The sequence below is a fragment of the Rhizobium beringeri genome, assembly GCF_004306515.1.
Lineage (GTDB): Bacteria > Pseudomonadota > Alphaproteobacteria > Rhizobiales > Rhizobiaceae > Rhizobium > Rhizobium beringeri.
Genome location: NZ_SILG01000003.1, coordinates 1 through 56595 on the forward strand (window position 1 = coordinate 1; position 56595 = coordinate 56595).

Sequence of the window (56595 nt, forward strand, 5' to 3'; positions counted from 1 at the left end):
AATATGAAGACTGCAATCGACAAGGTCGGCCGTGGCAAGGAGCGCGACGTCAACGTCCGCTTCATGGCAATGGCCAGCCACTACGTGTTCGAGCCCGAGTTCTGCAATCCGGCCTCCGGCTGGGAGAAAGGACAGGTCGAGAAGAACGTTCAGGATGCGCGTCATCGCTTCTTCCAACCGGTCCCGCGCTTTCCATCACTGGAAGCCCTGAATGACTGGCTTGAGCAGCGTTGCAAGGAGTTCTGGGCACAGACCCCGCATGGTCAGATGCGTGGCACCATCGCCGACATCTGGGCAGAGGAAACACCAGCTTTGATGCCCGTTTCCAGGCCGTTCGACGGGTTTGTCGAATACACGAAGCGGGTCACGCCAACCTGCCTCGTGCATCTGGAGCGCAACCGCTACAGCGTTCCGGCATCCTTTGCCAATCGACCGGTGAGCCTTCGAGTCTACCCGGATCGTGTCGTCGTCGCGGCAGAAGGTCAGATCGTTTGCGAGCACCGTCGCGTCATCGATCGTTCCCATGATCGACCGGGGCAGACCATCTATGACTGGCGGCATTATCTGGCGGTGGTGCAGCGAAAGCCCGGCGCTCTTCGCAACGGCGCACCGTTCGCCGAGCTTCCAGACGCATTCCGGACCTTGCAACAATATCTGCTCAAGAAGCCAGGTGGCGACCGCGAGATGGTCGATATCCTGGCACTTGTTCTCCAGCACGACGAACAGGCAGTGCTCTCGGCCGTCGACATGGCGCTGAAGTCCGGCGTTCCGACCAAGACGCATGTGTTGAACCTGCTGCATCGCCTGGTCGACGGCAAATCCTTCACGCCGCCGACCCTCGACGCACCTCAGGCACTGACGCTCACCAATGAGCCCAAGGCCAATGTCGAACGATACGATACCTTGAGAAAGACGGAGGTTCGCCATGCGTCATAATCCGGCAAGCGGCGCGATCGTCATCATGCTACGGCAACTGAAGATGCACGGCATGGCCCACGCCGTCGGTGATCTGACCGAGCAGGGATCGCCGGCGTTTGAGGCTGCCATTCCGATCCTGTCCCAGCTTCTCAAGGCGGAGACTGCGGAACGAGAGGTCCGATCGACCGCATATCAGCTCAAAACCGCACGCTTCCCGGCTTACCGTGATCTGAACGGCTTCGACTTCGCCAGCAGCGAGATCAACGAGGCGCTCGTGCAACAGCTTCATCGCTGCGACTTCCTCGACGACGCCAACAACATCGTTCTGGTCGGCGGTCCCGGCACGGGCAAGACACACATTGCCACCGCGATCGGTGTCCAGGCCATCGAGCATCACCATAAACGGGTCCGGTTCTTCTCAACGGTCGAACTGGTCAACGCTCTCGAGCAAGAGAAGGCGCAGGGTCGGTCTGGGCAGATCGCTAATCGACTCGTCCATTCCGATCTCGTCATTCTCGACGAGCTGGGATACCTGCCGTTCAGCGCCTCAGGCGGTGCATTGCTCTTCCATCTGCTGAGCAAACTCTACGAGCGCACCAGCGTCATCATCACCACCAACCTGAGCTTCAGTGAATGGGCCAGCGTGTTCGGCGACGCCAAGATGACGACCGCGCTGCTCGACCGGCTTACCCACCACTGCCACATCCTGGAAACCGGAAACGACAGCTTCCGCTTCAAGAACAGCTCGGCGCATGAGCCCAAAACAACGAAGGAGAAACGAAGGAACTTGACCACCACGACCAACACAAACGATACCTAAAGGCGGGTCACTTCTCGGTGGAAACGCCGGGCAGCTCTCAGTGGAAATCAACAACCCGTGGCACGGATGGTACGCGGGCGGCCAACCTCCCAATTGATCATAGGGTATAGGTAATCTGTCGGAGCATCTTGCGTGCGATGGTGTTGCCAGTTCCATCCCCCTCCGCCACCGATCTCCAACAAAATCTATCCACCTGGAGCAGGTAGTATCCAAAATGCGCACTAAACTTTTCACTGCACAACTTGTCTGTTGTATGACGACACGACGACAAGCTAAGAATTGAGCGCAAAGATTGTAAAAAACCTATAATGCACAGCGAATTTTGGGCGGGAAAAGGGTGTCCGGATGCTACCGCATTGGTCGATAGTTGCCCTTGCTTTCTTCTACGCTTCGTATCCCGGATCTGCGGTTTCACAAAGCGCCTCGGTGAGCGAGGAGCTGGACTGCGTTAAGCCCAGTAACGAGCAGTATAATGAATTCCACCATGGGCTGAACCCGGAGCGGAAGTTCCGAATCGATGTGGGACCCTACCGCTTTGCTGTCCCGTGGAAATATCTTCAGCCGAGGCCTGCGAATTTTCAGGAAGGGTGCAAAATTCGCGCCGACTCGTTGGGCGTTCAGTTTTGGATACCCGACGGGAAGGCGCCAGAGCGCGATCTGTTCTTCAACGGCGAGTATAACCCTCCTGAGCCCCGGCGCCCTCACCCCACAGAAAATGAATGGGTGATCAAATTCGTCGACATTTCCCACTACTCGGTTGGGCCATCTGCTCGCGCAGATCCAGACTTGCAATTCAAGAATATCATGCGGCTGTTCGAGAAAGAGGCCTCCATCAAGCAAGACGGAGACCTGAAACTGATCGAATTCGACGATCCGTCGAAAACATCAAAGTACTGGTTTCAGGAAGACGACGAGAAAAGCTTGTTCTTTTGGTGCGGCCGTTCGGCTGTCTGCCAAGGCGTAATCGATTTAAAAGATAAGCATCTTGCGGGCCAGTTTTTGCTTACGCGACCATCCATAAGATTTCACGCAACGATCGTTTCTACCTTGCAAAATCTCTTACAGCAGTGGGAATTGGCAAATAAATAGCCATTAACAGTGGGGTGTTTCAAAATGACTACGCTTTCGCAAACCCAGATAGATACGTTGAATGCAATTACCGATGGGGGCACGGGTCACTACTGGGAAGGATATACATATCTAATTTCAATCCTCGAGTCGGACCCCGCCTCGAGCGACCTTCTTTACTGGCTCACGAAAGCCACAGAAATCAATTCGAATTCCTACGACAGCGAAGCAAACGCCTTCATACGAGGCGTCACGCGGAACGGCTTCCTTTTTAGCGGAGCTTCGAGTTTTGACATCCAAGGCAACTCCAACATTATAGGCGCTGCTGTCATCGGTGGAGTTCTCTCGGCTGGCGAGACGCCGACTGTCCAATCTCTGATCGAATTTGACGTTGCGACGGCGATTGGTGACGGCGGCCAGTCAATCGGTGGCTGGGGGGGAGCATTCTACTATTGGGATCTCGAACTTCAGTCCGGCCAGACAGTTGGGGAAACCATACTCGCTGACAAAGTTGAATATGACAAATTCATAGCGGCGAACGCGAAGGCCGCGGCCGATGTCATGACCAAGTTTGGCCTGACTTGGGAGCAGTTCGCGTCTGCACTGAATGCACAAGTGCCGTCGGACGTCCAGCTTGCGATTGTGACTCGCATTGCAGACGTCGCCGTTGGCGATGCGCCCAGTTTCGCTGGAGATCCCGAAAACATCGATGGCTACCATCCTGTCTATGGAGAGAATGACGTAGTCGTCGGCTGGACATATAACACCGCTGAGCAAATAGATATTCCAGTTACGGACTCCGACCTGATCGCGGAGCTCAACCTGCGCTACGGATACCGCGCGCGGTTGTCGGATGATCCGGCGTTCGCCTCAGCAAATCCAGATGCTGGATTGCATGTCACCGGCGGCCTGCAGGCAATGCGCAGCGACACGCATGTTTTGAACTCGGCAGCCGCCAACTCCCCAAGTTCATTCGTCGGCTCAAGTGTCGGCCAAGCAGCATTGGCCAACTTGTCGACTTGGTATGCCGAACGATTGGCGTTTACCGAGCTGTCGGGAACTGTAGTGGATGGCAGTTCCGTTGGTGTTCTCAAACTGCAGGAAGGGGCGTTCAACCCTCTGGAAGTCTCTTTTTCGGGCGACCTCGAAACAGCTATTGACCACGAGGGCAACAATTCGGCCGGGAAACCGACCACTCTGACGGACGCTCAGAAGCTGGAGCCAAGGTTGTTTGCGCTCGATGCGGTCTATGGAGCGCTCGCACCGACCACGAATCCTTCAGCCGACATGAAGGCAACGCTCGATGGTGCAATCGCAAAGGTGTGGGCGAGCGAGAGTGATCGAAGCCAGACAGCGGCTGAGAAGTTGCAGTACTACGCATTCGAAGCAAGCAATGGCGCTGCCGTAATCCTCAATGCCCACAGTTCTGACAGCTCTGCCCTCATCGGCGGAAATGGTGCCGACACCCTGAATGGCGGAATTGCTGACGACATTCTGATCGCACGTAACGGCAATGACGGTGTCAGTGGCGGGGAAGGTAGTGACATAATTTTCGCCGGCGACGGCGATGATATTCTCAGTGGCGGAAGCGGAAAGGACTATCTAGCGGGAGGAGAAGGCGCCGACATCATCGGCGGCTCCGAACTGGATGTTATCGACCTGAGCTACTACCACAGCACCTGGAACGATTACGATCGCGATGTTATTTCAGGCGGCGCCGGCGACGACATCATCTTCAGCGCCTCCGATACATGGGTTTTGCCTGAAGAATTTTTCGGCGACAGAGTCAAGGCAGCCATCGAAAGTGTGGACCTCGTGGATGGTTCGGATGACGGCTTCACCGCTCATTTTCAGATCGATAATAAGATGGGCGAAGGAGAGCTTGGGGGAACATTCACCCTGACGGCTAGTGCTTTGGCAAGCGCGTCGCTTGTTGACGGCCAGTATGATTTAGGCACGGTGACGCTAGATGTATGGGAAGGGGAAGATCCGGCCGACTATGCAGTCTGGGGGCAGGTCATTGACGACCCTACGATGGGCAAGACGCTCCTGATCATGACGTCCGATGGTTACAGGCACTGGGCCGTCCTCGGAGGCGTCTATAATGTGGAAAGCGTCTTGGCTGGGCTGGACGCTGCGTCCGTCACACATATCGGAACCGACGGAAACGACGAGCAATCCGGGGGCACCGGCTATGATGCGCACAATGGCGGTGCCGGCGATGATCTCTTCTTCGCAAGTGCTGGCGGCGATTTTTACGACGGCGGGGATGGCGTTGACACAGTTGATTTCTCCGCCACCAGTGCGTCACTGCAGATTTCGCTGACCGATGACGCAGATCTAGGCGGCGGCGTTTTCATTTCAGGCGGAACGGCGACAAGCGACGATGTGGGAGAGGCTTGGGTCTCCTCCGTCGAGAACATCATTGGCGGAGCCGGCGCTGACATTGTTGTCGGCGATCTAAACGACAACTCGATCGAAGGCCGCGGAGGAATTGATCGCCTCTATGGCAGAAGCGGCAACGACGTGCTTACAGGGGGTCTCGGTGATGACTACCTCGAGGGAGGAATCGGCAACGACACCTACAAGTTCAATTTCGGAGATGGCCACGATACCATCTACGACAAAGGAACGGCCTCAACCGATATCGATGTCTTAGCGCTCGGATCCGGCATTGCCGCCAGCGACATTACTGTTACGAAGGCGGCCAACGGCAGTGATCTGCTGCTGACGGTCGGCGGTGGTGGCGACACCATTGTCCTGAAAGGCCAGCTCACCAATAATGCAGGTGGTGTTGACCAGATTGCATTTGTTGACGGCACTACATGGGACAGAACCACCATTAAGAACCACATCGCGGCGTGAGATGATTTCGCAGAGTAGATACCTGGCGCTTGCGTGTCTGCATGAATGAACTCTTGCCCGCATCGGCGTCCGCACAGCCGCCAGTCCCGAACGTCGACTCGGGACTGGCATACCTTTGTGCCATTGCCAGCCACTTTCGGATTCTTGCCAACATCAATGGCCTGTATCCCATCGCCCCTTCGACGACCGCAGAAACTGGCAGCGAGACGTCCCCGCTGCCGGGCAGATGCCGATCGATCGCAACCACGCCAAACGGCAGCATGGCGGTTTGTTCCGATTGCCGGAGACGCTGTGTCAAACACATCGGCAGCGATGGAGTTAGTTCGACGGTCGAACCGATTGTGCAGCCCCGCTCCGACGCAGCTTTAGACTCCATCCTACTTTCCATCATCTCCTAGGCGAATTTGCATGACGAAATGGATTCAGGTTCTCGGTGCTGGCGTGGTTCTGCTTGCTGCTGTGCTGGCAGCGATCGTCATGAACAACTACCGGGAAGCTGAGAAGGTGACGCGGCAGTATGTTCCGCCAAAGGGCATTCAGATCGCTAAAGGTAGCGGTCCGCTCGGCTGCGATTTCTCCGGCATAGACAGCCCGATCATAACGGGTGTCATGCCGCGTGTAGGGGAACCAAGCGTAAAGCTTCAAGTGCCGAAGGCGTATTTGCCGGGTCCTTTCTATCCAAAGGATGGCACGCTGGCGGGCGATGGCACTTTGCTGTTGATGATGAAGGCGGACGGTTTTGATCCATATCCGGTTCGAGAACAGCGCCTGACGGAAGAAAAGGCCCGCCAACAATGGCTGATGGCGCTGATATGGCAATTCGGCCCGTTGGAAGGGATCGCACAATCGCGTGCGGAGTTTGATGCTGGCGCAAAGCCGGGCACGAAATTCGAAGAGGTTCCCCAAGCCAATGGCTTGATCAAATATGAATTCCTCCCGCGTCAGAACAAGCAGGTCTATATCGCCCGCGACTCCGCAAAAATCACCGATGTTGTTGAATGTGACGTCAATACCGGCAGTGGCTTAGACGTCTCCAGCCCCGGTTGTAAACACATGACGTCGGCTTCCGGCCTGGACGTCAGCATCAGCTATTACAGAACCCGGCTTGATGATTGGGGAACGATCAAAGAGCGGATGAGCAAGTTCCTTGCATGCATGATCATCGACTAATTTTTCTTTTGATTGAAGGGATTAATTATGGGCAAGCCTTTAACAGATCAAGATCTCGCACTTTTGGGCACCTATGCGGACGCTGGCGATCGCATCGCCTATTACACGCAACTGGTGGCATGGGGCTATAACTATGGTGCTCTGGCCATGGGGGTTGCAGACAATGACACATTGAGCGGCGCGACAGCCAACATTTTCTTTCTTAACTCAGCCTCGGATCTCGGCGTTACAATCAGCGACGATCAACTCGCTACAATCAGTATTCGGTTGATGCAAGCGGACTTCGCCGCCCGCACAACGGCTGCTCACGACCATCCTGGTCAGGATCTCACCTATGACGTCGTGCAGGGATATCATGCCGATGTATTCGCCGGCTTTAATGTCCCTGCTGACGCCTGGACACCCAATATCGCACTTACGTATCTGCAGACACCGGAACAAAAGCAGGCCCTGTGGGACGAGTTGCTAACCGCGTCGCCGGTCGGGTCCTTCGCGGCCGTCCTGCAATCGCTGTTTGGCGAAGGCGACCCGTTGGAGCAGTTCGCCAGCGATCCCGTCATCCAGAGCTATATCGCGAACCTGGAAATTGCGGGCGCCAGCGCGACCGTCTCCCCGTCAAACGAGTTCGGCGGGTACACGGTGCAGCTCGACAATGGTTGGACTGTGAAAGGCGGCGATCAAAATGGGAACGCCTTGAATGGAAGCACCGGCAATGATGTTCTCAATGGATTTGACGGTTCGGACACCCTGTTAGGTGGGACAGGTACAGATCGAATTTACGGCGGCGCGGGCGCTGATATTCTCAGCGGCGGTAATGATACCGGCAGCCCGGACGTCAATTACATGGATCTCACCTACTTTCATGGAAGTTGGAATGACGGCGCACGGGACATGCTGTCGGGTGGGCTCGATGACGACACCATTCTCAGCGCCTCCGAACTTTGGGTCTTGCCGGAAGAATTTTACGGCGATGCTCTGAAGGCCGCCATCAATGCCGTCGACTTTGTTGATGCTTCGGATAATACCTTCACGGCCTTCTTTCAGATCGACAACAAGCAAGGCGCGGGCCTGTTGGGTGGCACGTTCACCTTGACGGCGCGTGACCTATTAGGCGCCACACTTGTCGATGGCCAGTATGATTTGGGCACGGTGACGTTGGATGTCTGGGCGGGCGAAGCTCCATCCGACTATGCGGTCTGGGGACAGGTTATTGACGATCCGACGATGGGCAAGGCGCTCCTGATCATGACGTCCGATCGTTACAGGCACCAGGCCGTGCTCGGCGGCCTCTACAATATCGAGGGCATCCTCGCCGGGCTCGATACAGCGTCAGTCTGGCATATTGGGACCGATGGGGATGAGGTGCAATCCGGAGGATCAGGTTACGATCAATATGACGGCGGCGCCGGTGATGATCTCTTCTTCGCGAGTGCGGGCGGCGACTACTACGACGGTGGCAACGACAGCGATACAGTTGACTTCTCCGCCACCAGCGCGTCGCTGCAGATTTCCCTGACAGATGATACCGATCTTGGCGGCGGCGTTTTCATTTCAGGCGGAACGGCCACGAGCGACGATGTAGGACAAGCTTGGGTCGACTCTATCGAGAACGTCATCGGCGGATCTGGCAATGATATCATCGTCGGCGATTCGAATGCCAACATTATAGAAGGCAGTGGCGGCAATGACATCGTCTATGGCGGCCTCGGCAATGACACACTCGGCGGGGGACAGGGAGATAGCGATCAGGTCAATTACAACGGCGTTGCCTCCGACTACTCGCTTACCCGCAATGCTGATGGCTCGGTAACAGTTGTCAATGCGACGTATGGAACCGACACACTCCTCGACATCGAGCTTGTGAAGTTCTCGGGCGACAACACCGCACACTTGCTCACCGACCTCGCACCTCTACTTCCGCCGTCCGGACCAATTGCTATAGGCGGTACTGCTGGCGACGACACTTTGATCGGCACAGACGGCGACGACGCGATCTACGGCGGCGATGGCAACGACTCGATGTATGGTGGATTGGGCAACGACCTGATCGACGGACAAGGCGGCTACTACAACCAAGCCAACTATGATGGCTCCGCATCCGACTACACCTTCACTCGAAATGCCGACGGCTCCGTTACAGTCGCAAGTGCGATCTATGGAACAGACACACTTACCCATATCGATGGCGTCTACTTCATCGGTGAGAACGCGACCTACAGCCTCACCGATCTTGCGCCCGAGCTTCCGGGGACTGGCGGTACAAACGCCGTCAACGGCACCGCTGACGACGACTTCCTTGTGGGCACCGATGGCGACGACGCGATCTACGGCGGCGATGGCAACGATGCGATTTATGGCGGCTTGGGCAACGATCTGATCGACGGACAAGGCGGCTACTACAACCAGGTAAACTACGATGGTTCCGCGTCCGACTACAGCTTCATTCGTAGCGCAGACGGCACGGTTACCGTCGTAAGCGTCGCCTATGGCACGGATACACTCACGCATATCGATGGCGCCTACTTCATCGGTGAGAACGCGACCTATGGGCTGACTGATCTGGTCCCGGAGCTGAACAACATAGCTGGCACGACAGGCGGCGATACGATCGTCGGCACCAGCGGTGCCGATGCGATCTTTAGCAATGATGGCGATGACGTTCTAACCGGTGGACTTGGAAACGACTACCTCGAAGGCGGCGTCGGTAGGGACACCTACAAGTTCAATTTCGGAGATGGCAAGGACATCATTTTCGACAACGGAGCAGCAACTTCAGAGGCGGACGTTCTTGTATTCGGCGCCGGCATCAGCGCGAGCGACATCACGATCACGACGGCTGCCAATGGCAGCGATTTGTTGCTCACGGTCGGCGGCGGCAGCGACACTGTCCTGCTGAAGAACCAACTCACCAATGGTGCCGGCGGCGTCGACCAGATCGCGTTTGCCGATAACACGAACTGGGACCGCAGCGCGATTCATAATCACATTGCCGCGTAACCTGTTCCTTGAAATGGAAAGCCCAGTACTCGCGTATTTCCCTGAATGAAGTCGGGCGCGCACCAGCGCCGGCGTCCACACAGCCAGTCCCGAACGTCGATTCGGGGCTGGCATGCCTTTGCGCCATTGAAGCGGCAACTCGCCTTCGGTGATGTGCGCGCGGCAAAGCTTGCCGACTTGTGGGGGGCCGCGGACGGCACCCTAACGCCCCATAGCGCCGCTACCACGTCATTGGTGAGCCTCCGGACAAGGCGGTAAAAAATATTTTCGTAGAGGTAGTATACTCGGCTTGAGTTCTAAAAAAACAACCTTTAGGTTCACGAACACAAGTAGAAAACAATCGGTCTGCAACCATCAAAACTCGACTGAACCAAGTCAGCGTGAGAAGCAGAGGAAATGCACCGCATTTTGATAATCGAATGATTTCGATCCCGAATATGAAATCCGGGACGGGTATCTTTTCCGATCGTCGCCAGCCACTTTCGCCTTCCTGTCGAAGCCGTGCGCCGGTGGTAATCTCAGGACATCGAAAAAATACCTAATACTTGCTGAACGGCGAGCGGGTCACGCCCGCCAGGTGACGATTGGAAGCAAGGAAGGTTTCACCGTGAGCAGACTTCGCTTCGTTGCGCTCGCTTTGATCGCAGCTTTTATTTCCTTGAACGTAATTGGATTTTGTTACGGAAAATTTTCTTTTTTTACCAACAGACGACTTATCCAAATAGGAATTGACCGAGTTTTATCTGACGAGAGAGATACAATTCCCTCTAACATTACTACGGCGCAACAGTTCTTGGATACCTATAAGGATTGTTGCTCTACAAGTGCCGGCCTAAGCCCCATCGGATCGTTCTTACCTCTGATACTCGGAACCAGAGCTACTAGAGTCGACGTCAGCTATACATTTAGCAGAGACGGGACAACATACGTATCCGATACGGTACTCCACATGAATTGTTGCGGAACCGTCGGCGAGAGATGGCACGACACACAGAAAATGTAAATTGCTGAGATCCGGAGATCGATAATGACAAGTATAAAAGCAAGCGAACTCACTCTGACGGACATTATTAGCTACTATCTGTACGGCAAAGCTTCGCCTCCCGCGTCCTACGCCGATAGGCTTCGTCCGGACGCAACAGCCTCTCAGTATTATGGTGCGTCGCTGGAAATTGACGCAGTAGACTTTATGACTGTCGGCCCTGGTCGTTATGCCAACCTATCGCAGGTACCGTTGATACAGTTGCTGTTTAGTGGATCGGCCGGCTTGGTTGACTTTCGTAATGCGTTCTTCCCTCCTGGGACGACCAAAATGACTATTGGAGAGCTTCGAGCGGCAGGATTGGAAAAGTCCCAGATTGAGACTTCGCTCTCCCAGTATCAAATGGACAAAGACTCTCCGGATTATATTTACAGGGCTTACGCCTGGAGTTCCGAGGGTTTCATTTTAAATAATGACGCCGAAATTGATTTGACGGACATTAGTAATCCTAAGATCAATAATGTATATCTTCGCCCATATGACGACGACTTTGACTATATCAGCAGCGATCCAACGGTTCAGCTTAGCAACAGCGGATCAATGAAGATTGTTGATCCATTCGCTATCGGAAGAACAGTAGAATTCACGTTTACAGACGCTGAGAAAAACGCCATTCCACCAGTCAATTACGACATTGGTTCATATACCACTGACGTGGGCAGATGGAATACTCAAGCAAATGGTTCAGTTGTTGACGGCTATAACGTAGTATTCGACCAAGGGAATGAAATCATCAAGAACAGCGGCGTACTTGATTACGATCTTCCAGATGGTGGAAAAGTTATTTACGGAAATGACGGCGACAACGCGATACACACCAAGGCCGGATACTACTATGCGCTCGATCTTAAAGAATTGGGGCCCGGCAGGGACACCTGGTATCTTTACGAGGAGAACTATTCGTCCGGATTAAAGCTCTCCTCCATACCGGGCAGCCATGACGTGGTCGTCGTATCCGGCGGGGGCAACGACGATATCAAAACCGACGAGGGAAATGATCAAATTTATGCGGGAACCGGCAATGATAAAATCACGGCTGGGAACGGCAATGATTTCATTGACGGTGGTGATGGTGAAGACATCATCTATGCCGGCACCGATGCCACGACTGACGCTGGAAACGACACCATTTCAGCGGGATTGGGAAACGACATTGTCTTTACTGGGGGCGGTACCGACAAAATTTCGCTCGGCGCTGGCGATGACAGTGCGACCATCGCGGTGTCCAAAGACGGCAATGGCTTTTCGGTTGTTTACGGAGGGGCTGGCGTTGATACCATCGAGCTTTCAACCAGTTCCGGTGCCAACGGCTTAGTGTACCTTTTGGAAATCGAAGGTGTAAACGATCGCACATTCAATGATCTTGATGTGAACAAGATCAAATCCTTTGTTATGGCGCATTTGCCAGGAGGCGGCGAGCATGGGACCGACTATGACGGAATAGTCGTCGTCATAAACCCCTCCACTGAAGATAAAATGAAGTACAATGGCAAGCTGATCGGCGATCCGGAGTCGTTTGCCACATTGACGACGGTGAGGGACGGCGGCTCATCAGACCTCAATCCAAACACGCCCGGCGGTTCACTCGGTAACGACGAGAGGCGTGTGGATCCATCCAACCATTTGAAGATGGTGGGGGACGGTCAATCCTCAGATGGCATTGCAGCATTTTTCACCGATGCATGGAGTGTATCCCACATCGTTGAGAACCAATATGGGCTGCAATTGAACGACATTCGCTATGTACTGGATACGCAGTACGCCAATGAAGGTGACGACTATTATCTTCAGAACCTGCTTTATTTGCAGGGCATCCAATTTCAATCAATCACCCAGCAATGGACACAGAACAATTATGACGGTTCGACGGACGTCAGCCAGACGCAGACTTTCACGGGCGATTCCGGCGCGCTTTCCCTGGCTGGCTTCAACCTGAACGATTTCGGCGTAAGCTTCAGCCATCATGGTGACGTCAGCAGTGATTTAAAGGTCTCGAGCACTCTCTACAATGTTACCGAGTGGGAAAAGGCGACCGAAACATCGTCCCAAGGGATACCGGATATCACGGGTCAGAAGCCGAAGGAGCTTGGCGACGTCATCGAGACCAATGACTATCCGATGAGCGAAAACTACGGTCTCGTTTCAGACAGCATGCTGGGGGAAGATAGAAACCGCAGGAGCCATTCTTTTGCGGAGTTCGCCAGCGGTGTTCTTTTCGACGGCTTGCTGGGTGGGAGTCAATTTGCTGGAACTGGCCTCGACGATACTGTCACCTATAGCACTGCTACCTCCGGCGTTAGCTTGAACTTGGCAGCGGGTCTCGGAACAGGCGGGGACGCGTCGGGCGACATCCTTATCTCCATCGAGAACGTTGTGGGCTCGGGCTTTGCAGATAGTTTAACGGGTGGCGCAGGTTCGAATGTAATCGAGGGCGGAACGGGTGACGATGTTCTGTCAGGCCTATCCGGGGATGACACCTATGTTTACGCCACAGGTGATGGATCGGACGTCATCGACGAGACCGCCAGCGATAGCGGCACAAGTGACCAGCTTTATTTTTCCGACTTGACCGCTTCCGATATCGCCTTGCGACGACAGGGACAGGATCTGATCATCAATGTCCCAGCAGCCGGCGGAGGGACGGCGGAGATTGCCGTTACCGGCCAGTTTGACAGCATCCTCGGTCATGGGATTGAGGAGCTCGCGTTTGGCGACGGCGTGATATGGGACGCCGAGGATATCACACAACACACGGACCTCGGACCAACCGGACCAATTGTGATCGGCGGTACTGCTGGCGACGACACTTTGATCGGCACAGACGGCGACGACGCGATCTACGGCGGCGATGGCAACGATTCGATGTACGGTGGGTTGGGTAACGACCTGATCGACGGACAAGGCGGCTACTACAACCAGGCAAACTATGATGGCTCGGCGTCCGAATATACATTCACGCGGAATGCCGACGGCTCCGTTACAGTCGCAAGTGCGATCTATGGAACAGACACACTTACCCATATCGATGGCATCTATTTCATCGGTGAGAACGCAACCTACAGCCTGACCGATCTTGCGCCCGAGCTTCCGGGAACTGGCGGTGCAAATATAATCAACGGTACCCCTGACGACGACTTCCTTATGGGTACCGATGGCGACGACGCAATCTACGGCGGCGACGGCATGGATGCCATCTATGGTGGCCTTGGAAACGATCTGATCGACGGACAAGGCGGCTACTACAACCAGGTAAACTACGATGGCTCCGCGCCCGACTACACCTTCGCTCGTAACGCAGACGGCACGGTTACCGTCGAAAGCGTCGCCTATGGCACGGATACACTCACGCATATCGATGGCGTCTACTTCATCGGTGAGAATGCGACCTACAGCCTCACCGATCTTGCCCCCGAGCTGAATAATATAATTGGCACCACAAGTGGCGACACGATTGCCGGCACCGGCGCCGCCGATGCGATCTTTGGCAACGATGGCGATGACGTTGTGACCGGCGGCCTTGGAAACGACTACCTCGAAGGCGGTGTCGGAAACGACACCTACAAGTTCAATTTCGGGGACGGCAAGGACATCATTTTCGACAACGGAGCAGAAACGTCAGAGGCAGACATTCTTGTGTTTGGTACGGGGATTAGCGCGAGCGACATCACCGTCACTGCGGCTAGCAATGGCAGCGACCTGCTACTGACGGTCGGTGGCGGCGGCGACACAGTGCTGTTGAAGAACCAGCTCACCAACAGTGCCGGCGGTGTCGATCAGATCGCCTTTGCCGACAACACGAACTGGGACCGAAGCGCGATCAATAATCACATCGCCGCGTGACGTGGTCTTTAAAGATGGAAGATCCAGTGCTCGTGCATTTCCATGAATGAACTCGTGCCCGCACCGGCGTCCGCACACCCAGCCCCGAACGTCGATCCGGGGCTGGCCTGCCTTTGTGCGATCGCCAGCCATTTTCGAATTCTTGCCAATCCAGCATATCTGAAACGCGAACTGGCTCTCGGAGAACGGCCCGCTGCGTCAGAAGATCTCGTGCGGGCGGCGAAGCTTGCGGACATGAAGGCAAGGATCATTACCGACTTCGATGAGCGCCGGCTGCGCACGCTTCCCGTCCCGGCGGTCGTCCATCTCAAGAGCGGCGCCTTTGCGGTCCTTGCCGGACGTGACCCAGACGGCACCTTCCGCCTTGTCGACGTCGTTACCCGCGTTAGCCGCTCTCTCTCGTTCGTAGACTTTGTTAACGAGACGGAACGCGAGTTGATCCTCGTTCAGCGCCGGATGGGCGGAAAAGGGGTAGATCCGACGACCTTTGGCTTTCGCTGGTTCCTCCCATCGATCTGGCGCTACCGAAGACCCCTCGCCCATGTGCTTCTGGCATCGTTGTTCGTCCAGGTTTTCGCACTGGTGACACCTCTTTTCTACCAGGTCGTCATCGACAAGGTGCTCGTTCACAAAGGATATGAGACCCTGTTTGTGTTAACGGCCGGCCTTGCTATCATCGGCATATTCGACGTCCTGCTGCAGTTTTTGCGAACGTACGCGCTGAACCATACGACGAACCGGATCGATGTCGAATTAGGGCGGCGCCTTTTTCAGCATCTGTTCAATCTGCCGATGAGCTACTTCGAGACGAGGCCTGCAGGTCAAACAGTCGCAAGGGTCCGAGAATTGGAGACCATTCGCTCCTTTCTGACAGGCCAAGCCCTGTTCTCGGCTATCGATCTCGCCTTCACTCTCATCTTCATCGCCGTGCTCTTCCTTTATTCCTGGTTTCTGGCCCTCATCGTCATCGGCAGCATTCCTGTTTACGTCCTCATCAGTACTGTGGTGCGACCTCCCCTGCGTGAGAAGGTAAAGGAGAAGTTCAACCGTGGCGCTGAAAGCCAACAGTTTCTCGTCGAGGCGATTGTGGGCGCCCAGACGGTCAAGGCGTCTGCGGTCGAACCGATGCTTCGTTCACAATGGGAAGAGAAGCTGGCAGCCTATGTGCGTACCGCCTTCGAGTCGACCCTCCTTGCCTCCGCTGGACAGAACGCCATCCAGTATGTGAACAAGGCGACAACAGCGCTACTCCTGCTGTTCGGTGCCTCTGCCGTTATCAACGGAACACTGAGCGTCGGCCAGTTGATCGCCTTCAACATGATCTCCGGCCAGGTGGTGCAGCCGATTCTCCGGTTGTCGCAGCTCTGGCAGGACTTCCAGCAGGTCCAGGTGTCCGTCGAGCGGCTTGGCGACATCCTGAATGTTCCGCCCGAGCACGTGCCCACGACCAATCCCGGCCTTCCCCCTCCAAAGGGAGCGATCGAACTACGCTCCATCAGCTTCACTTATAAGCCCGGCGCGCCCACGGTTCTCAAGAACGTCTCCCTTGCCATCCGACCGGGCGAGGTCATCGGCATCGTTGGGGCTTCCGGCTCCGGCAAATCAACTGTGACAAAGCTTATTCAGCGGCTCTATACACCAAGCGAGGGTCAGGTCCTGGTCGACGGCATCGACATTGCTCAGGTGGATCCAGCGTGGCTCAGGTCCAATATCGGCGTCGTGTTACAGGAGAACCTGCTGTTCAACCGAACCATTCACGACAATATCGCCTTTGCCGACCCGTCGATGCCACGCGCAGCGGTCATGCGCGTTGCCAAGCTCTCCGGTGCCGACGAATTCATCAACCGGCTTCCACTCGGATACGATACGCAGATCGAGGAGCGGGGCGCCAATCTGTCAGGCGGCCAGCGCCAGCGGATTGCAATAGCGAGAGCGCTCGCAACCAATCCACCAATTCTGATCTTTGATGAGGCCACCAGCGCGCTCGACTATGAGAGCGAACGGGTGGTGCAGAACAACATGCGCCAAATCGTCAAGGGCCGGACCGTGATTCTGATCGCACATCGTCTGGCGACCGTACGTGGCTGCAATCGCATTGTTGGCATGGCCAACGGCCGTATCGTCGAGACTGGCACTCATGACGAGCTCCTTCGTAAGCCCGGCGGTCTTTATGCCCGACTGTGGGCTCTCCAGACCGATCAAGCGCAGGCTTAGCGATGGACAACATTACGACTCGTCTTCAACCTCGCGGCCCGCGAAAGCCTCTGCGCGCTCGCCGTAAGGATCAAGAATTCCTGCCGGCAGCACTGGAAATCTTAGAGATCCCACCGTCCCCGGTCGGCATCTATCTCTCGGCCCTCATCTGCGCTTTGGTCACCATTGCGCTCGCCTGGGCGTTCGTGGGCAGGATCGACATCATAGCCTCCGCTCAGGGCAAGATCCATCCAACAGGGCGGGTAAAGGTTGTGCAGTCACTGCAGACCGGCAAGGTGAAGTCCATGCCGGTCATCAACGGAATGAAGGTCTCGAAAGGCGAGGTCCTGCTCGCCCTCGACGACGGTGAGGTTCAGGCACAAGTCGCCGGTACCCAAGCCACGCTTGCCTCGTACCGAGCCGAGATGGAAAGGCGGCAGATTGCTGTTAATGCCGTCCGCGGCATAGATCCGGCCAACATTACATCAATCGAGGCTCCCGCTATCGCATGGGATGCGTTAATTCCGAGATCCATCCAGTTACGCGAAGACAGCGTATTAAGGGGCGATTTCAATCAGTTGCGCTCGGAGCTTTCCAGCATCGAGGCTCAGATATCCCAAAAGCTGGCAGCAGCAGAAAACCTCGTCGCGACGATGGCGGCGCAATCCGAGCTAATTGCCACCCTCCAGGATCGCTCCGATATTAGGCAGACTCTGGTCGCCACACAGGCCGGCTCGAAGAGTGACTGGCTTGATACGCTCGAAAAGGTGAAGACAGAGCAAGTGACGCTCACATCAGAACGCGGAGAACTTGCCGATACCAGAGCACAGCTCGAGGTTCTCCGCCGCGATTTCGTGAAAACTCGGGAAGCCTTTGTCGCCGACAATCTCCAAAAGTTTGCCGACGCCGCGAGACAGGCAGATGACCTGGAGCAGAAACTCAAGCAGGCCCAGACCGAACTCGACCAGACCGTGTTGAAAAGTCCGATCGAAGGGGTGATCCAGGACTCCTCCGTCACCACCATTGGTCAGGTCGTGACGTCAGGTGCGCAACTGATGCGGATCGTGCCCGCCGATCCCGCCCTCAGCATCGAGGCGTATCTTCCCAACGGTGATATCGGCTTCGTGCGCACCGGCCAGGCGGTGAGCGTCAAACTGGAAGCATTCCCGTTCACACGCTACGGCACTGTTCCTGGCGTCATCACCCATATCGCAAAGGATGCAATTCCTGAACCCGATGCACAGCAGATCGAGGCGGACCCCGCACGCACCACCGACGCCGGCATCAGCATCACCGGACAGGCAGACCGAACCCAGAACCTTGTCTTCCCAATCACCGTCGAGTTGGAGCGCAACACCATTGTCGCCGACGGGCAGACGATCAATTTGTCGCCTGGCATGGCTGTCACGGCCGAGATCAAAACAGGTAGGCGGCGCATTCTGGAATATGTGTTCTCGCCGATAGTCGAGGTCGCAGAGAGTGCAATGCATGAACGTTAGCGCCGAGGACATAGGATCGCGGCGGAAATGTCAGCGTTCTTCTCTGCATTGATTGCACCGAGAGAAAGTCGGAGTCGCCACTTGAACCGCCGCATGGGATCGCTGGCAAATGTCGTGCGGCGCGCCTCGTAGTTCGACCCGCGAGGCGTCATTCTGTCGGGACATCTTGGCCGGTCTTGATGTCGATTTCGACACCGCTCTCAACAACGATGTAAAGCGTCCGGATCATGTCGGCGGCACTGAGAATTGCGGCGGCCAACTCTGCACGGGTGACTTCCAGACTTGTTTGTGATTTCTCGCAAGGCGACAACTGCATCCTTCGGAGTTCCGCTGCTCGGAACCCCCGCCAGCTCACGCAGGTCAATTATGGCAACTATCGACCGACTTCGTTCGCTGCGCGAACTAATTCGGAAACGAAGTCTGTCGTGGCGCTCATGGCGGGAGTCCGTTTAGAGCAAGCTCGGCTGTGAGACCGGATCCCCGGACTTCGTCACGATGGCCGAGCCATATGGCTCCCTCGACGTCACCATGAGCTTGTCATTCGGAAGCGGACGGGCGAGTTCCTTGGCCTCCTCCCAGGGTGCACGCATCCAAACGTCGGTCTCTTTTTTGGTCAACAGCAGGACCGGCATCGCCTTGTCATGGATTGGCTTGACGAAGTCGTTCGCATCGGTCGTAAGGAATCCATACAGATCGTCTGTGGTGAGTCCGTCCTTGACCTTTCGCACGCTGGTCCACTGGGAAACCCAAATTCCAGCAAAGAACATCACCGACTTGCTTTCATCTCTCGCGAACCATGCGTTAGGCGTATTGCCCCCCTCTTTCTTGCTCGCCGGATCCGGCTCGGCAAAGCTGGTGACCGGGACAATGCAACGGTGTTCGACGCCGAACCAACGCTTCCAATGTGGGAGGTTGAGATTGCGGACGTTCGTCGTGCCTCTGTCCGGCTCCATTCGAAGCAGTGCGTCCATGTCTACCGGCAGGCCTTTGGCCCTCAGTTTCCCAGCGCGAATTTCAGCAGCTTTCTTGAGAGCGAATATTGGCGACGGAAGTCCCCACTTCACATGGGTCAACTGTTTCCGACCGTCCATCGTGTTCCGGACGATTGGTCCCATCTCGTTTGGATTAATTTGGTAGGCAGGCATCAGGTTGATCAGGCTCTCGGCGTCCAACGCCCATTTGCGAACCCAGTCCTTGTCTTCCATGCGATACAGATTGCAGATGTGGACGGCTCCTCCCTCGTCAGGGTTTGAGTATACGGACAACGCGATTGCTTGCAATCAGATGTCCGGCCTGTCGGTGCAGATAAATCTGCTGGCCAAGATGGTGTTCGCTACGCGCGTTCCAAACACATGGGCGACAATTTGCGTGCCAGTGCAATCTTCGGACTATCGCGGGTACCGACCAATCGGTCGCTCCATCTACTCGTTCCTGCAAGTTCGGTTACTGGGCCGTTCGCTCTGATGAGCTGGCCAGATTGTTCTGGCTACGCTGCCGCGGAGAGTTCAGGACCGCCCGGTCTATTATAGACTCCCCCGGAGATCATGAGCCGCCAAGCGATGCGGGCAAACTTATTCGCCAGCGCAACAGCCACCAATTTTGGCGGCTTACGCTCTAGCATTGCAGCCAGCCAACGTGAGGGCTTCGTTCGCCCTTTTCTGACATGTCTTAGTAATGCGGTCGCGCCGACAATCAGCGTTGATCGGATCGACGGATCGCCTGCCTTTGTTATGCCACCTAATCTCACCCGACCGCCGGTCGAGTGGTCCTTGGGCGTCAAGCCAAGCCAGGCAGCAAAATGGCGGCCAGAGGCGAAGTTCCCGGCCGGGGGCGCTTTGACGCTCAGCATCGTTGATCCGATAGGCCCTATGCCTGGGATGGTCGCAGGGATGACCTCTCTCCTGCATCGAAGCTAACCGATACTTGCCCGCCGTCAAGACGTTTGGCTTCGGCAAGCAGGGACGCTCCATGCCGGTAGGGCGACCCGAACTTCAGAAGTGCGGAACTAGGAAGCAACTGCCACCAGACTTCCAAGCCCTGCCGTTAACCGTCAGCCCCGTTCAGGCCACCTATCTGGCTGTAAACCTGCACAATCGCGAACAGGCGCCGGTCTTCGAAATGGGGATCGCGCTTATGTGAGACCAACTGCCAACACCGGCACCTGACTTGGCTGGCGAGTTGACAAGCGCGACAAACACCCAATATGGGTGTATTCACACCAATAATGGGTGCAACATGTCAGCGATCGACTTTATGCTTTCGGAACGGCAACAGAAAATGCTGGGTGCATTACTTCTTCATCCAGACCGGCAATACGGTTCCAACGAGCTTATTGCGATCGGCGGCCCCGGCTACGGTGGCGGCAAGAGGATCCTCGAAGAATTCGAGCGGTCGGCGATCGTCGTGAAGACGGCCCGTGGCAATCAGCGCCTCTATTCTGCGAACAGCCACCATCCAATCTATCCGGAGCTGCGCTCCATTTGCTTCAAGACATTCGGGATCGCGGAACTGATCGCCGAGCAACTTGCACCGTTTAAGGATCGCATCAGTTTGGCATTCGTGTTCGGCTCGATTGTCCAGGGAACCGAGCGGGCAGACAGCGATGTCGATCTTATGGTCGTTGCGAGCGTCGACGTCTTCGATCTTGGGGAGGCTATCGGGCGTATCCAGAAAGGTCTTGGAAGAGAGGTCGATCTTAACCTGCATACGGACGAGGAGTGGGAAGCCCTCCAGGGCGACCAGGTCATCGCGGCAATCTTGAAAAAGGAAAAGATCATGGTGATCGAGCGATGAACTGGAAGGACAATATCGACGGCCTTATTCCGGATCGGCGACCTTAAACTGCGGGATATATCGAGGAAGACGTCAGGCGACATATCGGAGATGCGGCTTCCTGCGAGACGCCAAGCTGACGACTTTTCCTCGTTCCTGTTGGAAAACGAAGGATTCCACACCCTCGGTATGGCGATCTTGAACAAGGTGGAGGTCCGCGCTGACAGTCGATTCCGCCATCAAGACGCGGGCGCAGGCGGTCCTCGAAAAAGACGTCCCGCACCTGATATCGCTCGTCGATAGCGAAGCCCCGAAGGCGCTGCCGGCGCTCGCCTGGCAGATCAGGACGCTAAGGATCCTGAACCGGGAGCCAGCATCACACCATCGGACGTTTTGCCTAAAGATTTCGATAGCGGTGTCGGGACCGATGGCCCATCCACGTCCTAGAAGGAAATCGAAACGAAAACCGGAGGATGGAGAGCATGGCGCTTAAGCGAATGGACAACATCGGGATTGTCGTCGAAGACCTCGCAGTGGCAATAGACTTTTTTCAGGAGTTAGGCCTCGAACTCGAAGGCCGCGCGACGATCGAAGGCGAATGGGCCGGTCGTGTCACGGGTCTTGGCGATCAGCACGTCGAGATCGCCATGATGCGCACGCCGGACGGGCACAGCCGGCTGGAGCTGTCGCGCTTCCTCAGACCGGATGTCGTCGCGGATCATCGGAACGCCCCGGTCAACGCCCTTGGTTATCTGCGAGCCATGTTCACGGTCGACGACGTCGAAGAGACCGTTGAGAGGCTGCGCACGCGTGGCGCCCAGCTTGTCGGCGATGTCGTCCGGTATGAGGACGCCTACAAGCTCTGCTACATTCGCGGACCCGAAGGTCTTCTTATCGGGCTTGCCCAGGAACTTGGGTGAGCAGCGACGAGCGATCGGTCGCGCCTGGCTCATCCTGCGAATATCGCGCTCGTTGACGAGGAACGCTGGTGATCCCATCTAGGCGCCATGCCGAAACACGAAAAGAACGATGTCGAGCTGGTCAAGACGCGGGTGCTGCCGCCAGCAGCGACCTTCGGATCTTCGATTCGCGCCAAGGGAATTCTGCTCGAAATCCGTGCATGGCTCCCGGTCGCTTCGAAAAAGTCTCTCGATATCGAGCAAGGAGAACTCACGCTGTCGATGCCTGCAAGTGCCAAGACGGAATTCCATGCAGCGGCGTCTGTTGTCGCCAGCGCGCTGAAAGACATCGAAAGCCTGCCGGTGATCCCGCGCGAGATCCAGGATATCCTTTCGATCAAGACGAATGAGCGTCATCGCTGGCTCAAGGACGGCCGCCTGCCGAGTGCTGGAACGCGCACGGTGAAACTGCGCGATCGCGCGCGGAAGATCACGTTCCACGTCTTCGACCCGCGCGTCGTGGAAGACCTTTCCCCACGTCGGGCAATGGGACGATGTCCGGCTGATCGGCGCGGCGCCCTCGTCCGGCTCCGGATCGGGAGAAGGCTGCTCGCTAGGAAAGCGATCGGGATCCGGTGGGGATTGTCCAGTGGCGGCACGGACGGCGGCGGCACGATCGGTTCGAATGGAACTGACATTGGCATTCCACCTCGTCGCGTGAAAACGCGGGGAGTGCTGGAAAGTTCCGGGCGAAGTTTCGGCTCTTGATTTTCAGGGTGTCCACATAGAGCCCGATACTATGCCGAGCCCGTTCCCTAAAGCCCGAGATTTCCGGTAATCCAGGATTGAAAGCTCGGCATAATTCGAACGCGTTGGAAGACCGGGTTCGGCCCAAACAGGTCATTGGCTGTCGCAAAAATCCGCCGCGAAACTCCGACTTTTGCGACAGAGTTTTGCGGCGAATTCCTCGAATGCTTTCAGGAAAGACCGGTAGTCAGGAGATTTGCGACAGCACGTCCCCTGTGCGCCAACACCATTGAACTAGCGCCCGAATTCAGGTTTGGTTGAGACAGCTCGATTAGAGGTGGAATTCGGATGATGGGCGACCGTGATGCTGTTGTGGTTAGGCAGATTGTAGAGCTGCCCGACCAGTTTGATCAATTGCTGCTAGAGGCGGAAACAGAAGACTTCGAAATGATTTCTGTGCTTCAAGACGAATGGCGCAGCGGGGCCAATCGCTTTGAGCGCCCAGGGGAAATTCTAGCTCTTGCCACAATCGATGGTGAGGTCGCCGGTATTGGCGGCACGACACAGGATTTCATGGATAGCGGTTGGCTGCGTATGAGGCGGTTCTACGTTCGGCCAGCCTATCGAAGGCTAGGGGTTGGCAGACAGATCGCGTTGTTTGTTCTTGAACATGCGAAAGCTTTCGATCGCCCGATAGTACTTTATACCGCAGGCCCAGAGGCGGAAGCATTCTGGCCAACGATTGGATTTACCCCAATTGAGCGCGAGAACTCGACCCATATCTTTCGTGGCTAGCAATGACCGGATCGGACCGAAAGGCGTCTTCCGCTTCGCGCCAATTACGTCATTGCTCGTCGAGCATGAGCGCCATAGTGATGGTGTCGATGAAGCGACCATCGATAAGAACGCTGCGCCTCTGGACACCTTCCCTGATGAAGCCGACATTTTCGTAAAGCTTAATAGCTCTTGTGTTGTCGGCATGCACAGATAGTTCAACCCGAATGAAACCCGAACGTTCGGCCTGATTTAAGGCTGCTAGCATGAGACGCTTGCCGAGACCTTGACCCCGGTATGCCGGAATTATCCCCATCCCTACACTTCCTCGATGTGTATGCGCCGGAAAGAAGTGGCGTGATATGTCGCACCAGCCGACAACTCGACTGAAGGATCACAAGGTCCCGGTGATCGAACTCATCTGTCGTTTCTGCGATCGCCATTGCGCGCATGAGCGCAGGCTGTTGGTGAAAGCGTTTGGCGCAAGCGTCAGCTTCGCGGAAATCCGCCGACGCATGGCGATGGGCTGCGAACGGATGCAGACGTCCGAGGGTGACAGGTGTGGAGCACATTTCCCATGTTTGGGTAATGGTCTCACTGATGGAAACTAGAAGATGACAGGTGAAGAAAGCAGCAGGCGGCCGCGCAAGATCGTGCATGTCGACATGGACGCCTTCTACGCATCGGTCGAGCAGCGTGACAATCCCGAGCTGCGTGGCGTGCCGGTTGCCGTCGGCAGTCCTGCTGCCCGCGGAGTGGTGGCGGCCGCCAGCTATGAAGCCAGAAAGTTCGGCGTTCATTCCGCCATGCCGTCGGTGACCGCACAGCGGAAATGCCCGGACCTTGTCTTCGTCAAGCCGCGCTTCGATGTCTACAAGGCCGTCTCGCTGCAGATAAGGACGATCTTTGCCGAGTACACGCCGATAATCGAGCCATTGTCACTCGACGAGGCCTATCTCGATGTCACCGAAAATCTCAAAGGCATGGAGATCGCTACCGAGATCGCCGCGGAAATCCGTGCCAAAATCAAAGCGACCACTGGGCTCACCGCCTCGGCCGGCATTTCCTACAACAAGTTCCTCGCCAAGATGGCATCCGACCAGAACAAGCCGGACGGCCAGTTCGTCATCACGCCGAAGAACGGTTCGGCCTTCGTCGAGCGCCTGCCCGTCAAGAAGTTTCATGGCGTGGGGCCGGCGACGGCCGAGAAGATGCATCGGCTCGGGATCGAGACGGGAGCTGACCTGAAGGAGAGAACGCTCGACTTTCTCGTCGAACATTTCGGGAAGTCAGGACCGTATTTTTATGGGATCGCTCGCGGAAACGACGATCGTCTGGTCAGGCCGGTCCGCGTGCGGAAATCAGTCGGTGCGGAAGACACGTTTTCGCAGGACATCCATTCCTTTGAGCCCGCGCGCGAAGGGCTTCAGCCGCTGATTGAGAAGGTCTGGGGCTACTGCGAGGCCAATGAAATAGGCGCGAAGACGGTGACGCTCAAGGTCAAATATGCCGACTTCAGTCAGATCACTCGCAGCAAGACAGTTTCCTCAGCGCTGTCAGCGATCGTCGATCTCGAGGAGATAGTCGCTCTGCTTCTCGCGCCTATCTTCCCGCCACGCAAAGGCATACGCCTGCTTGGCGTCTCGCTGTCTTCACTGGACCGGCGAAGGTCTGAAGTGACGCCGCAGTTGCGGTTCTCGCTTTAAGTGTTGACAATCCTAATTATGAGAACACAATAAGAACATCAGCGACTACAAACACCAATCTGAATAATTGCACCAGGAGACGACGATGCTAAAGCATTCGCACGCCGGCGAGGTTATGCGTGAAAAATCTAAACTCAGGGTGTCTTCTTTCTCTGGTTTATATTGGAGCGCGGCCATCCCACTGAAGGCGGAAAGCGCACATAGGAACCTATTGACAGCGATCGAGGGCCGCATAGGCACGGAGCTTTTCACCGCGATAGCCTACGATCGCACTTCAGGTGCGCCATGCGCCTGTTTTGATATCGCGGTCGACGCCGCTTCCGGAGACGCCTGCGGAATCTATCGCATCCTGATCGTCGAGGCAGGTGTAGAAGAGACATTCGACATTGCGACGCCGGCGATCTGGTGCCAGTGCGAGAAGCCCGAAGACATGGTCGGCAAGGTTTATAAACATCTGACTGATATGGGGTTCTTTGAGGATCTTTACTGGCATGTTGAAAACTCGATCCCACGGCAGGTCCACTGACGCTACATGATGGCAGCTTGAAGGGCTAAATTGGCCTCGCGGTCGAGTTGACGATTAGATCCTCCGGACCGTTTCTATTCCAAGAAGTTCAAGACCCTTTCCGATTGCCCGCGACCAGCTTGCAAACTGGCGAGACGTCAGGGCAGATCCTCTGCCTCGACACTGGCAGTCCATAACGGATCCGATTTAAGCAACTTTAGCGAGTGAAATGGCGAATTTTTAACGCCCCACTGCTATCACCGTCGTCATTGTAATGACGGATCGACACATGCCGCGAAGAATTGATCGCAAATCTCAGGGTCACGCTTGGCGTGGTCGTGAGCCTCATATTCTTTGCAGTCGGATGATCGTCGCTGCGGGTGCAGGGCGCCGTCGTTGCGCCGCCGCATGAACTCCCTCTGCCGACTTGAAGACAGGATATTCCATGATTGGGTCACTTTTGGCCATTGCCGTCGATGCAGCCGCGGCAGTCGTGCGGTCGCCAGGGCGTTCATCCCCTCGGCTGCGGAAATCGCGTATCGAACAAAGTATCGCTTTCACTTGCTGCTTGCTGTTCAGCCTGCCAGCAATGGCGGAGCCGTGGCAGGCGATCCCGGATAGACCAGACACTCAATATCTAGTCGATTCCGCCCATCGTATTGGCGACCATGTTTATCTGGTTCATCGAGCGTCCCCACCGGACGCCTTCTCGAAATACACAGCCGCCGTCGAATTCGACTGTGGGAAACATGCAATGCGCACATCATGGGCCGATCTCAGTTATGGCCGGATGAATACCCGTTTCTATAGCAACTCAGCTCGCGGCTATACCCCGGTACAGTTTTCCGAGGTGGACGCCACCCCGCAAAACGAGAGCTTTTATCGATGGGCCTGCAGGTTGCCTCTTCCAAAAGAGCGGTTGGTGAACGCGAGACGCAGGGACGATGATACCTTGATCCAGGTCGACGTCAGCAGTGTCAAAAGAATAGGCGAAAGCGTGTTCCTTTGGACCCGGTATGATTACCCTGAAATCCATCTCGATCCTCCATATGACGCTCCTTTCGATTCAAAGCGTGAGTTCATCAAAGTGAATTGTGCCGCAAGCAGTTATCGGATCCTACTCGGTTACGATTTTACGCCCGAAGGGGCGATGACAGACGGAATGACCGAACCTAGTGACGAAGATTTGCCGTTCACCGCGAACGACGACTATGTGCTCGCAATAAAGGACGTTGCTTGTGACAGCTCGCTCGATCCGATCAAATTTGCGGGGATCGGTGGGAGCCCCATCAGACCGAAAGCCTCGCTTCCGAGGGACCAGAATTTTGAAGATGTGGCGAATCCCCCCGCAGTGATTGCCGCGGCAGCCAGACTCCAGTCAATCCTGCCGCAAGGGCCGATGGCGGCATCAGCCAAGATTGCAGTAGAGATTCAGAACAGCAAACATCAGGGCGACGGCTCTGTAGTGAAGATCATAAAGCCGAGCCAGGACGGAACTGTTCGCGTTCAGGAGATCTATAGCCCCCAGTTCACCGTGGACCGAGAATGGCTCGGTCCTGTGCAGTTGAAATCAAAGATGAATTCGAGCCTTTCGGGAGATAGGGACGTCACGATTACCCAATCATTGGCGGTTGAGGCCCCGATCTGGGCGCCCGATGCAGGGATTGTGTTCCAGACGGAAATGTTGACAGGGCGCAAATCGACAAAGTCCGACACGTCGTGTCATCTCGGCCAGCCGGTCGAAGCCGAAACAGTCCACGCTTCGCTTAAGGGCAAGGCTTGGCCGCTGAATTGCCACTACGATAATGGGAACAAGGACAATGGGTTCTATATCGAAGAGCTTCGCTATTACCTCGCCACCCACAGTGAATCAGAATACGGGATTTCCGACTATGTTATCAAAAGCATAGAGGTCGAACGCTAAATTTTCTGAGGCGACATAAGCCGCACCGTTCAGGACGCTGATCGGTTGTGCCCGCAGTAGAGGTCTCCGATCGCTTGTTCAAGAAGGCCGACAAAGTCCAGGAGCTGCTCGGACATCTTTCTGCGAAGGAAGCCACGCACTTCCTTCATGCCGGATGCGAGACGGCGGAGGTTTCAGGCGACGCCACGGTTGCGACTGCCGCCTGCCCCGCGGGAGCGGCCGCAGAACGTGGCCGGCCCAGCTCTGAGAATTGCTTATTACGGTTTTTTGCACGTACCCTCAATCTTCCGGATCAGGGACGGAGCTTCCGGATCAGGGACGGAGCGTGCCCATGGGTTAGTAGGAACTCTATGGTCTCTTGATCCCAGCCCTCTTGTCTAAGCCACTCATGCAGTTCGTCTACCGTCTCAAAAACAGGACTGATGGGAGTGCCATCACTAACGTTTTCATAGACTTGATATGAGGAAAGAGAGGCAGGGTCGGCATAATAAAGCGGCTCAAGGTGGCCGCCCGCCATGACCTCCCCCTCCTCATCGACGGGGTGCCTAAAACCGGGTGGAACTCTCACGATTTGTGTACCCATTCTGCCTCCTGAACCATGGTCTCTTGATATCGGGTTTTGCCAAATTCCATTTCCTACGGCAGGCACGTTCATGCATTCACGTTCCTCGACCGAACTGCCGTCTCCAACACGAACATAGGCACGGAGACGGGATCAACCCCGGCACCAAGGCCGCGGCGTCGGCGGGCAACGTGTTCCTGTGCACACGAACGGTACCGCAAGACCTTCCCGGATCAAGATGTTTCCGACGTCTTCGCCGTCGACCCGCAGCGTTCCGCAAGAGCGGCCGTGATTGCATTTTTCAGAGCCCTCCGTGCCTGGCATACATGCACATGCGACCTTGGTCAGCCGGGCTACGCCCTTCGAAACCAGCTCCTTAAGCCTCAATGAAGCCCGCTCCCCCAGTTGACGTTCGCTCTCACATTGGGGCGAGAATTTTTCAGGCGTGTTGAATCCAACAAGCCGCGTGCCGGCATCGTCACCAATGACGTGGACGGTGTCACCGTCCGTTACGGTGAACCGCTGCATCTCCGAAGCGGCATTGGTCACAAGAGTTTGGGGAACCTGCCCTCGCCCGTATTCAGCTACCTGCTGTCCAACGGCAATTACGCCAACAAAAAGGAATCCAATGGCCAGTCTTTGAAGACCGCGGTCCAGTCTTCTTCGGCGTGGCCTGAATTGCTGTCCAAACCGGCGTCCCTTCTGATCGGCCATTGGATGGCGTGACGCAGGGGATGGCGGCACTACGCCCGCACCGGGTGCTCGACCAAGAATTTCGAAGATCTTGCGCCACTGTTTATCCGACAGCCGGGCCTGACGGTCTCCGACTGATAATAGGCGGTTTTTGATTGCCGTCGTCGCCAAGATCGTCGGGATGTGCCTCACCATTACAAGAAGTCCTGGGCGGCTAAGGACGTGCTGCCCTTCGCGGAAACAGTCGAAGCGCGATGCCGTGGCCCCTCAATGAGGGATTCACCCAAAGTGGCTCGAAATAAGCGCGCTGAGCTCGTCCAAGTCGGGACGAAATTGGTGCCGCCCGGCGCAATAGAGCTGAACCGTCCTGAGGCTGTGGCGAGCTCGCCAGTTCCGGGACGCGCGCTGCGGCGACGCTTGACGGAAACGATGGGGACATGACGTTCGAGATTACGGACGGCAACGGGATCCTTGGGGAAAAGCTTCCTTTCCGCGAGTGCGCAAAGCTGCAGTGAACGCGCTAGTTTCATCAAAAGTCTCTGAATCCCCTCTCATGAAGGCATAGGCAGATCGAGGAGCGAGAAAAGCACTTCTGCAGGAGCGCCCTCCTGCCAGCAGGGCGTTTCGGGATCCAATCGCAGGCCGCGCTGACTACGGTTGGTCCAGATGTGGGCGACCAGCTCCAGTTTGTTGCTTTCATCAAACGTCCCAGCCCGGATACCCACCAAGCCAGGACGAGCGGAGTTCGTATTGAACACTCGGGTGAAGCATTTCGGACAGGCCGACTGGTAGGAGACAAAACCGCTGCCGCCCGCCAGCTCGAACCGCGCGGTCTCTCCTGTGGCGGCAAATGCGTTCGTTTTCACGAGCGCATTCTGGCTGAATGCGCTGCCGCTCCACGTCTGGCAGTCGAGACAGTGGCAGGCATAGGTCTTTGGAAGTTTGTCCGCTTCCACTTCGTAGCGCAGCTGACCGCAGCGGCAACCACCCTTCAGCTTTTTCACGTCATTTCCTCAAGCTTCGACCAGACGTTTGAATAGCGGATTTGCGGCAAACTGGTAGCGGAAATTCCGATCTGATCTTGCGTCAGTTGCGCTGGGGTCAGCAGGCTGACTCTTGTCAGCCTACTGACGCGGGGCCACTCGGTAGGGCTTTATTGTGGCCCAGAATTCTTGCCATATAAAATCGGCCGATCACATCGTATGATCGCTCCAAAGGGAGATCGTCATGCTGCTGGAATTGTCGCTGGCCTTACCAGCTGCGCCTTATGGGGACTGACCTTCGTCGCTCCGCGGGCCATTGCGCCGTTCACGGCGTGGGATTTGACCATCGCCCGCTATGGCATCTTCGGTTTCGCCTGCCTGCTCCTCATCGGGATGGATAGCTCTGCGGCGTCTCCGCTCTGCGTTCTCTCTGTTCAGGCCGCTCCTGATAGGCGACGAGCCGAAAAGGATCCAAGAGGAGCTTCGCTGGCTCGTTGGCGTCCTCGGCGAAGCACGTAATCTCGACGTCCTGCTGATGAAAACGAAGGACTCCGACCTTCGGCCCAAGCTCAAGGATGCCCGCAACAAGGCCTATGGCGCCGCTGTCGAGGCTCTGGAATCGGCGCGCGCGCGCTCATGCTCGATTTCAACGAGTGGCTTCAATGTGACCTCGATCGCGCTGGCGGTAGCGCAACTTCCGACGTCGCTTCGGCTTCGGAGTTTGCCGCGCGAGCCCTCGACAAGATGCGTAAGAAGCTTAAAAAGCATGGCAGTGCGTTGGCTGAGACCGATGACGAGCATCGTCACCAGGTTCGCAAGGACGCTAAAAAGCTTCGATACGCGGCCGAGTTCTTTGGATCGCTTTCGACGACAAGCGCGGCGCGCGCCGGCACCGGAAATTCATCGCGGCGATGGAGGAGCTGCAGGACTATCACTGAACGATCTGGCAACCGGACCGAACGTGCTCGCGCAGCATGGACTGCCCAACCACCCTGCTCGAGATTCTGTCGTTTCTCACGATGACAAGAATGCGTTGATCCGCATGGCGCAGTCCTCAGTAGATCATCGACACGTAGCGCTTCTGGCGCTGACATCAGGACGCCATGAACCTTAAGCGAAGCACTCGGTTTATCCGGCATGGTCGAGAACGTCGATGAAGATGAGCAGACACGATGAATGACATTGACGTCTATCCGAAGCCAATCCAGCAGTATGGTGCATTGTGTTTCCGAAACACACCAAAGGGGCCAAAGGTGCTTCTCATCACGACGCGGGAGACGAGACGTTGGATGATCCCGAAGGGCTGGCCGATATCAGGTCTTAAGCCGCGCAAGGTGGCTTTGGAAAATCACCCCAACGGTCACGAGTGACAGATACGTTGTCCGAGCTTGTCGGAATTCCCAAAACGCATATTTCTGCGTGGCGTCGATTGCACTTCCGATCGCGTATCGGGGGACTTGCGGATTTGCGGCCAGCGAACGCCGGACGACTTCCAGAGCACTTTTGCCCATTCGCAGGTGATCGGAAGACATGCTGCCTGGATGCTTTCGATATCCCACCAGCCGTTCGGGAACGACTTCGATGAAGTAGCGAGCGGCTAGCTTGAGCTCGAAATCGAGGTCTTCGCAGCCTCCAATGCCGGCTGCTGCATATGAGCTATCAAACCCACCTATCGCAAGCGCGACGTCACGCCGGACGAGAAGCGCGCTCCATTCCCTATATACTTAACATTCAGATGCCGGGCATAGATATATCCTCTTGCAACATCGGAACTGCCGGGGCGAATGATCTCATCGTCCTCGTTGATGATGTAATGCAGCGTGAACGCGGGTCGCGGACAGGGAGCGGGCGCGCGATCTCAGTGAGGCATCCGGATCTCGGACCTTAGTTGGGGATGCTTCAGACTGAAGTCCTACACGTGGAACAGCTTGTGGCGGGGAGTGTTTTCGTTGGCGACGCCAGAGAGCGCCGCGCCGATTTTGTAGCCGCCCTGGAGACCGAACATGCGTCTGCTCATCGTCGAAGACGAACCGGGAATCGCTCTGGTGATCGAGGACGTCGCGATCGACGCCGGATTCGAAATCACTGGCATCGCGGGGAACATGTCAGAGGCTCTGGAGCTCGGCTCCGAAGCAGACATCGCCATCATCGACGTCCGGCTTGGGGATGGACTGACCGGGCCGTCCATTGCCCGCGCCCTCTTTTCCGGGTTCGGACTTGGTGTGGTGTATTTCACCCTGAACCCCGGCCTTATCGAAAAACCGGAGGGGCGAGCTGTCGTCGCCGAGCCGGCGAGCCCCGAAAGAATAGTGGACGCCTTGTCCATGGCAGCCAAGAACGCAAGAACGCATCGCGTCGCGAGCGGGACCACCTTCCACTGAACGCTTGAGGCGCGGTTGATCGGTTTCCAGCATCCGAATCCAACGCTGCGGACACTATTCCTGTTGTCGATCAGGAGATGCACCTGCCCACTCCGCAATCGTATGAAGCGGCTGTGCTCGAATTTTTCGACGAAGGCTACCCTCGGGGAACTCCCCACGACGCCCAACATGGATCGACAGCGCTTCACCAGGGAGGTTCTGACTGGATACAGCAACATCGCTACCTCCCTGGTGTCCTCTCAACAAGGATGAGGAAAATTTAAGCGAGATAGCGCCGAGGGAAAGACGGACCTAAGTCTGACTGGCGCTCCAGGACCTGCAAGCTCCGTGGAGGGACGGAACAGGGGGACGATGAAGTTCGGTTCCGACAACGCCAGCCATGACGAGCGCTGCTCCCAAGGCCATAGTTCAGGCTACATAACAAACGCCGCCGACCGCGAGAAAGACATCTCGCTTGCGGCGATGATCGTCGGCAAGGAGAACGTCCAGGACGCTGAGCCGCTTCCCGACGCAGTAGCGCGTCGCAATCTTTCAGATTCGCTACCAGTCCTGTCTCCGCAGCCGGACGCGATCAGATATCTGAACCGGCATACCATGTCGTTTCGCTGAGGCCGGCAAAATCACGATATAACACAGGCCTAACTAAAAGTGTTCAGTCGCTCCTTCATGTCTCTCTGGATGTTTTCCAAACGCTTGCCATGTCTGAGCCGAATAGCCAGTCGATGGACCTTCAGCCCAAGGAGAAGGAGAGTGCAGCTTGACAGCCATTACGATCGCGATCGCGGACGACCACCCTCTTTTTCGAGAAGGGGTGAGCCGCAGCCTGTCCGAAATCGAGGATTTCGTCATTGTAGGCAAAGGGGCGAGCGCCGATGACGCGACCACGCTGGCGGCGTCCCATAGGCCTGACGTCCTTCTGCTCGATGTATTCATGCCCGGAGGTGGAATCGATGCGATTTCCGAGATCATGTCGCGAAGCCCACAGACAAAGGTCCTGATGCTGACCGCCTCGGAGGAAGTCGAATCCCTGGTCGCGGCGCTGTGTCGAGGGGCAGCGGGATACGTTGTGAAGGGTGTCGGATCACGGGGACTTGCAGAGGCCATTCGAACGGTCGTTGGAGGCTCGTGGTTCGTCTCACCGTCCATGCGGGCCAGGATGGTCGAGAAAAGTCTTTTCGTTGAACGCACTTCACTAACTCCCCGCGAACTCGAGGTGATAGAACTGGTAGCCAAAGGACTTTCCAACAAGCATATCGCGCGCCATCTGGACCTGCAGGAGAAAACGATCAAGCATCACATGACCGAAATACTGTCCAAGCTTGGCGCCACCAATCGAACGGAAGCAGCAATCAGATGGCGCCAGGGCGCCTAGGTCCTGTTGACAAAGTGTTTCTGCCAATGCGACGTGGGTTCACGGGGGACACCATGACAACACTTAGGGTCTTTGATCTCAAAGAGCACGTTCTTGCGCTTGATCTCAAAGACTTGCTGCGACTTTTGGCTCCTCGCTCTTTAGAAGCCAGTTGGGTCGTCTCGACAGTCAAGTCGTCCAAACCTGGGCACGAATGGTTTGAGGCTACCGGTGAAGGGGGCGAACGGCTTGAGGGATTGGCACAAGACGATGGCCAGCTTTCGGGCTCTGATTTAGCCGCCTTGGCTGACAACACGCGGCAGGTTATCTGGGGGGAGTTCGTCGGCTCGGCACCCACGCGTTCAGACAAGCCGTGGGTGATTATCCGGGCGGTCGATAGCACGTTCTACGAGATCGATTCGGATGACGAGGCGGTGCTTAACAAGATTAGCTCGACCTATAAAGACGTCGGAACGGGGGAGGCTCCGATTAAGTCATGGCTCTTGGATCGTGCCGACGAATGATAGCAGCCAGACGCGAACGGCAGCGAGAGCAAGGAATGCCATGAACGACCTCGCCGTTTTATCATAGCGCGTGGCTACGCGCCGAAACTGCTTGGGTAATCCCCCCGGTAATTAACGGGCTTCAAAAGTAGAATTTTCTCGGGCTTTATGATCGAGGAGATTTTGATGAAGACGAGCAGATTCAGCGAACCCCAAATCCTTGCCATCCTGCGCCAGGCAGAAGGCGGCCGTTCCTGTGCCGGAGTTATGCCGGGAACACGGGATGAGCACTGCTAGCTTTTACAAGTGGCGTTCGAAGTATGGCGGCATGGACGCCTCGATGATCAGCCAGATGAAGGCTCTGGAGGATGAGAACCGGCGGCTGAAGAAGATGTATGCCGAGATGAGCATGCAGGCAGAACTGCTGAAGGAAGCCTTGGGAAAAAAATAACACGGCCGTCTCAACGCCGAGAGCCTTACGGCAAATGCGAGCATTTGCCTATCGGCCAAGGGATGGCCGGGAAAGCAGTGGCGTTGCACGGGGTGAGCATTGCGCTTGCCTGCCGCACCTTCGAGGTCAGCGAGACCTGCTATCGTTACAGCGCCAAGCTAAACGACGAGAACGAGCAGATCGCCGATCTCCTGATCGGACTGACGCGGGCAAAGAAGACCTGGGGCTTTGGCCTGTGCTTCCTTTACCTGCGGAATGTCCGAGGACATCGCTGGAACCACAAGCGCGTATACCGCATCTACCGTGAGCTGGAGTTGAACCTCAGGATCAAGCCACGCAAGCGTTTGAAGCGGGACAAGCCCGACGCTCTGACTGTGCCGGATGCGCCGAACCTGGTCTGGTCAATGGATTTCATGGCGGATCGTTTGGAAGACGGCAGGCAATTCCGGCTGTTGAATGTCCTGGACGACTTCAATCGCGAGGGGCTGGGCATTGAGGTGGACTTTTCGCTGCCTGCTGAACGCGTCATCCGCAGCCTGAACCAGATCATTGAATGGCGAGGCAGACCATTCGCCATTCGTGTGGACAACGGACCTGAGTATGTCAGTGGCAAACTGATGGAATGGGCAGCAACGCAAGGAATTGCCTTGAGCCACATCCAGCCCGGAAAGCCGCAACAGAATGCCTATGTCGAGCGCTACAACCGCACCGTCCGACATGAATGGCTTGACCAGTACATCATTGAAAGCATCGAGGAGGCGCAGGAATTCGCCACGCAGTGGCTATGGACCTACAACAACGAACGGCCCAATATGGGCATCGGCGGCATAACGCCCGCACAGAAACTGAAAATGGCCGCGTGATTTCTACTGCGGAGCCCCGTTAAGAATGGGGGGATTACCCTTGAGGCGGTTGAACATTCGCTCAATACGGTTTCGATCCTTGTAGGCTCTAAAGTCGCAGGCAGGCGGGTTCTTTCGGTTGGCCTTCGGCGGGATCATCGGCCTGATCCCGTGGATCAGCAGTTCCTCGCGCAGGAAATCACCATCATAGCCTTTGTCGGCAAGGAAACAGCCTCGGTTTGCCGACTGGTATCGCCAGAAGATCAGGAACGGCATTGTAATCCGAAGCTTCGCCGCCTGTCAGGATGAAGCCGAGAGGGCGTCCCTGACCGTCTGCGCGGGCGTGGATTTTCGTCGTAAAGCCGCCGCGTGATCGACCAAATGCCTCCTGATAAGTCCCCCTTTAGCGCCCGCAGCCTGAGAATGGCCGCGAACTGTGGTGCTGTCGATCATGTGCTGCCAGTCATCCCTCAGCCCCAGTTCAACGAGAGTCTCAAGAAGAGCGTCCCAAACTCCTTGTTCGGCCCAACGGCGGAAGCGCACGTAGACCGAATTCCACTTTCCGTAGCGCTCATGCATGTCGCGCCAGGGGCATCCGACCCGAAGAACATGCAGCATGCCGTTCAGATATCGTCGATTATCGTGCGAGGGCCGGGACTTCCTCCCGCGTTCGGTGTGACGTGCCTGCCCCCGTTAAATTAGGCCATTTGGAACTGGAATTTTCCACTTATGATCCCTGGTGGGAAGAAGAGGAGAATTCGATGAAGGCCTCGAAGTTTTCGGAAGCGCAGATCGCATTCGTTTTGAAGCAGGCGGAGGATGGGACGCCGATCGGTGAGGTCTGCCGCAAGGCAGGGATTTCCGATGCGACCTTCTACAACTGGCGCAAAAAATACGCGGGGCTGATGCCTTCGGAGATGAAGCGATTGCGACAGCTCGAAGAGGAGAACGCCAAGCTGAAGCGGATCGTAGCCGACCTGTCGTTGGACAAGGCCATGCTGCAGGATGTGCTCTCAAAAAAGCTTTGAGGCCTGCCCGCAAGCGGAAGCTTGTCGACACAGTCAAGGCCGACTGGAAGGTCTCGATACGGCGCGCATGCTCGGTGCTGAAGATCGACCGGTCGCTTTATGTCTACAAGTCGAGGCGCGGTGAACAGGCCGAACTGAAGCTGAAGATCAAGGACATCTGTCAGACGCGAGTACGCTACGGCTATCGTCGCGTTCATATCCTGATCAAACGTGAAGGATGGGCGGTCAATCCGAAGCGAATCTATCGCCTTTACAAGGAGATGGACCTTCAGCTCCGCAACAAGGTTCCCAAGCGCCGGGTCAAGGCGAAGCTGCGGGCCGACCGCACGGAGCCAACGCACTCCAACCATGTCTGGGCCATGGATTTCGTTCATGACCAGTTGGCTACCGGCCGCAAGATCAGGGTTCTGACGGTCGTCGATACCTTCTCCCGCTTCTCGCCGGCGGTCGATGCACGCTTCAATTACAAGGGTGAGGATGTGGTTCAGACGCTCGAGCGGGTGTGCCGCCAGGTCGGGTATCCAACGTCGATCCGCGTCGATAATGGCAGTGAATTCATCTCGCGAGATCTTGATCTCTGGGCCTATCACAAGGGCGTCGTGCTCGACTTCTCGCGACCAGGTAAGCCGACCGACAACAGCTACATCGAGAGTTTTAATGGCAAGTTCCGCGCCGAATGCCTGAACGCCCACTGGTTCATGAGCCTTGACGACGCACGGGCGAAGATGGAGGATTGGCGTAAAGACTACAACGAGTTCCGGCCACACAGCGCGATCGGCAACAAGGTGCCGATTTTGCTCATGAACGGCTCATCGGCACCCCCGCCGACCTGAGCCTTAACCCCGGAAAATTCCAGCTCCCGCTGGCCCAAATTCGGGGAGCACTTCAAAAAACCGCTGGAGCGAACTCAAAACTGGATAAAACTTGGGGGCAAGGTCAATCATGAATGCGTTCTTTTGCCAGCAGCAGTTTTCTGGGCCTTCGCAAGTCAATCGCAAAACTCCAACCGCGCTTTGATGCTCTCGATAGCATGCAAAGCCGACACTTTGAGGTCCGGTTTTCTTGAAATTGTGTTTATCTGAACCGCTGCGCTGTTTCACTCTGACGTGCGACTGCACGGCAGTATTTGCCAATCGCCGTGATGGCTTAGCTCGGCAGGCGGACTCGGCAAGTCCTCATTTCCGAGGGATCGCCATCTGCGATAAGGGCACCTTCCTCAACCAAATCGATGACGCGCTCATGCAATGCTATGTCGCCGACCTGTAAATATGGGTCACTACTCAGACCGAGAGCGTTGCCGATTATTAAAGCAACCTTTTTCCATTCCGAATTTGCCTGCGCCAGTAGCAAAGCATCAAAGTGATCGATAGGTGCGGACGCGAGACCATCTGCTGTTACGACACGGAATGGTGCATTGTCGGCCATAAGCTTTTCCCATCTCCGCTGGTTCAGAATGTCTTCATCAGCAGAAACGTTTCTTTCGCGACCGAAAAGCGTTGCCAACCCGTTGCCAGGTATGATCGAAATGGCTTGAGCTGACTGGATCACTCCGTCAGTGCCATTGCCCCATCTGACAGGCACACGAAGGCCTGTCACATCAATGACATGATAGTGACGCCCCGCCATTCGCCATGCCCACGCTAGGCGAAAAGCCATTTCTCTGGCTGAATGTTGCCCAAACCAGACGACCAACCTATCTGCCTTGCTCGCGTTCGACCAGAAGGTGTGGAGGCTGTTCTCAATATCCCAGCCATCCATCTGCCACCAAGCTGCTCGTGCAGATGGGGTCATGTCGGCGATGGGGCCGCAACTCAGATCATCCTGAAACACCAGTAAGTCGTCATCACGGCCTGCAATGCGAAGAGCCTCTCGCAACGATCCTGCGGCTGGATCACCTGGAATAATATGAGTTGTCTTCATTGGAAGCTCCACGGAGCCTTTGGATCATAGACTCACGCTCCGGGCGTGATAGCCTGTGACCGTTTACGCCAGAGGTAGTCATTCTCGCAGGTGGTTCTGAGTCAACGATTTCGATAGGTCCCAGCGTCTCCCGAAGAAGGCGACGAAGCCGCGATGAATTACGGCTACCCCACACCGCCAGGTACTCGGGATTGGAAGGTGGGCCGAATTTCGCTCCTCCGCCAAAGAAGGTTTCAAATTGATCGATGCTGCCGAAGGTAGCTATTATTGCCTCACTCGGGGCTGCACAAAAACAAGAATTATAAGCTTTATAGCGGTAGACTTGGATCATGACTGAACCTCTCGTTACGCTGCTAAAGTTGCGCTCGACATAATATGGCAAGTTATCATGCCGTTCCGTAAGCGACCAATGTTCGCTCCTGGCGTATTGGTGCCCCATTGGCACGGCGGTATTATTCGAAGCGGCAATGCGTGCATGGTAAAGGTGCGAGGAAAACGGCGCTTACGCGCCATCTAAGTTTCCCAACACTCGACCGAGGTTTCCGCAAGGCCGCCCGGCACCTCAGTCCACTTGATGTCTAGTCATGTGTCCGACGTCAGTGAATGTAAATCGTATCTCAGCCCGATTAACAGAGCCGGTTGTGATCAGTGTGACATGGCCCACCCGCGAGGTGGATGCCATGAAGGTATCGAATTCGACTCGTTGAGAATCATATAGGATGTTTGAGATCACGTAGGGCTCGCCATCGACGTCCAGACCCCAACTAGAGCCATCGGCATATTAAAATGAACGACCTCAGCCATCGTTTGCGCCTTCCATTGTCAATCGGCAGCAGGGCAAATCTAGCGGCTGAGAGTTTGAACGCAATAATCGTCTTGGAACACGGTTTCCAGACTATTCCGACGCTAAACAACGCGACAACAATGATCAAATCCCAGTCAAGGTGCGACCGGAACATCGCCTCTGATGTCCGTTGTCAATGCTTTAGGCGCGAGGAACCGACCGCCCAAACGAACGGCTGTTCATGATGATGATCGCGTATGGGTGGAGGCGGAACTCAAGGACGTCGGTGATCAAGCTCTGATGCGCGGATTGGCTACCGCATTCCCGATAGTGCGTCCGGGGCTGCTCCGATCTTACTGCGGGCGTCGGTCAAATGCCGGCCACAAAGCGTCTGACGGGTGTTCCCCTGCCGTTGTTCCGCCCCCGCCCATGCGCGAGGTGCAAGTTCGATGTGGCGATCTATAATCTGATCGCCTGCGCCTCCCTTGCAACAGCCCACATGAAGCCGGTCAGCTCGCGGGCAATGGCGGTACAAACCACCGTCGTTCGCTTTCCGCGCCCGGTCAACATTCGATAACGAGCCGTCAACCGGCTCTGAGCCTTCCATGCTATCTCCCGCACTTTCGGCGGCGCTTGCTCCAGACGATACAGCTTCCTCGCGCCGACCTTCGGCGGATGGCGATAAGTCCAGGCGCTCTCGACCAACATGTGCCGAACCCGGCCGTTGCCAGCCTTGGTAATCGCACCTCGTCGAACCGTTTCACCCGTTGATCGCTCGCCAGGTACCAGGCCGAGATAGCCCATCAGTTGGCGCGGGCTTTCAAATCGGCTCACGTCGCCGACCTCCGTGGCAAAGGTGACGGCCACGATCAGATCGACCCCTCTTAGCGTCTGTAGAGCTCGGACGACCGGCGCAAGAGACCAGTTCGGTACGAATTCCTCGATGACCTTCTCCAGTCGTTCGACGCGCTCCTTCGAGACGCGCACCGCCTCGACCATTTCCTGCAAAGCGATCTGATGCGCGGGGTGATCGAACTGTTGCTCCTGCAGCCAGCACAGATATCGCATCGTCCAGCCCTTCTTGCGTGGATAGATGCGACCATGCTTGAGCATGAAGGCGCTGATCTGTTGTCGGTGAACCCGCAACGTCTCGACTGCAGCAGCCCGGGCGCGAACGAGGTCTCGCATCGCCTCATGACCCTCATCGGGAACCCACACCGCTGTGAGCTCGCCGGCCCTCAATAGCCGGGCGAGCGCGAGTGCATCTCGACGGTTTGTCTTCACCCTGTCGCCTGGCTTCCTTGGAATCAATGACGGGGCGACAACCATGCATTCATGGCCAAGGGATTGGATCAGCCGATGCAGGCCGTAACCGGTTGGGCCAGCTTCGTAGCAGAAATGTACACGATCAAACTCCGCGGCTATTCGCTGGATAATGCGGCGCATGCTGGCATAGGATGCATCAACCTCGCCGAAATAGCGGACCTCTCCTTCCCGGCCAGATTCGGCAACAGCAATCGCATTCTTCAGCTTGGCGACATCGATTCCGACAAAAGCTTCTCTATAATCTGCCACGGCTCGTCCTCCTGTGATGAGGATCGGCTCGGCCTGTCCGAGCAACCCTCGGAAAACCAGTGTAGGGCGAGCCACCTCAGGCGCGAAGACGGACATACGGCCTTACTGTTGATGTATTCAACCACTCCGATCACAGTTCACAGCTGGGTCCCCGGCACCGAGAACAAAGAGTTCATCTCTTTGCAAGCAGATATTGAATACGCTGGAAGCACATCGACGAACTTCCGGCGATCGAGATCCTTATCCGCACAGGCGCCCATCGTTATGTCATCATTTGGGGTGATCAACTTGCGGCATTGAGCAGGCGGGTTTGCGTTCTTCATCGCGGCAAGGCATCCCAAGGACATTGAGCCTGAAAAGCCAACCGGCTCGGGCTCCTGCGTCGATGCGATGGCGCTGGATACCGGCCTTGCGATCCTCACGATCCGCCCTCTCCTGTCGTTTGGACTCAATCGTCCGGAACCGTACAGGAACTTTTCCGACTATCTACTGTTAGGCCCTAAGGATCGCACAGGCGCCCCAGACTGGGGTTGTCCGCTTCCCTTCCTTCCTGTGCGATCCGTCCTTATCCCCAAGCTGCCCCGTTTCGGCGGTTCCTTTTTGGTCCAAAGCGAGCTCCTTCAGCGCCTTGATCTCTCGCGGATGAAAAAAATCCGTCGGAACGGGAACAAAAAAGCTCCGTTGATAGTAAAGCATTCGGGCCGTGCGGAGATTTGCTAAAGGCTGCCGTCCTACATTCGATGCACGATCCACTCAACCCAGGACTTAGCCCCGCTTCAAAAAGCGGGGCCTTTTTTGGTACCACGATATTTCAATTAATCTTCAGCCAATGGCCTGACCCAAGCCGCAGCCCCGTCGATGGTGAAGCCGGCCAAGCGATAACTGGTGCTTTGTCATGTGATGCGCACGAGTAACCGCTTAAAAGCGAGTTACGCCGCTCAGCCGGCCTTCGTCGATGGGTTGCCCCAATCCTGGCGCGGCATTCCCGGCCGTTGCGGTTTCGGGCGAAACTTCACCAGCACCTCGCGGCCATCAATGGAAGCCTGTGTGCGCTCCAGCGCGTCGCGTTCGGCAACTGCCTGGCGCCAGTGTTCGTCGTCGCGGCCGTAAGGGCGGCCCTGTTCCTCCCAGATCGCGTAAGCTCTTTTGCTGATCCATTCGTGGCGTCTACTGCTCATCTATCCATTCCATTCGATGGTTCGGTAATGCTTTCCTGCGGGACCGGTCTGTCCTGCCGAACCGGCAGGCGGCGCTTGGCGGCCATCAGCAAGTCGAGTTCGATCGACGAGGGCCCGAAGCGGGCGAACAGGCTTTCTGCCTGCTCGCCCTTCAAGCCATATTTGGAAGCGAATTCATCAAGGCTATAGGGGCGGCCGCGCAAGATTCTGCTCCGGCGCTCCGGTTCACGGATTTGCGTCATTGTGGTAACCCCAGTTTGTTTTGCGAATGTGAGAACAAATAATAGCGGCGGAAGTTCCGCCAATTTTCAGCGTTTTTTTCATCCGGTAGTGCCGTCAAGAGCTGCGGCGCGAAAGCCGGCTGCCGTCGCTTTGGCGGCTACGCCACAAACGAGAAAGCGCCCTCCCCGATTAAGGAGAAGGCGCTTGAACTGCCGAGAAGTACCGCACCGCGAAGCGCCATATCCACAACAGATACCAGAGTAGTGCCTTTCTATTCCGTGTTCTACAAGCCGGACGGTCCGGGTCTCACCGAACAAAAGCTGGTGGAGCGCAACCGCTCACGAGGTCGGATCACATGCAGTGTGAATTCGTCGAGTTCAGCCCGATCTGATTTTGGCCGGTCAATGCACTGAGCTCGAAGATGGCGCGTTTACACGCGTGGCGGCCAGCCCGACGTAAGTGCCGATCAGAACGGTCGCCATCTCCTCTACCGAGCGACAGCCCTCGTTGTAGAGTTCGATGGCGGCATCACACAAAAACGAGGACGCTTGATCGTCCCACTCCACCTCGTAGTACCGATACCATTGACGGACCGCCTTCGACATCAGCAGGTGGTCGTTCTCTATGCACTTGGACATGCGTTACCCCAGACATGGAGGCGGCAGGCTTGCGTGGCTATGACTGTTCGTTACGAGACAGCGGTGTCGCCCTGATCCCAGATTAGGAAAGCCAGGACACCCACGGGACCTGCCACGTCCGTGGACAGAGCAACGTCGTTCGGCCGCCTAACGGCGGTCAATCTCGGCCTCGACCTTCTTCCGTGAGTTGCCAGCGCTCTTCACGGCCTTCTTGACGGCATCTTTCGAGACGCCCTCCTTCTTTGCTTCGTACTTGACCTCGTGATCCTGGCCGCCGGCCACGCGGGCTCGATCCTGTGCGCGGCCGCGGGATGTCGGTGTCTGTGCCATCGGGCTTCTCCTTCGAATGACGTCCGCAGTAGAAACTCATAACGATTCCGGTGGTTCCCGGGAGATAATGGATGATGATGCTGCGCTTGAAGCGGCTGCGGAATTCCCTGAGCGGGGTGCCCGGCAGGGTGCTGGAGGAAGCAGGTTGCTGTGGCTCTCGAACTAAACAATCTCCACCGCTATCCACCACTGCCGGGCGCAATTCGACCAGCAGAGACGGTGGAATCAATTTGGGAGAGAAATTCCGTAAAGTATTGAAAAATGATTCGTTTTGAGTCGGAACGAATCACCCTGACACGTCTTTGAGTCGCGTATTAATGATTCGGAGTATTTGTCATGCCGTCTGGACAACGTGCGCAGTGGAAAGGCTTTCTGAAGTTCGGGGAGGTAAGCTGCGGCGTCGCTCTCTATACGGCAGCCTCGACTAGCGAGCGCATCACCTTCAACACCATCAACAAGGCCACGGGCAACCGCGTCAACCGCATCTTCATAGACAGCGAGACCGAGGATCCGGTGCCGAAGGAAGCCCAGACCAAGGGCTTCGAGATCGAGAACGGCCAGTACATCATCATCGATCCCGAGGAAATTTCCGCCGCGATCCCTGAGAGCAACAAAACGCTCGAGATCGAGGCGTTCATCCCGTGCTCCGACGTCGACGACATCTACTTCGACAAGCCGTACTACCTCACGCCCGACAGGATGGGCGGAGACGCGTTCGCGGCTCTCCGCGATGCGATGAAGAAGTCGATGGTCGCGGCCATCGCCCGCACCGTCCTATTCCGTCGAATGCGTACGGTGCTGATACGGCCGCACGGCAAGGGCCTGATCGCCAGCACGCTCAACTATGACTACGAGGTTCGTTCCTCCGAAAAGGCTTTCGAGGAGATGCCGAAGCTCAAGATCCAGGGCGAGATGCTCGATCTGGCCAAGCACATCATCAGCACCAAGAAGGGCGAGTTCGATCCGGCGACCTTCGACGACCGCTACGAAGCCGCCCTTGCGGATCTGGTGAAGGCGAAGCTCGAAGGCAGGTCGCTTCCGAAGCCGAAGAAGGTCCAGGTCTCGAAGCCCAACGATCTGCTGGCCGCGCTCCGAGAGAGTGCTGGAATGATGAAGGCCGCTGACGACAAACCGAAACGCACTGCAGCCAATGCCAATCAAGGCACTGGCAGGCAGCGCGCCGCGCGCGGAGTGGCTTCGAAAGCCGCCCCTTCCGGGGCCGCTCCGCGGCGCAAGGCCAGCTAGGGGGATAGGTCATGGCTCCGAAATATTACTGGAAAGGCTATCTCAAACTCTCCCTGGTCACCTGCCCCGTGGCTATGACCCCGGCCACGAGCGAAAGCGAGAAGGTTCGCTTCCATACCCTCAACAAGGAGACGGGCAACCGCGTCGTCTCCCGGTACATCGATTCCGTCACGGGCAAGCCCGTCAAGGACGAGAACGAAGCCAAGGGCTACGCTCGCGGGGAGAACGACTACGTTATCCTTACCGAGGACGATCTGGATGCCGTAGCGCTCGACACGGTGAAGACGATCGACATCGACAAGTTCGTCCCGGCCGACAGCATCGAGTGGATCTACCTCGAGAAGCCGCATTACCTGATGCCGGACGACGCCGTCGGCAACGAGGCCTTTGCGGTGATCAGGGATGCCATGAAGGCCGACAAGGTTTTCGGCGTGTCGAAGCTGGTGATGGGCCGCCGAGAGCGGGCGGTCGTCCTGGAACCGCGCGGCGAAGGCATCGTGCTCTGGACGCTGCGTTTCGGCGACGAGGTTCGACCGGAGGAGAATTACTTCGAGGAAATCGACGAGAAAGCAGATCCGGATCTCATTCCGCTCGTGCAGAAGCTCATCGAGCAGAAGACCGCGCGTTGGTCTCCGGATATGGTGAGTGATCCAATCCAGGAGGGCCTGCTCAAGATCATCGCTGAGAAGAAGAAGGCGCTGAAGCCGAAAAAGGCGGCGAAGGGGAAGGCGGCCGAAGTCGCTCCGAAATCCAATGTGGTCAGCATCATGGACGCGCTCCGGAAGAGCGTCGAGGCAGATCTCAAAGGTAGGAAGTCAGGGTAGTCAGATGCACTTGCTGGAAACGAAGATTGTTCACGAGAAAACCGGATGGCGGGTAGACTTTGTCGGCGACGACGGGGAAGCGGTGTCGATCAAGGTGGCGGACGGTCACGCTGCAAGCGAAGACGAGGCCATTGAGCGTGCGAAAGAGGTCATGGTTCAGTTGACGGCATATGGCACGCGTGGCGGCGGCCGGAGCCTCAACCCGTACGATGCCGCCAGCAATGGAAACTTTGACGACGACGAGCCGTTGCTGGATACTTGGCACTGATCCGCCCTGAGGAACCCCCAGCCCCTCAGGCAAAGAAGGCCGGGCAAAACCGCACCGACCTTACTCATCATCGCCTTCTTACCGGTGCCAGCGCATTCGTTGTCAAAAGCACTTCAGCGATGCGGCCTTGCGGGCAAACAAATTCAGTGCTCATGGATCCTGAACAAGGAACCAACCTGACCCCACGGCGTGGTTAGTCTTGGGCAGCGGGCCAGTCGTTCGAAGGTTCGTCGATCTCGTCGCCGGGATCGTCAGGGGGATCGGGGTCGCGGTCGTACACAGCGCTCAGAGAGTCGACTTCCCGGCGAGTTCTGGTCCCACGCCCTCAATCGCACCAAAGAACGTCCCGATCAGCGTTACGTCCCCGCGTCCGGAACGTGGTGCGAATGTCACAGCACCCACACGCTCGAAAACCTCACCTTCCCCGTCACTATCGCAAACCCAGCTCCCCACCCTCCGGCGCTACGTCTTGCATCTTCGCAACCATTCCCCTCGAAGCGACCGGGCGCGCTATGATAAGTCGATTGGTTTCGGCAGCCTTGCTGTTGCGCGGCGACTGGAGGGTTTCACTGCGATCGAAGGGTACTAAGATCGAGGAGCCGATCTATCTCGTCTCGCAGCGGATGACGCAGGGGCATGATCAGCGAGGCAGTTGCGCCAGAACCGCCTGACGTCCCATTACTCGTCTGATCCCCTTGCCCCGGCAAGCCATTCCACTTGGGTTCACCACCCCGTGGTGCCCCACCTCACCTGCCCGGCCGTGCCAATGAGCGGGCGATATCGACAATGTCATCGCGCGAGGCGGTTGGGTCCTCCTTGTTCCAGGCAACGCCAAGCCCGATCCTGAAGTCGATGCCCCTGACCGCCTTCAGCTCGAAGGCCCGGTTCGGCAGGCCCTCGGTCCATTCCGGCGCAAAGCCGATGCCAAGCCCGGCCGAAACCAGCGACACCAGCGAATAGGTGTCGTCGCAACTATAAGCGATGTTGCGGGTCAGGTCGTATTCTTCGAACTTCTCGTTGAAGTACCGCTCTGTATAGGAGAGGTTCTTGCGGTTGAAGGCGATGATCCTTTCCGAGCGCAGATCGTCGATGGCAATCTCTGCCTGCTCCGCCAGCCGGTTGGTGCGGGCCACCGCCAACAGATAACGCTCATGGGCGATCGAGGAGAAGCGCAAGGAGCCGATGTTTTCCACCGGTCTGATGAAGCCGAGATTGATCTGGCCGTTTTCCAGGCCGCGGATGATGTCGCCGGTATTGCCGCTTGCGATATGGATGCGGATATCCGGGTACTTGCGGGCGATCTTTGCCAGAAACGCCGGCAGCACGCCGGTGGTGGCGGGATAGACGGTGCCGATCCTGATCTGCCGGATGGTCTTGCCGGCCACCGCCCTGGTGATCTCGGCCGACAGATCGACCTCGCTCAGGATCCCGACGCAGCGCTCGTGGAAGATCTCCCCTGCCCGCGTCAGCTCCACCCGCCGGGTCGAGCGGATGAACAGCGGGCAGCCGAGTTCCCGCTCCAGCGCCTGCACATGGTTCGAAAGCGCCGGCTGGGCGATGCGCACCTTGGCGGCCGCCCTGCCGAAGTGCAGTTCCTCGGCCACCGCCACGAAGTAGGAGAGCTGGCGTAGTTCCATGGGAGCTACTTTCTGATCAATTTCTCAAAAAAAGTGCGCTGCCGCTCGCTTTAATTTGCGTGCGACCTCTTCAACCAGTTATGATCCTGCTGGAGTTATGTACTCATTAGATTCGAAGGGCAGACTGCGTTTACGCGGCTCCCGATCGGAACCGCCCTAAATGAACGCCGTCAGGTATCTCAGATTGCACGTCTACTCCTCGTTCAAAGATCCGCCCTCTTGCAACCTTCTCTTACTGGAGCAGGACAGCAGATTCGGTATGACTACTGTAAGCCAAACCAATGACGCACCGTGCGCCATCAATTCGATAACACACCGTGCGTCATCTTCGCAAGGAAAAAGTGCTGAGTGGCGCGATGAGTCGAAGTGATCCACATTTCCGGTTGCGAATCCCGGAAGATTTGAAACGGGAAATCGAGACTGCCGCACGCGCTAACTCACGGACCATCACATCTGAGGTTGTTTATCGGCTTGAGCAGTCGTTCGCCCGAAGTTCAACTGACAAGGGAGGTCTGGTAGAGGAGATTGAGGCTATTCGAATGAGACTAGCCTACGTACAAGACCTGCTTCTAAAGCAGGAATTGAGCACCCGCAGCCAAAACCAGGATGCCTAAGCCAGTGCGGTAAGCAGCTCTACTGCGGCGGGAGAATTTGCATCGCGCGTCCGAAAAGGCTTAGGATCCAGGTTACCCAGCCAATTTTCCGTTATTTTCGGGACTCAAGTGGTCAAGCCCTGCGGCGACTGGAAATTATCGGCATCACTTTCCCGGATCATCGTCACGTTATCGCGGCAAAATCATGGATCGCGTCGTTGCTCCTGGAAGCTCTTCATTCGCGTCGACGAATCCCGCTGGGACGAATTTTGCTATACATTATTAAATTGCCCCTTCGACGGACCGAGCCCCACACCGCTCGGCGCTTTGTTGTTTAGTCGGCACGATCGCAAAAAGCGTATGGGAAATCCTCCCGATCGGGAAGGCGCAAATCCTGGACTTGATCGCCACTGAATTTTTGTTAAGCTGAACGTGGATGGAGGCGAGGCGATTTGCTCGCCTGGAGTTTTACACGAACTCGTCAGCGAAATGTCCAATAAGGCACTCGTCCCGTTCAAAGACTGCGGAGTGACGTAGATTTACGTCGTCTTGTGCGAGGAACATCCTCCCAACTGAGGGGTGGCCGTATCCGGCCGTTGCACGTCCGCTTCAGCGATGAAGCAAAGGACGTGGACTCATGCCATCAAACAAACTGAAGAATCTGAGAAAACAGGCTGCGCAGCGCCAAGGCGGACGGTGCTTCTATTGTGAGCTGCCGATGTGGGACGACAGTCCGCGAGAATTCATCGTGCACTATGGACTTTCGCCTCGTCTGGCAAAACGGTTTCGGTGTACTGCCGAACATCTCGAGGCGAGAAGAGATGGGGGCAAGGACGTCGAACCGAACATTGTCGCCGCCTGCCTCTTCTGCAACACAACGCGGCATAAGGCGACGCATCCCGTGGACGCGGCCAGACACGCTTCCGTCGTGCGCTCTAGGCTGGCAAAGGGCAGGTGGCACCCGCCGCAGGTCAAGGCCGCTTTCAGCAAAGGAACAGGGCCACCGGTCTGAGCCGGACAGGCTCCATGACCATCCCATGGCGAGATCAAATCAGGTCAGACAACGCTCGAAAAACGTCGACTTGCCAAAATGTATCGCGTCATGTTTCGCTCGAACTATCGCAATCGGGCTTTTCTTTCAGCATGTTGGCGGAAACCCTGCAAATGGGCTAATTGGGAAGGAGTCCCACCCTCTCCGCCATAATGAACCTTAGGCCGTAAGGTTTTCCCGCTAGATGTCGTTGTTCCAGCAGGCGAGATAATTTCGCGGAAACGGTCGCCGAATAATTCACTCGAATCTGGTTACAGAAGACACGAGGCGTGCAATGACCGGAAAGGGGGCGAAGTCATCTTTCTGTGATCGAGCCTCCTATGTCCGCTCGGGCTGACTGCGGAAATCAGGGATGGCTTGAAAGCAAAAAGGGCGCTCGACCCTTGCGGGGAGCGCCCTTATCCTGTCGGACACGAGCAGCTCGACGACGTCGATACCGCGCGCATCCATTTTTCAGGCAGGACGGGTATATGGACCCTTTCCGCCGGGGTTTCAAGAGGCGGTTCCGCGGTTCCACACGATAATCGACCATGGTCGATCAGGAGGCGACCCCGGTGATCGGATTCACCACGGGTCGTTCGCTTTTGTCCCTGACCCCAGCCGGCTGCACCACCGGCGGCGCCATCGATTCCGTGTCGGCGGGCTCCGGCTTCTCGGGAACGGCACCGACATCCTTGGGTCGCCGCTGCTCGGGCTTTACGTTTTGATCATTCGTCGACATTGTCAGTCTCCTTTCAAAGAAAAGTCACGGCCGTCGACATGGTTCCGGCGATGGGATGGAGGATTACCTATGCTTGACAGGTTTCTGCTGCAGGGGCCTGAGGATGCGCGCTTCACGATCCTTCTTGCGCATGGCGCGGGCGCGCCGATGGATTCGGCATCGATGACCGCAGCGGCAAATGCACTCGCCGGCGTTGGCTTCCGTGTCGCCCGCTTCGAATTCGCCTATATGGCCGCCCGCCGTACCTCGGAAGTCCGCAAGCCGCCACCGCGCGCCGAAACGCTCAATCCCGAATACGAGGCGGCCATTGCCGAGCTCGGCGCCATCGGCCCGCTTATTATCGGCGGCAAGTCGATGGGCGGCCGGGTCGCCAGCATGGTCGCAGACGATCTCCATCGTCGGGGAAAGATCGCCGGCTTGCTCTGCCTCGGCTATCCCTTCCATCCGCCCGGCCAGCCTGGGAAGCTGCGCACCGGCCATCTCAGGGGGCTGACGACGCCGGCGCTGATCTGCCAGGGAACACGCGACGAATTCGGCACGCGGGACGAGGTGCCGGGCTTTGATCTGTCCGATACGATCGAGATCCTCTGGCTCGAGGACGGCGACCACGATCTCAAGCCGCGCAAGACGATCTCCGGCTTCTCCAGTGCCGATCACCTCGCCACGATGGCGGAGGCGGCGATGGCATGGGCCGAACGACTGCCAGCTTGAGCATCACCATATCACCGGTGTCGGCGGCCTGTCGGTGCCGCCGTCAGGCCGCGAGCTTCCTGACATCGATGCGTCGGTCGGTGGCCGAAACGGTGATTTCGAAGTGGTCGGCCTGCACCACGCCCCGAATGTTGCGCGGCCGATGGGCGACAATCGCCACTCCACCTCTCAGCCGGACACTGTCATAGAGGATTCCGGCCCCGCCGCTCGAGCGCACCTCTTCCCCCAGCACCTGCGACGCCGCATAGCTGGTGCCGTCATAGACATCGGGCCGCAGCGTCTGCTCTCCGCGAATGTCGAGGTAATCGCCAATCAGATTGGCACCATAGCTTCGATAGGTGCGCGTCATCGTCGCCACCCCACGCGCCACGGCCTCGCGCCTGAGATGATGGCCAACCTCGGCCGCGGCCGTCTTGAGATCGTCGGCCGCATACCAGGCGCCGAGATCGGGGCCATTGAAGCGCATTCCTCCCGGCGCGACATGCAGGAATGCCGCCATGACGATGCTGGCATTGGCAACGCCGTAAACCCCTTGGTCCTCGGGGAGCCGTTGGATGCGGTCGGCGACGAGGCGGTCGTTGGTCCAGCCGACGAGCTCCATCACGGCTTGGAGATCGGCCGCCCGCGTCACCGTCTCGAAAAGCCCGATCGGCGGAAATTGCGACGGGATCAGCCGGTACGACGGACGCGGCGCCTCGGCAAAACGGTCACTCACCGGAAGACGATGTCCGCATCTTCGTAAGGCGTGAAGGCTTCGTCGAGCATATTCGGCTGCATGTAGAGACCGCCGCGGGCGCCGTCGAGAAACCGGCGTGCGGTCATCAACCCGTCCTGGGTCCCGTTGGTCACGATATCAAGCGGCGGATGCCCGCCGAAAACCGGTGCCTGATGCGGCGTGCGCAGCCAGGTGACGCCGGCGCGTTCATTGGAAAACAGCACGCCGAGCGCCTGATGGATACCGAGCACGGCTGAGATTCGGGTCAGCGTATCGACATCAAGCGTGAAAGCGCCGTGCTCGCGCGCCTGTTTGGCCCAATTGTGGTAGGTCGACCGGGAGGGATAGCCGAGCATGAGCAGACGCTGCTCCTCGCTCAGCCCCCAGAGATCGGCGATCGCCAGAAAGGTTCGCAGGGCCGGGGCGCTCAGCCTCTTGCGGTTGGCCGGAGCAAACCGCTCCATGTCCAGCCGCTGCGGCCCCTGGTCTTTCCGCTGCTCCCGTCGCGCCTGCTGCATGAAAGCCTCCTGTCCTGAATTAGACTTAGTCCAAATCTGGTCATTCTTCAAGCGAATTTAAAGGGTCGCCTCGCCTGCCGCCTCGCGGATCGTCTGCATCAGGATCGATTGCGGCAGGGACGGCACGGCATCGGCGCGCATCGTCAAGCCGACCGGCCCCTTGGTCTCGCCGGTATCGATGGGCAGAAGCGCCAGCCGCCCGTCGGCGACATCGTTGGCCACGACGCCGTTGGAAATGATCCAGATCGCGTCGCTTGCCCGCAGGAAAGCGCGGCCGAAGGAATCCGACACCGTCTCGATCTGGTTCGGCAGGCTGGAGACGCCGTTGGCGATGAGGAAATTCTCGACCACCGGCCGAATGATCGACCCCCGCGTCGGCATCAGCACCGTATAGTTGCCGAAGCCGGCAAACAGCGATTGCCGGCCATCGAGAAGCGGATGGCCGGCGCGTACGGCAAACACTACCTGTTCGGAATAAAGATGTTCGAAGGAAAAGCCTGCCATCTTCTCGGCGCCTGCCAGGCGTCCGACGACGAGGTCGAGATCGCCGACGTGAAGCTGCTCCAGGAGCACCGCGTTCTCGCCGGTGACGATCTTCACCCGGCTCCAGGTCTTCTCCTTGAGGAAGAGTTCCATCGCCCGCGGCATGATGCGCGATGACACCGTCGGCAGCGCGCCGATGCGGATCGGCGGCGCCTCGGAAAACTGCTCCTGCGAGACGGAATCGAGACCCTGGCGCAGCGCCGTCAGTGCCGCGCCAGCGTGGCGCAGGAAGACCTCGCCGTAGCGGGTGATCTTGATGCCGCGGCCGTCGCGCTCGAAGACATCGACACCCAGCACCTGTTCCAGTTCGCGGATCGTCTTGGTGACCGCCGGCTGGCTGACATGCAGCAATTCGGCGGCCTTCATGACGCTCTTCTGCCGCGCCACCTCGACAAAGGTTTGCAGATGGCGGAACTTGACCCGGCTGTCGATCATCGCTCGCATAACTCCAGGGTTATCGAAACGCCAATAAATATCATTTTACTTAACCGGATCAACCAGTCAATTTCACCAGACAGGAGGAGAGTGACGTGCAATTCGCCCGCATAAACGACGTGACGATCCATTATCAGATCATTGGTGCCCCCGCCGACAGGCCGGTGATCGTCTTTACCAATTCGCTCGGAACGGATTTCCGCATCTGGCGTGATGTCGTGGTGCGGCTTGCCGGTGAATTTGCCATCGTGCTTTACGACAAGCGCGGCCACGGCCTTTCCGATGTCGGCCAGCTCCCCTCTTCGATCGAGGACCATGCGACGGATCTCGCAGGCCTTCTCGATCTGCTGTCGGTCAAGGATGCCGTCATCTGCGGCCTCTCCGTCGGCGGCCTCATCGCCCAATCGCTCTATCACCGCCGGCCGGATCTGGTCCGCGCGCTGATCCTTTGCGACACCGCTCACAAGATCGGCGCGGCGGAGAGCTGGGACGCCCGCATCGCCGCCGTCGAGAGAAACGGCATCGGCAGCATTGTCGACGCCATCATGGAACGTTGGTTCACACCCGCCTTCCGCCGGCCCGAGAGCACCGCCTATGCCGGCTATTGCAACATGCTGACGCGCCAGCCCGTCGAGGGCTATCTCGCCGCTTGCGCTGCGATCCGCGATGCCGATTTTACCGAAATCGCCAAGACGATCGCTGTCCCGACGATCTGCATCGTCGGCGATCAGGACGGTTCGACGCCGCCCGATCTGGTGCTTTCGACCGCGAAGCTGATATCGGGCGCCCGCTACGAGGTCATCCCTGATTGCGCGCACATTCCCTGCGTCGAGCAGCCGGAGGCGCTGACGGCGATCATCCGCGCCTTCCTCACATCCATTTCGTCTGGAGAAGTCAGCCCATGAATGAGACCGCGTCCTCCTCCGAGCGCTATCGGCAGGGCATGGCGACCCGCCGCGCCGTGCTTGGCGACGCCCATGTCGACCGCGCCGCCACCGCATCGACGGAGTTCGACCGCCCCTTCCAGGAATTGATCACCGAAGCTGCCTGGGGCCATGTCTGGTCGCGCCCGGCGCTGACGAAGCGCGAGCGCTCGATCGTCACGATCGCTCTGCTTGCGGCGCTGGGCCAGGACGACGAGGTCGCCATGCATGTGCGCGCCACTGCCAATACGGGGGCGACCCGCGAGGATATTTGCGAGGCGCTGCTGCATGTTGCAATCTATGCCGGCGTTCCCGCCGCCAATCACGCGATCAAGATCGCAAAGCAGGCTTTTGAACAGATGGACGCCGAAAAGGCGGCCTGAGGGAGAAAAATGTCCGAACGACCGAACCGCAAGCCCGAGACCGGCGGCTTCTTCGCCCGCGACCGCGCCTGGCATGCGCCGGCGCTGACCCCCGGCTACAAGACCTCCGTGCTGCGCGCGCCGCAGCGCGCATTGCTGTCGCTCGACGGCACGATTTCCGAGACCACCGGTCCTGTCTTCGGCCATTCGATGATCGGCGAACTCGACAACGACCTGATCCTGAACTACGCGCAGCCCGGCGAAAGTGCGATTGGCGAACGCATCATCGTCCATGGCCGCGTGCTCGACGAACGCGCCAGGCCGGTTGCCGGCGCCTTGGTCGAGTTCTGGCAGGCCAACGCCGGCGGCCGCTATCGCCACAAGAAGGAAACCTATCTGGCGGCGATCGACCCGAATTTCGGGGGCTGCGGCCGCGCCATCACCGACGAGGACGGCCACTACCATTTCCGCACCATCCGTCCCGGCGCCTATCCCTGGCCGAACGGTATCAACGATTGGCGTCCCGCCCATATCCATTTTTCGATCTTCGGACACGGCTTTGCCCAACGCCTGATTACCCAGATGTATTTCGAAGGCGATCCGATGATCTGGAAATGTCCGATCGTCGGCACGATCCCCGACAAGGCGGCGATCGAGCAGCTGATCGCCCCGCTCGACTGGGGTAACACCATTCCGATGGATTCACGCGCCTATAAATTCGACATTGTGCTGCGCGGCCGCCGCTCGACGATGTTCGAAAACAAATTGGAGGGCAACTGACCATGCAGCAGCTCGGCTATCTCAAGGAAACCCCGTCGCAGACGGCAGGCCCCTATGTCCATATCGGCCTGACGCCGAATTTCTGTGACATAGCGGGCGTCTACGACACCGATCTCGGCATCGAGATGGTCAACGACAAGACCCTCGGCGAACGCATCACTGTCACCGGCCGGATCTTCGATGGTGCCGGCGCGCTGGTGCGCGATGCAGTCATCGAGATCTGGCAGGCCGACAGCGCCGGTCTCTACAACAGCCCGTCGGAAATGCGCGGCGCCGCCGATCCCAATTTCACCGGCTGGGGCCGCTGCCCGACCCGTGCTGAAGACGGCGTCTACAGCTTCGAGACGGTCAAGCCCGGCCGCGTCCCCTTCAAGGACGGACGTAGACAAGCCCCGCACATCACCTTCTGGATCGTCGCCCGCGGCATCAATATCGGCCTGCATACGCGCATGTATTTTCCGGAGGAGACCGAGGCCAATGCCGCCGACCCGCTGCTTTCGCGCATCGAACATCGCGAGCGCGTCGCGACAATGATCGCCACCCGCGACGGCGCGACCTGTCATTTCGACATCTATCTGCAGGGCCCGAAGGAAACGGTTTTTCTCGATATCTGAGGGTCTGCATGCCGGCTGCTTGTTCTAAGGGCTCCGTGCAGGTAGCCTCCCCTCACTCTCTCCTCTCTCCCCGAGGGGAGAGGGTGCGGCAGCCGGATGGGGACGACGCAAAAAACGAGAGACCGATGACCGCATCGCCCTTCGACCACCCCTTCCTTTCCGGCCTGCTCGGCGACGATGAAATCGCGCCCTATTTCTCCGCCGAGGCGGATATACGGGCCATGCTTTCCTTCGAGGCCGCGCTCGCCAAGGCTGAAGCCGCTCACGGCCTCATTCCTGCCGAAGCGGCAAGGCGCATCGCTGACACCTGCGCTGCCTTCTCGCCCGAGGTGTCCAGTCTTCGATCGGCAACGGCAAGGGACGGTGTCGTCGTTCCCGATCTCGTCAAGCAGCTGCGCGCTAATGTCGGCGAGGAAGCGGCAAAAAGCCTGCATCTCGGCGCCACCAGCCAGGATGTCATCGACACCAGCCTGATGATCCGCCTGAAGGCCGTCGTCTTCCTGTTTGCCGGCCGGCTTTCTACCATTGCCGCTGGGCTCGATGCGCTGGACGGCCAGTTCGGCCGGAACCAGCTGATGGGCCATACCCGTATGCAGGCGGCGATCCCGATCACTGTTGCCGATCGCCTCACTGCGTGGCGCGCACCATTGACGACCTATCGCGACCGCCTGACCGAGCAGAGCTTTCCCGTCCAGTTCGGTGGTGCGGCCGGCACGCTGGACAAGCTCGGATCGCACGCCGCAGCCATCCGTGCCTCGCTCGCACAGGAACTCGGCCTCACCGATGCACCGCAATGGCAGAGCGGGCGTCTGCCGATCGCCGATATCGCCGGGCTGTTCGCGTCGATATCAGGCAGTCTCGGCAAGATGGGGCAGGATATCGCGCTGCTCGCCCAGGCCTGCGACGAGATCGAAATCTCTGGCAGCGGCACCTCGTCGGCCATGGCGCACAAGCAAAACCCCGTTTCCGCCGAAGTCCTCGTCTCGCTCGCCCGCTTCAACGCCACTCTTTTATCGGGCGTCCACCAGTCCCTCGTCCATGAACAGGAACGCTCCGGTGCGGCCTGGACGCTCGAATGGCTGCTGCTGCCGCAAATGACGATGGCAACCGCCGCCAGCCTGCGACTGGCGAAGGAGCTTACGGGGAATATCAAGAGGCTTGGAACGGCCTAGCTCAGAACCTGAAGCCCGTGCTTCTGCACGATCGAGAGCAGCTTCAGCGCTATCCCGCTTGGCCGCTTGGCACCGCTTTCCCACTTCTGCACAGTGGAGTCGCTGGTGTTGAGATATCGTGCGAAAACCGGCTGGCTGACGTGATTGCTTTCCCGCAGTGCCTTGATGGCCTTGGGACCAAGTGCGTGCGGCGAAACCAGGCAGCTTTCATCGAAGGAGCGCATCGTTTCCTTGTCGATGGTTCCTATTTTATGCATGGCCTTCGCGGACGTGTGAATCGCCTCGAACGCATCACTCTTGTAC

At 57.4% G+C, this 56595-nt stretch carries 52 protein-coding genes and 8 pseudogenes (1 of these 60 only partly in view); 38 read left to right on the forward strand and 22 right to left on the reverse strand.

Annotation, left to right across the window (positions count from 1 at the left end):
* From ELH03_RS27500 to ELH03_RS27545, 9 genes are all read left to right on the forward strand, one after another.
* The coding region (locus ELH03_RS27500) for a Mu transposase domain-containing protein (RefSeq protein WP_130766733.1) at positions 1 to 936 on the forward strand (936 nt) is incomplete at its 5' end.
* The gene (gene istB, locus ELH03_RS27505; RefSeq protein WP_130660431.1) at positions 926 to 1738 is read left to right on the forward strand and encodes an IS21-like element helper ATPase IstB; all 813 of its coding nucleotides are present in this window, start codon (positions 926 to 928) and stop codon (positions 1736 to 1738) included. The genes ELH03_RS27500 and istB, both read left to right, overlap by 11 nt.
* A 345-nt stretch (positions 1739 to 2083) precedes the next feature.
* Positions 2084 to 2827 carry a hypothetical protein gene (locus ELH03_RS27510; protein ID WP_130660612.1) on the forward strand — a complete coding sequence of 248 codons (744 nt, stop codon included), beginning with the start codon at positions 2084 to 2086 and terminating at the stop codon, positions 2825 to 2827.
* Between the two features lie 24 nt (positions 2828 to 2851).
* Positions 2852 to 5671 (forward strand): calcium-binding protein, encoded by a 2820-nt coding sequence (locus tag ELH03_RS37565; protein ID WP_165420567.1) that lies wholly within the window; start codon positions 2852 to 2854, stop codon positions 5669 to 5671.
* A gap of 408 nt (positions 5672 to 6079) precedes the next feature.
* Entirely contained in the window at positions 6080 to 6841 is a 762-nt protein-coding gene (locus tag ELH03_RS27525; protein WP_130660613.1) for a hypothetical protein, read from the forward strand.
* 27 nt (positions 6842 to 6868) lie between these two features.
* Positions 6869 to 9838, forward strand: coding sequence for a calcium-binding protein (locus tag ELH03_RS27530; RefSeq protein ID WP_130660614.1), 2970 nt, complete (start codon positions 6869 to 6871; stop codon positions 9836 to 9838).
* A gap of 1027 nt (positions 9839 to 10865) precedes the next feature.
* Positions 10866 to 14720 carry a calcium-binding protein gene (locus ELH03_RS27535; RefSeq protein ID WP_130767650.1) on the forward strand — a complete coding sequence of 1285 codons (3855 nt, stop codon included), beginning with the start codon at positions 10866 to 10868 and terminating at the stop codon, positions 14718 to 14720.
* Between the two features lie 42 nt (positions 14721 to 14762).
* Positions 14763 to 16934 (forward strand): peptidase domain-containing ABC transporter, encoded by a 2172-nt coding sequence (locus ELH03_RS27540; protein ID WP_130767651.1) that lies wholly within the window; start codon positions 14763 to 14765, stop codon positions 16932 to 16934.
* A gap of 2 nt (positions 16935 to 16936) precedes the next feature.
* Positions 16937 to 18412, forward strand: a complete 1476-nt coding sequence (locus ELH03_RS27545; RefSeq protein ID WP_130660617.1) for an HlyD family type I secretion periplasmic adaptor subunit — start codon at positions 16937 to 16939, stop codon at positions 18410 to 18412.
* A gap of 148 nt (positions 18413 to 18560) precedes the next feature.
* On the opposite strand, the gene ELH03_RS37570 is transcribed toward ELH03_RS27545, so the two are convergent.
* From ELH03_RS37570 to ELH03_RS27555, 3 genes and pseudogenes are all read right to left on the reverse strand, one after another.
* Positions 18561 to 18728, reverse strand: coding sequence for a hypothetical protein (locus tag ELH03_RS37570; protein ID WP_165420568.1), 168 nt, complete (start codon positions 18726 to 18728; stop codon positions 18561 to 18563).
* Positions 18729 to 18861: 133 nt separating this feature from the next.
* Positions 18862 to 19635 (reverse strand): SOS response-associated peptidase, encoded by a 774-nt coding sequence (locus ELH03_RS27550; protein WP_130767655.1) that lies wholly within the window; start codon positions 19633 to 19635, stop codon positions 18862 to 18864.
* 263 nt (positions 19636 to 19898) lie between these two features.
* Positions 19899 to 20297 (reverse strand): annotated as a pseudogene (locus ELH03_RS27555) (transposase); the annotation flags it as partial.
* A 350-nt stretch (positions 20298 to 20647) separates the two neighbouring features.
* Here ELH03_RS27555 and ELH03_RS27560 point away from each other — a divergent pair.
* The 4 genes from ELH03_RS27560 to ELH03_RS27575 all read left to right on the forward strand — a co-directional run bounded on the left by ELH03_RS27560 (position 20648) and on the right by ELH03_RS27575 (position 23625).
* Positions 20648 to 21205 (forward strand): nucleotidyltransferase domain-containing protein, encoded by a 558-nt coding sequence (locus ELH03_RS27560; protein ID WP_130660633.1) that lies wholly within the window; start codon positions 20648 to 20650, stop codon positions 21203 to 21205.
* Between the two features lie 461 nt (positions 21206 to 21666).
* Positions 21667 to 22104, forward strand: a complete 438-nt coding sequence (locus tag ELH03_RS27565) for a VOC family protein (protein WP_012759983.1) — start codon at positions 21667 to 21669, stop codon at positions 22102 to 22104.
* 87 nt (positions 22105 to 22191) lie between these two features.
* Positions 22192 to 22851, forward strand: coding sequence for a hypothetical protein (locus tag ELH03_RS38095; RefSeq protein ID WP_245504947.1), 660 nt, complete (start codon positions 22192 to 22194; stop codon positions 22849 to 22851).
* A 327-nt stretch (positions 22852 to 23178) separates the two neighbouring features.
* A complete protein-coding gene (locus tag ELH03_RS27575) occupies positions 23179 to 23625 on the forward strand; it encodes a GNAT family N-acetyltransferase (protein WP_130806830.1) in 447 nt (148 codons plus the stop codon).
* Between the two features lie 49 nt (positions 23626 to 23674).
* Here the strand turns inward: ELH03_RS27575 and ELH03_RS27580 are convergent.
* Positions 23675 to 23989, reverse strand: a pseudogene (locus ELH03_RS27580) (GNAT family N-acetyltransferase); the annotation flags it as partial.
* On the opposite strand from ELH03_RS27580, the gene ELH03_RS38100 reads away from it, so the two are divergent.
* The 4 genes from ELH03_RS38100 to ELH03_RS27600 all read left to right on the forward strand — a co-directional run bounded on the left by ELH03_RS38100 (position 23967) and on the right by ELH03_RS27600 (position 27739).
* On the forward strand, positions 23967 to 24215 hold the full coding sequence (locus ELH03_RS38100) for a hypothetical protein (RefSeq protein WP_130660620.1): 249 nt from the start codon (positions 23967 to 23969) through the stop codon (positions 24213 to 24215). The pseudogene ELH03_RS27580 and the gene ELH03_RS38100 overlap by 23 nt on opposite strands.
* 3 nt (positions 24216 to 24218) lie before the next feature.
* Positions 24219 to 25310 (forward strand): DNA polymerase IV, encoded by a 1092-nt coding sequence (gene dinB / locus ELH03_RS27590; RefSeq protein WP_130660621.1) that lies wholly within the window; start codon positions 24219 to 24221, stop codon positions 25308 to 25310.
* Between the two features lie 85 nt (positions 25311 to 25395).
* Positions 25396 to 25836 carry a hypothetical protein gene (locus ELH03_RS27595; protein ID WP_130660622.1) on the forward strand — a complete coding sequence of 147 codons (441 nt, stop codon included), beginning with the start codon at positions 25396 to 25398 and terminating at the stop codon, positions 25834 to 25836.
* A 424-nt stretch (positions 25837 to 26260) separates the two neighbouring features.
* Complete coding sequence (locus ELH03_RS27600; protein WP_130806832.1) at positions 26261 to 27739, forward strand: surface-adhesin E family protein; 1479 nt, start codon at positions 26261 to 26263, stop codon at positions 27737 to 27739.
* A gap of 292 nt (positions 27740 to 28031) precedes the next feature.
* Here the strand turns inward: ELH03_RS27600 and ELH03_RS27605 are convergent, their stop codons facing one another.
* A complete protein-coding gene (locus ELH03_RS27605; protein WP_130660624.1) occupies positions 28032 to 28322 on the reverse strand; it encodes a hypothetical protein in 291 nt (96 codons plus the stop codon).
* A 384-nt stretch (positions 28323 to 28706) separates the two neighbouring features.
* Here ELH03_RS27605 and ELH03_RS37575 point away from each other — a divergent pair, with 384 nt between their 5' ends.
* Positions 28707 to 29027, forward strand: a complete 321-nt coding sequence (locus ELH03_RS37575; protein WP_165420569.1) for a hypothetical protein — start codon at positions 28707 to 28709, stop codon at positions 29025 to 29027.
* A gap of 518 nt (positions 29028 to 29545) precedes the next feature.
* On the opposite strand, the gene ELH03_RS27615 is transcribed toward ELH03_RS37575, so the two are convergent.
* Positions 29546 to 29998 carry a GFA family protein gene (locus ELH03_RS27615; protein ID WP_024323549.1) on the reverse strand — a complete coding sequence of 151 codons (453 nt, stop codon included), beginning with the start codon at positions 29996 to 29998 and terminating at the stop codon, positions 29546 to 29548.
* Between the two features lie 334 nt (positions 29999 to 30332).
* On the opposite strand from ELH03_RS27615, the pseudogene ELH03_RS27625 reads away from it, so the two are divergent.
* Positions 30333 to 31000, forward strand: a pseudogene (locus tag ELH03_RS27625) (CHAD domain-containing protein).
* A 149-nt stretch (positions 31001 to 31149) separates the two neighbouring features.
* Positions 31150 to 31317 (forward strand): annotated as a pseudogene (locus ELH03_RS27630) (NUDIX hydrolase); the annotation flags it as partial.
* On the opposite strand, the pseudogene ELH03_RS38105 reads toward ELH03_RS27630, so the two are convergent.
* Positions 31315 to 31802 (reverse strand): annotated as a pseudogene (locus ELH03_RS38105) (glycosyltransferase family 2 protein); the annotation flags it as partial. The pseudogenes ELH03_RS27630 and ELH03_RS38105 overlap by 3 nt on opposite strands.
* A gap of 178 nt (positions 31803 to 31980) precedes the next feature.
* Here ELH03_RS38105 and ELH03_RS27640 point away from each other — a divergent pair.
* The 4 genes from ELH03_RS27640 (at position 31981) to ELH03_RS27655 (ending at position 34233) form a co-directional block, all read left to right on the forward strand.
* Complete coding sequence (locus ELH03_RS27640) at positions 31981 to 32358, forward strand: response regulator (RefSeq protein ID WP_130660626.1); 378 nt, start codon at positions 31981 to 31983, stop codon at positions 32356 to 32358.
* Between the two features lie 351 nt (positions 32359 to 32709).
* Positions 32710 to 32967, forward strand: coding sequence for a hypothetical protein (locus ELH03_RS37580; protein WP_165420566.1), 258 nt, complete (start codon positions 32710 to 32712; stop codon positions 32965 to 32967).
* A 148-nt stretch (positions 32968 to 33115) separates the two neighbouring features.
* Positions 33116 to 33730 (forward strand): response regulator, encoded by a 615-nt coding sequence (locus ELH03_RS27650; RefSeq protein ID WP_128403688.1) that lies wholly within the window; start codon positions 33116 to 33118, stop codon positions 33728 to 33730.
* A 53-nt stretch (positions 33731 to 33783) separates the two neighbouring features.
* Entirely contained in the window at positions 33784 to 34233 is a 450-nt protein-coding gene (locus ELH03_RS27655; RefSeq protein WP_130767653.1) for a hypothetical protein, read from the forward strand.
* Here ELH03_RS27655 and ELH03_RS27660 read toward each other — a convergent pair.
* Positions 34204 to 34326, reverse strand: a pseudogene (locus tag ELH03_RS27660) (IS5/IS1182 family transposase); the annotation flags it as partial. The gene ELH03_RS27655 and the pseudogene ELH03_RS27660 sit on opposite strands and share 30 nt — an antisense overlap.
* A gap of 72 nt (positions 34327 to 34398) precedes the next feature.
* On the opposite strand from ELH03_RS27660, the pseudogene ELH03_RS27665 reads away from it, so the two are divergent.
* A pseudogene (locus ELH03_RS27665) lies at positions 34399 to 35526 on the forward strand (IS3 family transposase).
* Positions 35527 to 35565: 39 nt separating this feature from the next.
* Here ELH03_RS27665 and ELH03_RS38810 read toward each other — a convergent pair.
* A pseudogene (locus ELH03_RS38810) lies at positions 35566 to 36180 on the reverse strand (IS5 family transposase); the annotation flags it as partial.
* 86 nt (positions 36181 to 36266) lie between these two features.
* Here ELH03_RS38810 and ELH03_RS27675 point away from each other — a divergent pair.
* Positions 36267 to 37366 (forward strand): IS3 family transposase gene (locus ELH03_RS27675; RefSeq protein ID WP_130767654.1). Its coding sequence is split into 2 segments (ribosomal slippage): positions 36267 to 36519 and positions 36519 to 37366, totalling 1101 coding nucleotides; the frame shifts between segments, so codons are not numbered across the junction.
* 313 nt (positions 37367 to 37679) lie between these two features.
* Here the strand turns inward: ELH03_RS27675 and ELH03_RS27680 are convergent.
* From ELH03_RS27680 to ELH03_RS27715, 7 genes are all read right to left on the reverse strand, one after another.
* The gene (locus ELH03_RS27680; protein WP_128401648.1) at positions 37680 to 38453 is read right to left on the reverse strand and encodes a DUF3658 domain-containing protein; all 774 of its coding nucleotides are present in this window, start codon (positions 38451 to 38453) and stop codon (positions 37680 to 37682) included.
* Positions 38454 to 39696: 1243 nt separating this feature from the next.
* On the reverse strand, positions 39697 to 40812 hold the full coding sequence (locus ELH03_RS27685; protein ID WP_130806836.1) for an IS110 family RNA-guided transposase: 1116 nt from the start codon (positions 40810 to 40812) through the stop codon (positions 39697 to 39699).
* Between the two features lie 137 nt (positions 40813 to 40949).
* Positions 40950 to 41234: a hypothetical protein gene (locus ELH03_RS37585; protein ID WP_165420538.1), complete on the reverse strand. Its 285-nt coding sequence runs from the start codon at positions 41232 to 41234 to the stop codon at positions 40950 to 40952.
* A gap of 516 nt (positions 41235 to 41750) precedes the next feature.
* Positions 41751 to 41990 carry a DUF2934 domain-containing protein gene (locus ELH03_RS27700; RefSeq protein WP_130659862.1) on the reverse strand — a complete coding sequence of 80 codons (240 nt, stop codon included), beginning with the start codon at positions 41988 to 41990 and terminating at the stop codon, positions 41751 to 41753.
* Positions 41987 to 42232: a hypothetical protein gene (locus ELH03_RS27705; RefSeq protein WP_128401673.1), complete on the reverse strand. Its 246-nt coding sequence runs from the start codon at positions 42230 to 42232 to the stop codon at positions 41987 to 41989. The genes ELH03_RS27700 and ELH03_RS27705 overlap by 4 nt, the downstream gene beginning before the upstream one ends.
* 381 nt (positions 42233 to 42613) lie before the next feature.
* Complete coding sequence (locus tag ELH03_RS27710; protein WP_128401651.1) at positions 42614 to 42850, reverse strand: hypothetical protein; 237 nt, start codon at positions 42848 to 42850, stop codon at positions 42614 to 42616.
* A gap of 147 nt (positions 42851 to 42997) precedes the next feature.
* The gene (locus ELH03_RS27715; RefSeq protein ID WP_130659861.1) at positions 42998 to 43180 is read right to left on the reverse strand and encodes a DUF3606 domain-containing protein; all 183 of its coding nucleotides are present in this window, start codon (positions 43178 to 43180) and stop codon (positions 42998 to 43000) included.
* A 71-nt stretch (positions 43181 to 43251) separates the two neighbouring features.
* On the opposite strand from ELH03_RS27715, the gene ELH03_RS27720 reads away from it, so the two are divergent.
* The 4 genes from ELH03_RS27720 (at position 43252) to ELH03_RS27735 (ending at position 45517) form a co-directional block, all read left to right on the forward strand.
* On the forward strand, positions 43252 to 43455 hold the full coding sequence (locus ELH03_RS27720) for a hypothetical protein (protein WP_130766973.1): 204 nt from the start codon (positions 43252 to 43254) through the stop codon (positions 43453 to 43455).
* Between the two features lie 61 nt (positions 43456 to 43516).
* Entirely contained in the window at positions 43517 to 44425 is a 909-nt protein-coding gene (ku, locus tag ELH03_RS27725) for a non-homologous end joining protein Ku (protein WP_130659859.1), read from the forward strand.
* Positions 44426 to 44436: 11 nt separating this feature from the next.
* Positions 44437 to 45249, forward strand: coding sequence for a non-homologous end joining protein Ku (ku, locus tag ELH03_RS27730; protein WP_130659858.1), 813 nt, complete (start codon positions 44437 to 44439; stop codon positions 45247 to 45249).
* 4 nt (positions 45250 to 45253) lie between these two features.
* Entirely contained in the window at positions 45254 to 45517 is a 264-nt protein-coding gene (locus ELH03_RS27735) for a hypothetical protein (RefSeq protein ID WP_075226193.1), read from the forward strand.
* A 746-nt stretch (positions 45518 to 46263) separates the two neighbouring features.
* Here the strand turns inward: ELH03_RS27735 and ELH03_RS27740 are convergent.
* Positions 46264 to 47154 (reverse strand): LysR family transcriptional regulator, encoded by an 891-nt coding sequence (locus ELH03_RS27740; protein WP_130766974.1) that lies wholly within the window; start codon positions 47152 to 47154, stop codon positions 46264 to 46266.
* Positions 47155 to 47510: 356 nt separating this feature from the next.
* On the opposite strand from ELH03_RS27740, the gene ELH03_RS27750 reads away from it, so the two are divergent.
* On the forward strand, positions 47511 to 47768 hold the full coding sequence (locus ELH03_RS27750) for an Arc family DNA-binding protein (RefSeq protein WP_128402492.1): 258 nt from the start codon (positions 47511 to 47513) through the stop codon (positions 47766 to 47768).
* A gap of 697 nt (positions 47769 to 48465) precedes the next feature.
* On the forward strand, positions 48466 to 48759 hold the full coding sequence (locus ELH03_RS27755; protein WP_245504904.1) for an HNH endonuclease: 294 nt from the start codon (positions 48466 to 48468) through the stop codon (positions 48757 to 48759).
* Between the two features lie 577 nt (positions 48760 to 49336).
* Here the strand turns inward: ELH03_RS27755 and ELH03_RS27760 are convergent.
* Complete coding sequence (locus ELH03_RS27760; RefSeq protein WP_130659854.1) at positions 49337 to 49519, reverse strand: hypothetical protein; 183 nt, start codon at positions 49517 to 49519, stop codon at positions 49337 to 49339.
* Between the two features lie 69 nt (positions 49520 to 49588).
* Between ELH03_RS27760 and ELH03_RS27765 the strand changes: the two genes are divergently transcribed.
* On the forward strand, positions 49589 to 50230 hold the full coding sequence (locus ELH03_RS27765) for an alpha/beta hydrolase family protein (protein ID WP_130659853.1): 642 nt from the start codon (positions 49589 to 49591) through the stop codon (positions 50228 to 50230).
* A 43-nt stretch (positions 50231 to 50273) separates the two neighbouring features.
* On the opposite strand, the gene ELH03_RS27770 is transcribed toward ELH03_RS27765, so the two are convergent.
* Genes ELH03_RS27770 through pcaQ form a run of 3 tightly spaced genes read right to left on the reverse strand, consistent with a single transcriptional unit; the run spans position 50274 to position 52441 of the window.
* A complete protein-coding gene (locus ELH03_RS27770) occupies positions 50274 to 50945 on the reverse strand; it encodes an RES family NAD+ phosphorylase (protein WP_130766976.1) in 672 nt (223 codons plus the stop codon).
* Positions 50942 to 51463 carry an MbcA/ParS/Xre antitoxin family protein gene (locus ELH03_RS27775; RefSeq protein WP_130659851.1) on the reverse strand — a complete coding sequence of 174 codons (522 nt, stop codon included), beginning with the start codon at positions 51461 to 51463 and terminating at the stop codon, positions 50942 to 50944. Before ELH03_RS27775 ends, ELH03_RS27770 begins: the two co-directional genes overlap by 4 nt.
* A 57-nt stretch (positions 51464 to 51520) precedes the next feature.
* On the reverse strand, positions 51521 to 52441 hold the full coding sequence (gene pcaQ, locus ELH03_RS27780) for a pca operon transcription factor PcaQ (RefSeq protein WP_130659850.1): 921 nt from the start codon (positions 52439 to 52441) through the stop codon (positions 51521 to 51523).
* Between the two features lie 95 nt (positions 52442 to 52536).
* Between pcaQ and pcaD the strand changes: the two genes are divergently transcribed.
* The 5 genes from pcaD to ELH03_RS27805 all read left to right on the forward strand — a co-directional run bounded on the left by pcaD (position 52537) and on the right by ELH03_RS27805 (position 56292).
* Entirely contained in the window at positions 52537 to 53346 is an 810-nt protein-coding gene (pcaD, locus tag ELH03_RS27785) for a 3-oxoadipate enol-lactonase (protein WP_130659849.1), read from the forward strand.
* On the forward strand, positions 53343 to 53747 hold the full coding sequence (pcaC, locus tag ELH03_RS27790) for a 4-carboxymuconolactone decarboxylase (protein WP_017968245.1): 405 nt from the start codon (positions 53343 to 53345) through the stop codon (positions 53745 to 53747). Before pcaD ends, pcaC begins: the two co-directional genes overlap by 4 nt.
* 9 nt (positions 53748 to 53756) lie before the next feature.
* Complete coding sequence (pcaH, locus tag ELH03_RS27795; RefSeq protein ID WP_018071487.1) at positions 53757 to 54506, forward strand: protocatechuate 3,4-dioxygenase subunit beta; 750 nt, start codon at positions 53757 to 53759, stop codon at positions 54504 to 54506.
* A 2-nt stretch (positions 54507 to 54508) separates the two neighbouring features.
* Positions 54509 to 55120 carry a protocatechuate 3,4-dioxygenase subunit alpha gene (gene pcaG / locus ELH03_RS27800; protein ID WP_130665808.1) on the forward strand — a complete coding sequence of 204 codons (612 nt, stop codon included), beginning with the start codon at positions 54509 to 54511 and terminating at the stop codon, positions 55118 to 55120.
* A gap of 125 nt (positions 55121 to 55245) precedes the next feature.
* The gene (locus ELH03_RS27805; RefSeq protein ID WP_130766977.1) at positions 55246 to 56292 is read left to right on the forward strand and encodes a 3-carboxy-cis,cis-muconate cycloisomerase; all 1047 of its coding nucleotides are present in this window, start codon (positions 55246 to 55248) and stop codon (positions 56290 to 56292) included.
* Here the strand turns inward: ELH03_RS27805 and ELH03_RS27810 are convergent.
* On the reverse strand, positions 56289 to 56595 hold the 3' portion of the coding sequence (locus ELH03_RS27810; protein ID WP_130767165.1) for a helix-turn-helix domain-containing protein. 17 nt of this gene lie beyond the right edge of the window; only the last 307 of its 324 coding nucleotides appear in the window; its start codon lies off the right edge, out of view; the stop codon is at positions 56289 to 56291. The genes ELH03_RS27805 and ELH03_RS27810 overlap by 4 nt on opposite strands.

What these genes read in the sequence shown, in the direction of transcription:
- istB (WP_130660431.1), top strand. Translation starts at nt 926, where the DNA reads ATGCGTCATAATCCGGCAAGCGGCGCGATCGTCATCATGCTACGGCAA.
- ELH03_RS27510 (WP_130660612.1), top strand. Translation starts at nt 2,084, where the DNA reads ATGCTACCGCATTGGTCGATAGTTGCCCTTGCTTTCTTCTACGCTTCG.
- ELH03_RS37565 (WP_165420567.1), top strand. Translation starts at nt 2,852, where the DNA reads ATGACTACGCTTTCGCAAACCCAGATAGATACGTTGAATGCAATTACC.
- ELH03_RS27525 (WP_130660613.1), top strand. Translation starts at nt 6,080, where the DNA reads ATGACGAAATGGATTCAGGTTCTCGGTGCTGGCGTGGTTCTGCTTGCT.
- ELH03_RS27530 (WP_130660614.1), top strand. Translation starts at nt 6,869, where the DNA reads ATGGGCAAGCCTTTAACAGATCAAGATCTCGCACTTTTGGGCACCTAT.
- ELH03_RS27535 (WP_130767650.1), top strand. Translation starts at nt 10,866, where the DNA reads ATGACAAGTATAAAAGCAAGCGAACTCACTCTGACGGACATTATTAGC.
- ELH03_RS27540 (WP_130767651.1), top strand. Translation starts at nt 14,763, where the DNA reads ATGAATGAACTCGTGCCCGCACCGGCGTCCGCACACCCAGCCCCGAAC.
- ELH03_RS27545 (WP_130660617.1), top strand. Translation starts at nt 16,937, where the DNA reads ATGGACAACATTACGACTCGTCTTCAACCTCGCGGCCCGCGAAAGCCT.
- ELH03_RS37570 (WP_165420568.1), bottom strand. Translation starts at nt 18,728, where the DNA reads ATGCAGTTGTCGCCTTGCGAGAAATCACAAACAAGTCTGGAAGTCACC.
- ELH03_RS27560 (WP_130660633.1), top strand. Translation starts at nt 20,648, where the DNA reads ATGTCAGCGATCGACTTTATGCTTTCGGAACGGCAACAGAAAATGCTG.
- ELH03_RS27565 (WP_012759983.1), top strand. Translation starts at nt 21,667, where the DNA reads ATGGCGCTTAAGCGAATGGACAACATCGGGATTGTCGTCGAAGACCTC.
- ELH03_RS38095 (WP_245504947.1), top strand. Translation starts at nt 22,192, where the DNA reads ATGCCGAAACACGAAAAGAACGATGTCGAGCTGGTCAAGACGCGGGTG.
- ELH03_RS27575 (WP_130806830.1), top strand. Translation starts at nt 23,179, where the DNA reads ATGATGGGCGACCGTGATGCTGTTGTGGTTAGGCAGATTGTAGAGCTG.
- ELH03_RS38100 (WP_130660620.1), top strand. Translation starts at nt 23,967, where the DNA reads ATGTCGCACCAGCCGACAACTCGACTGAAGGATCACAAGGTCCCGGTG.
- dinB (WP_130660621.1), top strand. Translation starts at nt 24,219, where the DNA reads ATGACAGGTGAAGAAAGCAGCAGGCGGCCGCGCAAGATCGTGCATGTC.
- ELH03_RS27595 (WP_130660622.1), top strand. Translation starts at nt 25,396, where the DNA reads ATGCTAAAGCATTCGCACGCCGGCGAGGTTATGCGTGAAAAATCTAAA.
- ELH03_RS27600 (WP_130806832.1), top strand. Translation starts at nt 26,261, where the DNA reads ATGATTGGGTCACTTTTGGCCATTGCCGTCGATGCAGCCGCGGCAGTC.
- ELH03_RS27605 (WP_130660624.1), bottom strand. Translation starts at nt 28,322, where the DNA reads ATGGGTACACAAATCGTGAGAGTTCCACCCGGTTTTAGGCACCCCGTC.
- ELH03_RS27640 (WP_130660626.1), top strand. Translation starts at nt 31,981, where the DNA reads ATGCGTCTGCTCATCGTCGAAGACGAACCGGGAATCGCTCTGGTGATC.
- ELH03_RS37580 (WP_165420566.1), top strand. Translation starts at nt 32,710, where the DNA reads ATGAAGTTCGGTTCCGACAACGCCAGCCATGACGAGCGCTGCTCCCAA.
- ELH03_RS27655 (WP_130767653.1), top strand. Translation starts at nt 33,784, where the DNA reads ATGACAACACTTAGGGTCTTTGATCTCAAAGAGCACGTTCTTGCGCTT.
- ELH03_RS27680 (WP_128401648.1), bottom strand. Translation starts at nt 38,453, where the DNA reads ATGAAGACAACTCATATTATTCCAGGTGATCCAGCCGCAGGATCGTTG.
- ELH03_RS27700 (WP_130659862.1), bottom strand. Translation starts at nt 41,990, where the DNA reads ATGAGCAGTAGACGCCACGAATGGATCAGCAAAAGAGCTTACGCGATC.
- ELH03_RS27705 (WP_128401673.1), bottom strand. Translation starts at nt 42,232, where the DNA reads ATGACGCAAATCCGTGAACCGGAGCGCCGGAGCAGAATCTTGCGCGGC.
- ELH03_RS27710 (WP_128401651.1), bottom strand. Translation starts at nt 42,850, where the DNA reads ATGTCCAAGTGCATAGAGAACGACCACCTGCTGATGTCGAAGGCGGTC.
- ELH03_RS27715 (WP_130659861.1), bottom strand. Translation starts at nt 43,180, where the DNA reads ATGGCACAGACACCGACATCCCGCGGCCGCGCACAGGATCGAGCCCGC.
- ELH03_RS27720 (WP_130766973.1), top strand. Translation starts at nt 43,252, where the DNA reads ATGATGATGCTGCGCTTGAAGCGGCTGCGGAATTCCCTGAGCGGGGTG.
- ku (WP_130659859.1), top strand. Translation starts at nt 43,517, where the DNA reads ATGCCGTCTGGACAACGTGCGCAGTGGAAAGGCTTTCTGAAGTTCGGG.
- ku (WP_130659858.1), top strand. Translation starts at nt 44,437, where the DNA reads ATGGCTCCGAAATATTACTGGAAAGGCTATCTCAAACTCTCCCTGGTC.
- ELH03_RS27735 (WP_075226193.1), top strand. Translation starts at nt 45,254, where the DNA reads ATGCACTTGCTGGAAACGAAGATTGTTCACGAGAAAACCGGATGGCGG.
- ELH03_RS27740 (WP_130766974.1), bottom strand. Translation starts at nt 47,154, where the DNA reads ATGGAACTACGCCAGCTCTCCTACTTCGTGGCGGTGGCCGAGGAACTG.
- ELH03_RS27750 (WP_128402492.1), top strand. Translation starts at nt 47,511, where the DNA reads ATGAGTCGAAGTGATCCACATTTCCGGTTGCGAATCCCGGAAGATTTG.
- ELH03_RS27755 (WP_245504904.1), top strand. Translation starts at nt 48,466, where the DNA reads ATGTGGGACGACAGTCCGCGAGAATTCATCGTGCACTATGGACTTTCG.
- ELH03_RS27760 (WP_130659854.1), bottom strand. Translation starts at nt 49,519, where the DNA reads ATGTCGACGAATGATCAAAACGTAAAGCCCGAGCAGCGGCGACCCAAG.
- ELH03_RS27765 (WP_130659853.1), top strand. Translation starts at nt 49,589, where the DNA reads ATGCTTGACAGGTTTCTGCTGCAGGGGCCTGAGGATGCGCGCTTCACG.
- ELH03_RS27775 (WP_130659851.1), bottom strand. Translation starts at nt 51,463, where the DNA reads ATGCAGCAGGCGCGACGGGAGCAGCGGAAAGACCAGGGGCCGCAGCGG.
- pcaQ (WP_130659850.1), bottom strand. Translation starts at nt 52,441, where the DNA reads ATGATCGACAGCCGGGTCAAGTTCCGCCATCTGCAAACCTTTGTCGAG.
- pcaC (WP_017968245.1), top strand. Translation starts at nt 53,343, where the DNA reads ATGAATGAGACCGCGTCCTCCTCCGAGCGCTATCGGCAGGGCATGGCG.
- pcaH (WP_018071487.1), top strand. Translation starts at nt 53,757, where the DNA reads ATGTCCGAACGACCGAACCGCAAGCCCGAGACCGGCGGCTTCTTCGCC.
- pcaG (WP_130665808.1), top strand. Translation starts at nt 54,509, where the DNA reads ATGCAGCAGCTCGGCTATCTCAAGGAAACCCCGTCGCAGACGGCAGGC.
- ELH03_RS27805 (WP_130766977.1), top strand. Translation starts at nt 55,246, where the DNA reads ATGACCGCATCGCCCTTCGACCACCCCTTCCTTTCCGGCCTGCTCGGC.